The sequence below is a fragment of the Streptomyces sp. NPDC088812 genome, assembly GCF_044750285.1.
In the GTDB taxonomy this organism is placed as follows: Bacteria; Actinomycetota; Actinomycetes; order Streptomycetales; family Streptomycetaceae; genus Streptomyces.
In genome coordinates this window covers 57,230-99,813 of sequence record NZ_JBIVJP010000033.1, presented here as the reverse complement: position 1 = coordinate 99,813, position 42,584 = coordinate 57,230, and the positions used below count along the sequence as shown (strand labels likewise).

The 42,584-nt window shown below is 72.2% G+C and carries 36 protein-coding genes and 3 pseudogenes; 22 read left to right on the top strand and 17 right to left on the bottom strand.

Annotated features, from left to right (window positions below):
* The 3 genes and pseudogenes from ACIP67_RS40100 to ACIP67_RS40090 all read left to right on the top strand — a co-directional run.
* Window positions 1–1,575 (top strand): RHS repeat-associated core domain-containing protein (locus tag ACIP67_RS40100; protein WP_401698870.1); only part of this gene is annotated, 1,575 nt, incomplete at its 5' end.
* Window positions 1,575–1,970, top strand: a complete 396-nt coding sequence (locus ACIP67_RS40095; protein WP_401698868.1) for a hypothetical protein — start codon at window positions 1,575–1,577, stop codon at window positions 1,968–1,970. The genes ACIP67_RS40100 and ACIP67_RS40095, both read left to right, overlap by 1 nt.
* Before the next feature lie 187 nt (window positions 1,971–2,157).
* Window positions 2,158–2,732: pseudogene (locus ACIP67_RS40090) on the top strand (transposase family protein); the annotation flags it as partial.
* A gap of 206 nt (window positions 2,733–2,938) precedes the next feature.
* Here the strand turns inward: ACIP67_RS40090 and ACIP67_RS40085 are convergent.
* Window positions 2,939–3,289 carry a hypothetical protein gene (locus ACIP67_RS40085; RefSeq protein ID WP_401698865.1) on the bottom strand — a complete coding sequence of 117 codons (351 nt, stop codon included), beginning with the start codon at window positions 3,287–3,289 and terminating at the stop codon, window positions 2,939–2,941.
* Window positions 3,290–3,391: 102 nt separating this feature from the next.
* Between ACIP67_RS40085 and ACIP67_RS40080 the strand changes: the two genes are divergently transcribed.
* The 5 genes from ACIP67_RS40080 to ACIP67_RS40060 all read left to right on the top strand — a co-directional run bounded on the left by ACIP67_RS40080 (window position 3,392) and on the right by ACIP67_RS40060 (window position 8,727).
* Complete coding sequence (locus ACIP67_RS40080) at window positions 3,392–4,606, top strand: helix-turn-helix domain-containing protein (RefSeq protein ID WP_401698863.1); 1,215 nt, start codon at window positions 3,392–3,394, stop codon at window positions 4,604–4,606.
* A 125-nt stretch (window positions 4,607–4,731) separates the two neighbouring features.
* Window positions 4,732–5,235, top strand: coding sequence for an ATP-binding protein (locus tag ACIP67_RS40075; RefSeq protein WP_401698881.1), 504 nt, complete (start codon window positions 4,732–4,734; stop codon window positions 5,233–5,235).
* 218 nt (window positions 5,236–5,453) lie between these two features.
* The gene (locus ACIP67_RS40070) at window positions 5,454–5,576 is read left to right on the top strand and encodes a putative leader peptide (RefSeq protein WP_385071512.1); all 123 of its coding nucleotides are present in this window, start codon (window positions 5,454–5,456) and stop codon (window positions 5,574–5,576) included.
* A gap of 139 nt (window positions 5,577–5,715) precedes the next feature.
* A complete protein-coding gene (locus tag ACIP67_RS40065; protein ID WP_401698860.1) occupies window positions 5,716–6,720 on the top strand; it encodes a glutathione S-transferase C-terminal domain-containing protein in 1,005 nt (334 codons plus the stop codon).
* Window positions 6,721–7,128: 408 nt separating this feature from the next.
* A complete protein-coding gene (locus ACIP67_RS40060) occupies window positions 7,129–8,727 on the top strand; it encodes a GMC family oxidoreductase N-terminal domain-containing protein (RefSeq protein ID WP_401698858.1) in 1,599 nt (532 codons plus the stop codon).
* A gap of 7 nt (window positions 8,728–8,734) precedes the next feature.
* Here ACIP67_RS40060 and ACIP67_RS40055 read toward each other — a convergent pair.
* Window positions 8,735–9,293, bottom strand: a pseudogene (locus ACIP67_RS40055) (transposase); the annotation flags it as partial.
* A 23-nt stretch (window positions 9,294–9,316) separates the two neighbouring features.
* Complete coding sequence (locus ACIP67_RS40050) at window positions 9,317–10,045, bottom strand: dienelactone hydrolase family protein (RefSeq protein ID WP_401698855.1); 729 nt, start codon at window positions 10,043–10,045, stop codon at window positions 9,317–9,319.
* A 393-nt stretch (window positions 10,046–10,438) separates the two neighbouring features.
* Here ACIP67_RS40050 and ACIP67_RS40045 point away from each other — a divergent pair, with 393 nt between their 5' ends.
* From ACIP67_RS40045 to ACIP67_RS40030, 4 genes and pseudogenes are all read left to right on the top strand, one after another.
* Entirely contained in the window at window positions 10,439–10,780 is a 342-nt protein-coding gene (locus tag ACIP67_RS40045; RefSeq protein WP_401698853.1) for a hypothetical protein, read from the top strand.
* An 81-nt stretch (window positions 10,781–10,861) separates the two neighbouring features.
* Window positions 10,862–11,506 carry a hypothetical protein gene (locus tag ACIP67_RS40040; protein WP_401698850.1) on the top strand — a complete coding sequence of 215 codons (645 nt, stop codon included), beginning with the start codon at window positions 10,862–10,864 and terminating at the stop codon, window positions 11,504–11,506.
* 176 nt (window positions 11,507–11,682) lie between these two features.
* On the top strand, window positions 11,683–12,258 hold the full coding sequence (locus tag ACIP67_RS40035) for a hypothetical protein (protein ID WP_401698847.1): 576 nt from the start codon (window positions 11,683–11,685) through the stop codon (window positions 12,256–12,258).
* Between the two features lie 135 nt (window positions 12,259–12,393).
* Window positions 12,394–13,448, top strand: a pseudogene (locus ACIP67_RS40030) (transposase); the annotation flags it as partial.
* A gap of 356 nt (window positions 13,449–13,804) precedes the next feature.
* Here the strand turns inward: ACIP67_RS40030 and ACIP67_RS40025 are convergent.
* From ACIP67_RS40025 to ACIP67_RS40005, 5 genes are all read right to left on the bottom strand, one after another.
* On the bottom strand, window positions 13,805–13,957 hold the full coding sequence (locus tag ACIP67_RS40025; RefSeq protein ID WP_401698845.1) for a hypothetical protein: 153 nt from the start codon (window positions 13,955–13,957) through the stop codon (window positions 13,805–13,807).
* Window positions 13,958–14,240: 283 nt separating this feature from the next.
* Complete coding sequence (locus tag ACIP67_RS40020) at window positions 14,241–14,537, bottom strand: hypothetical protein (protein ID WP_401698843.1); 297 nt, start codon at window positions 14,535–14,537, stop codon at window positions 14,241–14,243.
* Window positions 14,528–14,965, bottom strand: coding sequence for a hypothetical protein (locus tag ACIP67_RS40015; RefSeq protein WP_401698840.1), 438 nt, complete (start codon window positions 14,963–14,965; stop codon window positions 14,528–14,530). Before ACIP67_RS40015 ends, ACIP67_RS40020 begins: the two co-directional genes overlap by 10 nt.
* Before the next feature lie 11 nt (window positions 14,966–14,976).
* On the bottom strand, window positions 14,977–15,105 hold the full coding sequence (locus ACIP67_RS40010; protein ID WP_401698838.1) for a hypothetical protein: 129 nt from the start codon (window positions 15,103–15,105) through the stop codon (window positions 14,977–14,979).
* Window positions 15,102–15,389 (bottom strand): hypothetical protein, encoded by a 288-nt coding sequence (locus ACIP67_RS40005; protein ID WP_401698836.1) that lies wholly within the window; start codon window positions 15,387–15,389, stop codon window positions 15,102–15,104. The genes ACIP67_RS40010 and ACIP67_RS40005 overlap by 4 nt, the downstream gene beginning before the upstream one ends.
* 356 nt (window positions 15,390–15,745) lie before the next feature.
* Here ACIP67_RS40005 and ACIP67_RS40000 point away from each other — a divergent pair, with 356 nt between their 5' ends.
* Window positions 15,746–15,970, top strand: coding sequence for a hypothetical protein (locus ACIP67_RS40000; protein ID WP_401698833.1), 225 nt, complete (start codon window positions 15,746–15,748; stop codon window positions 15,968–15,970).
* A 120-nt stretch (window positions 15,971–16,090) separates the two neighbouring features.
* Here ACIP67_RS40000 and ACIP67_RS39995 read toward each other — a convergent pair whose 3' ends face one another.
* Window positions 16,091–17,176, bottom strand: a complete 1,086-nt coding sequence (locus ACIP67_RS39995; RefSeq protein ID WP_401698830.1) for a M12 family metallopeptidase — start codon at window positions 17,174–17,176, stop codon at window positions 16,091–16,093.
* Between the two features lie 240 nt (window positions 17,177–17,416).
* Between ACIP67_RS39995 and ACIP67_RS39990 the strand changes: the two genes are divergently transcribed.
* Window positions 17,417–19,492 carry a LuxR C-terminal-related transcriptional regulator gene (locus tag ACIP67_RS39990; RefSeq protein ID WP_401698878.1) on the top strand — a complete coding sequence of 692 codons (2,076 nt, stop codon included), beginning with the start codon at window positions 17,417–17,419 and terminating at the stop codon, window positions 19,490–19,492.
* A 43-nt stretch (window positions 19,493–19,535) separates the two neighbouring features.
* On the opposite strand, the gene ACIP67_RS39985 is transcribed toward ACIP67_RS39990, so the two are convergent.
* Window positions 19,536–22,100 (bottom strand): CHAT domain-containing protein, encoded by a 2,565-nt coding sequence (locus tag ACIP67_RS39985; protein ID WP_401698876.1) that lies wholly within the window; start codon window positions 22,098–22,100, stop codon window positions 19,536–19,538.
* 259 nt (window positions 22,101–22,359) lie between these two features.
* Here ACIP67_RS39985 and ACIP67_RS39980 point away from each other — a divergent pair, with 259 nt between their 5' ends.
* From ACIP67_RS39980 to ACIP67_RS39970, 3 genes are all read left to right on the top strand, one after another.
* Window positions 22,360–23,790, top strand: coding sequence for a S8/S53 family peptidase (locus ACIP67_RS39980; RefSeq protein WP_401698828.1), 1,431 nt, complete (start codon window positions 22,360–22,362; stop codon window positions 23,788–23,790).
* Between the two features lie 7 nt (window positions 23,791–23,797).
* Entirely contained in the window at window positions 23,798–24,436 is a 639-nt protein-coding gene (locus ACIP67_RS39975) for an RNA polymerase sigma factor (protein WP_389521988.1), read from the top strand.
* Between the two features lie 98 nt (window positions 24,437–24,534).
* Complete coding sequence (locus tag ACIP67_RS39970) at window positions 24,535–25,047, top strand: hypothetical protein (protein WP_401698874.1); 513 nt, start codon at window positions 24,535–24,537, stop codon at window positions 25,045–25,047.
* A 68-nt stretch (window positions 25,048–25,115) separates the two neighbouring features.
* Here the strand turns inward: ACIP67_RS39970 and ACIP67_RS39965 are convergent, their stop codons facing one another.
* Complete coding sequence (locus tag ACIP67_RS39965) at window positions 25,116–25,727, bottom strand: hypothetical protein (protein ID WP_401698825.1); 612 nt, start codon at window positions 25,725–25,727, stop codon at window positions 25,116–25,118.
* Window positions 25,728–26,401: 674 nt separating this feature from the next.
* On the opposite strand from ACIP67_RS39965, the gene ACIP67_RS39960 reads away from it, so the two are divergent.
* The gene (locus tag ACIP67_RS39960; RefSeq protein ID WP_401698823.1) at window positions 26,402–27,805 is read left to right on the top strand and encodes a hypothetical protein; all 1,404 of its coding nucleotides are present in this window, start codon (window positions 26,402–26,404) and stop codon (window positions 27,803–27,805) included.
* 147 nt (window positions 27,806–27,952) lie between these two features.
* Here the strand turns inward: ACIP67_RS39960 and ACIP67_RS39955 are convergent, their stop codons facing one another.
* Entirely contained in the window at window positions 27,953–30,172 is a 2,220-nt protein-coding gene (locus ACIP67_RS39955) for an NADP-dependent isocitrate dehydrogenase (RefSeq protein ID WP_401698821.1), read from the bottom strand.
* A gap of 222 nt (window positions 30,173–30,394) precedes the next feature.
* Between ACIP67_RS39955 and ACIP67_RS39950 the strand changes: the two genes are divergently transcribed.
* Window positions 30,395–31,954: a M1 family metallopeptidase gene (locus ACIP67_RS39950; RefSeq protein ID WP_401698818.1), complete on the top strand. Its 1,560-nt coding sequence runs from the start codon at window positions 30,395–30,397 to the stop codon at window positions 31,952–31,954.
* Window positions 31,955–32,059: 105 nt separating this feature from the next.
* Here the strand turns inward: ACIP67_RS39950 and ACIP67_RS39945 are convergent, their stop codons facing one another.
* The 5 genes from ACIP67_RS39945 to ACIP67_RS39925 all read right to left on the bottom strand — a co-directional run bounded on the left by ACIP67_RS39945 (window position 32,060) and on the right by ACIP67_RS39925 (window position 37,886).
* Window positions 32,060–32,485 (bottom strand): DUF4186 domain-containing protein, encoded by a 426-nt coding sequence (locus ACIP67_RS39945; RefSeq protein ID WP_401698815.1) that lies wholly within the window; start codon window positions 32,483–32,485, stop codon window positions 32,060–32,062.
* Window positions 32,486–32,686: 201 nt separating this feature from the next.
* The gene (locus tag ACIP67_RS39940) at window positions 32,687–33,799 is read right to left on the bottom strand and encodes a mechanosensitive ion channel family protein (RefSeq protein WP_401698812.1); all 1,113 of its coding nucleotides are present in this window, start codon (window positions 33,797–33,799) and stop codon (window positions 32,687–32,689) included.
* A 210-nt stretch (window positions 33,800–34,009) separates the two neighbouring features.
* On the bottom strand, window positions 34,010–35,542 hold the full coding sequence (locus ACIP67_RS39935) for an amino acid permease (protein ID WP_401698810.1): 1,533 nt from the start codon (window positions 35,540–35,542) through the stop codon (window positions 34,010–34,012).
* A 55-nt stretch (window positions 35,543–35,597) separates the two neighbouring features.
* Window positions 35,598–36,602 carry a hypothetical protein gene (locus tag ACIP67_RS39930; RefSeq protein WP_401698807.1) on the bottom strand — a complete coding sequence of 335 codons (1,005 nt, stop codon included), beginning with the start codon at window positions 36,600–36,602 and terminating at the stop codon, window positions 35,598–35,600.
* A 294-nt stretch (window positions 36,603–36,896) separates the two neighbouring features.
* The gene (locus tag ACIP67_RS39925; RefSeq protein WP_401698805.1) at window positions 36,897–37,886 is read right to left on the bottom strand and encodes a YbhN family protein; all 990 of its coding nucleotides are present in this window, start codon (window positions 37,884–37,886) and stop codon (window positions 36,897–36,899) included.
* Between the two features lie 123 nt (window positions 37,887–38,009).
* Here ACIP67_RS39925 and ACIP67_RS39920 point away from each other — a divergent pair, with 123 nt between their 5' ends.
* The 3 genes from ACIP67_RS39920 to ACIP67_RS39910 all read left to right on the top strand — a co-directional run bounded on the left by ACIP67_RS39920 (window position 38,010) and on the right by ACIP67_RS39910 (window position 42,436).
* Window positions 38,010–39,950 carry an ABC transporter ATP-binding protein gene (locus ACIP67_RS39920; protein WP_401698872.1) on the top strand — a complete coding sequence of 647 codons (1,941 nt, stop codon included), beginning with the start codon at window positions 38,010–38,012 and terminating at the stop codon, window positions 39,948–39,950.
* A 98-nt stretch (window positions 39,951–40,048) separates the two neighbouring features.
* Window positions 40,049–41,344 carry a right-handed parallel beta-helix repeat-containing protein gene (locus tag ACIP67_RS39915; protein WP_401698803.1) on the top strand — a complete coding sequence of 432 codons (1,296 nt, stop codon included), beginning with the start codon at window positions 40,049–40,051 and terminating at the stop codon, window positions 41,342–41,344.
* A gap of 63 nt (window positions 41,345–41,407) precedes the next feature.
* Window positions 41,408–42,436, top strand: coding sequence for a methyltransferase (locus tag ACIP67_RS39910; protein ID WP_401698800.1), 1,029 nt, complete (start codon window positions 41,408–41,410; stop codon window positions 42,434–42,436).
* The last annotated feature ends 148 nt before the right edge of the window (window positions 42,437–42,584 follow it).

The following is a 42,584-nucleotide window of genomic DNA, read 5'->3' as shown; positions in this document are numbered from 1 at the left end:
CAACTCCAGCGGGTACTTCCTCGGTGCAGGCATCGTCTGGGCTCCTCTCGTGAAACCCATCTGACCCTCTGTCACCTCTTCCCGCATCTCGGGGGAACCTCAACCACCGGCCAGGTCAGTACCCTGACCGACTCGGTGGCCGGTACCTACACCGCCGCCTACGACGCGGACGGCACCCTCACCACCGAGACCCTGCCCGGCGGCTACACCCTGACCCTCACCACGAATACCACCGGTCAGGAAACCGCCCGGGAGTACACCGACAGCTCCGGCACCACCGTGCTATCGGACGCGGCCGACTACACCGTGCACGGCCAGCAGTACGGTCACACCCAAACCGACGGGACGACCACCGAGTCCGTCTACGCCTACGACGATGCCGGGCGCCTGACCCAGGCCACCGACACCACCGCGAGCAGTTGCACCACCCGCGCCTACACCTTCGACGCGTCCAGCAACCGCACCGCCCTGACCACCACCTCGGACGACTGCGACACCAGCACCTCCGACACCGAAAGTGCAGCGGTCAGCTACAGCTACGACAGCGCCGACCGCCTGGTCAACACCGGTTACGCCTACGACGCCTTCGGCCGCACAACCACCGACGGCAACTCCGGCACCACCCTCACCTACTACACCAACGACCTCGTCGCCACCGAAACCCTCGGCACCAGCCGCAACACCTGGGACCTCGACGCGGCCGGCCGTCTCGCCGTCCAGACCACCGCCAACACCAGCGACAACGGCACCACCTGGACCACCGACACCACCACGACCAACCACTACGCAGAGAGCGGCGACAGCCCCACCTGGACCAAGTCCAGCGACGGCACGATCACCCGCAATGCCCAGGACATCACCGGCTTCGCCGCCACCACCAGCGGCACCGGCGACGTCGTCCTTCAACTCGCCAATGTTCACGGCGATATCACCGTCCAGCTCCCCTTGGACGACACAACCGCCGCGGCCGTCCAGAACTACGACGAATACGGCAACGCGCTCAACGGAATCACCGCCACCACCTACGGCGCCCTCGGCTCCTACCAGCGCTCCAGCAACACCCTCACCGGATACACCCTCATGGGGGTCCGCCTTTACGACCCCACCACCGGCCGCTTCCTACAAGAAGATCCGGTCTACTACGGGAGCTCGAATCTTTATGAGTACGGATCCGGAGACCCCGTCAATAATTACGACCTGAGCGGAAACTACCTGGTGGCCGCAGCGATCATCGGACTGGAAGCTTACGCCCTATGGTCTGTGGTCGTCAGCGTCCTGACGTGGCTCGGGATCATCGGCGCCACATACGCTGTACTCAAGGGTGGCGTCTGGCTCTTCAAGAACAAGAGCAAGATCACCCCAAGCCAGTCTCCCATCTGGAAGAGATTCAAGTCTTACAAAGGCAAGACAAAGACCAACGGAAAATCAGGAAGCAAGCGCCGGTACTACGAGTGGGATTACACTCACGGCGACATCGAGATGTACGGAAGCGGGAAAAAGCACATGGGGAGCTTGGATCCGATAACCGGCGAGAAGTACAAGGGACCCGTCAAGGGAAGGACGTTGAATAATTAATGGAAGAATTCACCACCTTCGTCGAGGATGTCTTGGCCGGCAAAGCCTCGGTCGAGGATCTCGAAAGGTACCACGATTCTTGGAATGAAAACACACTTTCGCTTTCCCTCCATGAATTCCTGGGGTTCCTGTGGGCAGAGTATGCCGTGTACATGGAGCTGGAAGAGGCGAAAGAATATGTCATCAGAGCTCGTAGGCTAGGGCAGGACCTGCGCACCTACCTGAAGCCCCGCAGGGATGACGGACAGGAGGAACGGGAAGTCTGGCAGGAGATTGCGCGCTTCCCGCAGCCCTGGGAAGCGCTGGAGCGCGGGGAGAGCGGTGAGCCCTGGCGCATCCCTCCAGGGCCGGTGCACCCTGACACGGCAAAGTTGATCACCAGCTTGCCATGGTAGCTGTCGGTAGTGGGCGGTACACCACAGCGGGTCGACACCGCCCACTACCCCTCCGGAGACCCGCACGGCCCCGGCGAGTGCCTGGATCGTCCCGGCCCGGGGTGTCGATCTCTGTGGTGGGCCGCGGAAGCAGGTGAACACGGCACCTGTGGATCATGTAGTTCTCTACGCTGCAAGATCCACGTAGGTGCCGTGTTCCCCTGTCGCTGTCCCCGTGCCTCATGCTCCCTGCCTGGAAGCCCTCGGTGAGGGTACCGCCAAGGAGCAAGTCCGCTGCCTGGTCGCCGAGTTCGAGTCGGTCACCGATCCGAGAGGGGCTTGCGGAGTGCGGTACCGGCTCTCCTCGCTGCTGGCCCTGGTGGTCTGCGCGATGACCCCGTCCGGCCACGACTCGATCACCGCGGCGGCGGAGTGGTGCCGACGTGCGACGCCGGAGGAACTGGCCGCCTTCGGCCTGCCCTACCGCCCACTCCCTGGCCGCTACCGGGTGCCGAGCGAGAAGACCCTGCGCAGCGTCCTGGGGCCGCTCGATCCCGGTGAGATCGGCGCGGCCGGTTACGACTACCTTCGGCCCCTGCTGTCCGCACAGCCCCACCGGGCGGCCGCCCGCGCCGACCCGGTACGGCTCCCCGGCGGCGGACGATCGCGGTGGACGGCAAGTGCCTGCGTGGCGCAAGGCGCCCGGACGGCAGCCGGGTCTTCGTCGTGTCCGCCGTCCGTCACGGCGACGGTGTCACTCTCGCCTCCCGCGGGATCTCGGCTGGCGAGCGGCGTGGGACGTCTCCAATCGGCCCCACTGCCGCTCGCCTGCGGGTACGGCCATGGGATGGGCCACAGCAGACCGCCACCGAACACCTGTCGGCGCCAGTGATGGCCGATTCGGTGGGGCCGGTTGCCGACGTCGAAACCAGGCGAGACCCTGCGGCAGGAGCGAAGCCACATCAAGCCGACAGTAGAGGCCACGCGGTTCAGGCACATGCAAGACTGTCAGCGATGTTGGTCATACCGCGTCGGGTATACACGTAGATAGCCGATCCCGGCGCGACCTCGACCGAATCGAGCTTGAGTGTTGCGATATCTACGTAGGGTGGCCAGCTCGTGGTTGTCTCCGACCGCCACAGCCCGTCCAGCCTGACCCCTTCCAGGTTCGCCTGGCGCAAGTCTGCGCCAATGAAGTCATCCAAGAGGCTGCGGAGCGCTTCGTAGCTTGGGCGAAGATTCTCGTTCAGGCCGAAACGTTCGACAGTTTCTGCAATTAGGGCCTGCAATAGATCCTTGGCTCGCATGAGGGCCGCTTCCAGAACTGCGACATAGGGCATGCGCTCACTCTTTTCCACCCACTCAAATACGTATAGCAGGTCATTACGTGACCGCCTCCGCGGACCTCCCCCCGGTGACGCTGTATCCATGGCCGTGGCGGCGTGGCAAACGAAGACTTGGGACGGACCCTGCGCCGCTTGCGCCGCCTGGCCTCCCTGACGCAAGAAGAGCTGGCCGAACGCTCCAACGTGTCCGTCGACGTGATTCGCCAGCTCGAACAGCGGCGGAAGCACTCGGCGCGCCTTCCCACGCTGCACGCGCTGGCGAACGGTCTCGGCGTGGAGCTGACCACACTTCTGGGCGACCCGCCCGCGGTCTCCTCGTCGGGCGAGAACGACGGGCCACGCTTCGTGGCCGTGCGCCGCGCCATCATGCCCGCGCTCTGGGGGCCGGAACCGGAGCCACCCGGGCCCGACTTCTCGTCAGACCGTCTGCGTGAGCAGATCGCGGACGGCTGGACTCAATATCACGCCGCCGAGTTCGACACGGTGATGAAGGCGCTGCCCGACCTGATCGCGGATGCGCGCACCGCCACGGCCTCCGGGGACGACGACGAACGCAGGGCCGGTTTCGCGGCCCTGGGCAAGGCGCTTCAACTCGCCGGCCACGTCGCTGTGCGCATGGCGAAGACCGATCTCGCCTTGACGAGCCTCGAGCGTGCCATAGAGGCTGCGGAACAGTCCTCCGATCCGCTGCTTCTTCCGATGATCGTCAACTCCACGGCGTGGACTTACCAGCGGCAAGGGCGCCTTGAGGACGCCCTGGGTATCGCGCTCCGTGTCGCTTCCGACATGGCGGACGCAGGTCTGACCGAGACGGCCGACGGCCTGAAGGTGTGGGGCGCGCTGATCATGAGCGCCGCAACGTCCGCCGCGCGGAGCGGTGACTACGAGCGTGCGGCGGCGATGATGGAAGCGGCGGAAAGAAAGGCCGCCCACGTCTCCAAGCTGCCCGACGGAGGCGATCATCGCATGGTGAGCGTTTTCAGCCCGTCATCGGTGCGCATCGAGCGCGTCCGTCTCGCTGTTCAGTACGGGCATCCGCAAGACGCCCTGACGCTGGCCAAGGGAATGCGGCTGGGCAAGGACACCCCGCCGTCCTGGCGGACATGGCTGCTGCTGGACGTGGCCCGAGCCCACACGGATATCGGGGATGCGGCCGGAGCGGTGAAGACCTTGGAGTCTCTGCGCCGGGTGGCACCGACGTGGATGCAGCACCACACGTTGGCCGTGGCCATCGTGCGCGACCTGTGGGCGCTACCCAACCGGCCGCCGGGACTGCGGCCGTTGGCGGAGTTCCTGGGCGTCAGTGAATAGCGTGGTCGAAGTGGGACGTTGTGTCCCTGTCGGTGTCCCTGGCATGTCGCTTACATGAACGGACAGCGCCCCGGCGACCGCGCGAACGGCCCCGGGGCTTGGCCGATCTGAAAGAGCAGAGCGACATGCCGCAACCTACAACGCGGGCGCGTCCCACCGGCTACCCCGGGTACAGCGAGACTCTGCCGCGCGAGCCCGAGAGCGCGGGCGCGGCCCGGCGCCTCGTTCGCGTCGCGTTGGCGGCCTGGGAGCTGGACGAACTTGCCGATGACAGCTCCCTCATCGTTTCCGAGCTGGTGTCCAACGCGGTCCGGCACACACGGTGCCGTTCCATCCGTGTCACGGTCACTCGGCCGGATACGGCGCGGGTGCGCATCGGCGTCGTGGACAGGTCCAGGGCTCACCCGGAGCCCCGGCAGCCTGGCGCCGAGGACGAGAGCGGGCGCGGTCTCGCGCTCGTCAAGGAACTGGCCGAGGACTGGGGCACCGATCCGCTCCCGTGGGGCAAACGGGTATGGGCGGAGCTGCGAGCCGGAGTCTGCTCCGGGGCAGTCGACTGTGCGGCAGTCGGAGCGGCTGACCGTCGTGACGCCGAGCGAAGAGAGGCGGCAACGGCTGTAGACGGATGAGAAGCGCGGCCCGGTGAGGTGAGGCGGTGGGCGGGCTCACGCCCGGCGCGTCCGAGCGGCGGAGCGCCGAAGTGACCCCTTCACTCCGTGGACGCCGAAGTGACCCCTTCACTCCGTGGACGCCGAAGTGACCCCTTCACTCCGTGGACGCCCTCTTGACGCAGACCGGAGGCCGATCGACACTCGATGCGGGAATCCTAGTGAACAGGTAGGGATACATGGGGCGCCTTGAGCCGTTCGCCAGCCGAGCGAGCCGCACGGCATGGTCGTCGCCCCTTCTCACCTCCCGCCGTCACATCGATCTGCTGCGCGTCTGCAGCGCGATCGACATCCAGGGCTGAACCGGCCCGTCACCGCGCCGAGCCGGCCGGCCGTGCCCAGGGCACCGCCCGCCGAGGCGCGCGCGGACAGGGCCGCGCCCTCCCGCAAGCCGTCGCATCCGCCGCGCGTCCGTCCGCGCGCCCGCCCCAGGGGAGAGCCATGTCCTCCACGCCGCTGACCACCGACCCCGCCCACGCGTCCCCTCGCCCCGCCCCCTCGCCCGCCCCCTCGCCCGCCCACACCTCCGCCCGCCCCGTCCCCGCCTTCCGCGGGCGCATCGGCCGCGACGCGCGCAGCGGCCACTACGCGGTGCCGCGCCGCTACCGCCTCCACCTGTCACCGGCCGACCCCGACGGCCTGCGGATCGCCGTCACCCACAGCCTGCTCGGCCTGGACCGCGCCTGTCCGGTGACCTTCCTGCCCGCCGTCCCGGACTGTCCCGACGGCGGCCACTCCGCGCTGCGACCGCTCTACGACGCCAGCGCCCACCGCTACACCGGACCCGCCCTCGCGCCGGTCCTCAGCGACGACTGGTCCGGACGCATCGTCTCCACCTACGGCCCCGACATCGCCCGCGACCTGGCCCGGCACTTCGGCGGCGGACGTATCGCGCTGTACCCGTGCGGCCGCGAGTCGGAGATCGACGCCGTCGAACGGATGTGCGCGCAGGGTGTGGAGGAGGCGGCGCAGCACGCCGGAGCGGCCGGGGCCGGCGAGGCGGAGCGCGCCGCCGCGCTCGACACGCTGCTCGACACGCTGGGCGTGCTGGAGCGGGGGCTCGGCGCGCAGCCGTACCTGATCAGCGACCGGATCACCGCCGCCGACGTCGAGTTGTGGGTGACGCTGGTCCAGTTGGACACCGTGCACCGCCACCACCTGGACGCGGCCGCCGTGCACCGCGTCGCCGGCCACCCCGCCCTGTGGGCCTACGCCCGTCGCCTGGCCGCCCACCCGGCTTTCGGCGGCCACCTCGACCTCGACGCCATCAACCGCCGCCACCACGCCCGCTGCCAGGGCCTGGAGGCCGCCGGAGCCGCCGTCCAGATCCTGGACTGGGCCACCCACGCCACCCACTCCGCTCAGCCCATCCACTCCGCTCAGCCCATCCACTCCCCCCGGACCACCCCCGCCCCGGGCGCGCGGCCGCAGGCCGACCGACCCTGACCGCACGAGGAGTTCACCGAGGACGGGCAGCGCGTCGTCGTGCGTCTGGAGCAGGACGGCGCGCAGCGCGGGCTCGGTGCGGGGCGCACGGATGGGGCCGCACACCGCTCTCCTCGGGGGACGTGCCGCCACGGCGTGCGGGGCGAGACGTCCATCGCCCGGGCCATCGAACGGCACAGGCAGACATCTTGTCACTGAGTGACAGAGCCCTCTACTCTCCCGATGTGACTTACCAGTAAGTAAGAACACGGTCCGACCCTGCATGTCACTGGATGTCATGTACCTGATTATCCCGTACCTCCGGCCGGCCGCCCCGCCCCCTCCGGCCCTCGGCCCTCGGCTCCCGGCTCCCGGCTCCCCCAGCCTCCCCCGCCTCCCAGCCCTCCCCCCACCCCCACCGGAGTCGCCATGCCCCCCACCGCCAGGCGCACCTTCCTCGCCGGAGCCGCCGGGATCGGAGCGGCGAGCCTGCTCAGAGCCCCCGCCGCGGCCGCCGCGCCCACCCGCGTGACCCTGACCAGGGAAGAGCACCGGGCCGTCGTCATCGGCTCGGGATTCGGCGGCGGCGTCGCGGCGCTGCGGCTGGCCCAGGCGGGTGTCCCGGTCACCGTCCTGGAACGCGGCCGGCGCTGGCCGACGGGACCGAACGCCGAGACCTTCCCCCACGTGTCCGGACCGGACAAGCGGATGCTCTGGTACGGCACTCTCCCGGAAGCGGTCCGCCCGCTCGCGCAACTGCTGGGCACACCACTGGACTTCACGCCCTACGCGGGGCTGCTCGAACCGGTGCTCGGCCGGAACATCCTGGCGGTCTGCGCGTCCGGCGTCGGCGGCGGATCCCTCGTCTACCAGGGCATGACCCTGCAACCGTCGGAGGCGGTGTTCACCGCCTGGCTGCCCGAACAGCTCGACTACCAGCGGATGAACCGCGTCCACTACCCGCGCGTCGCCCGGATGCTGAGCACCGCCACCGCACCCGACGAACTGATCGCCACTCCCACGTACCACGCGGCACGGGTCTTCGCCGAACGCGTCCGCGAGGCCGGCTACGACCTGGAGAAAATCCCCATGCCGATCGACTGGGACTACGCCCTGGCCGAACTGCGCGGCGAGATGAAACCGTCGTACACGAACGGGGACTGCGCGCTCGGCGTCAACAACGGCGGCAAGCACTCGGTCGACGTCACCTACCTGGAACAGGCCGAGGCGACGGGCAACGTCACCGTCGCCACGCTCCACAACGTCACCTCCGTCGCCCGCGCCCAGGACGGCCGCTGGGAGGTGCGCGTCGACCGGACCGACGACGCGGGCACCGTGGTCGAGCAGAAGATCCTCACCACCCGCGCCCTGGTGATGGCGGCCGGCAGCCTCAACACCAGCAGGCTCCTCGTCCGCGCAGGCGCCATCGGCGCCATCCCCGACCTGCCCGACGGCCTCGGCGAGGGCTGGGGCACGAACGGTGACCGGATCTACGCCTGGACCGACCTGGAGGAGGACTTCGGCGCCGAGCAGGGCGGTCCCGTCGTCTACGGCAGCAAGGACTGGGCCGACCCGGCCACCGCCAACACGATCATCCAGGCCTCGCTCCCACCGCTCGGCATCGACACGAGGACGACGATGCTCGTCGGCTTCGGGGTGAGCGCCGACCGCGGGCGGTTCCGCTACGACTCCCTCACCGACTCCGTGACACTGCACTGGCCCCTGGGCGGCGACAGCGCGAGCCACCGGCAGATCCATCGGCGGGTGTCGGCGGTCGCCGGCGGCCTCGGTGTCCTCACCGACACCAACTCCCTTGTCAACAGCACCTGGCACCCCCTCGGCGGCGCACCGATGGGCACCGTCTGCGACCTGGAGGGCCGGGTGAAGGACCAGCCCGGCCTGTACGTCCTCGACGGCGCCCTGATCCCGGGCACCACCGGCGCGTGCAACCCGTCGATGACCATCGCCGCCGTTGCCGAACGGGCGATGGACGCCATCGTGGCCCAGGACGTCGGTACCACCATCTAGTGCCGCATCAGGCAACGTTCGCCCTTTTGACTACCTCGCGGAGACGTTCGTTGGCGGTGTTTTTGTTCCGCCAGATGATGTACCGGCGGATCATGCTGCCCTGCTCCTTGTGGCTGGCGTGGTCGGTGCCGTCCAGTGCGAAGTAGCGCAGGGCGGTGAACTGAGCCTCGATGCGGTTGAGCCAGGAGCTGTTGGTCGGGGTGTAGGCGAACTCGACGTTGTTGGCTGCGGCCCAGTCACCGACCCGGCTGTCCTTCTTCGTGGTCAGGTGCGGGGAGTAGTTGTCGAGCACGATCGCGATGTGGATCTTCGGCGGGTAGAGGCTGCGCAGGTAGCGGCAGAACTCCAGGAACTTCGTGCGATTCTTCGTCGGCTTGATGTGGCCGTAGAGCTTGTCCTTGCCGAGGTCGTAGGCGGCGAACAGGTGTCTGACCCCGTGGGGGCGGGTGTAGGTCGCCCGCCGGCGGGGCCTGGGCTCCCCGGTTGGGGTCCTTGTGCTTCCCGCAGCGCTCGGCCCACTACCGCCCGGGGTGGGGCTGGAGGTTGAGTGGCCCGAACTCGTCCAGGTGCCGGGCACTGTGATGTCGTGTCAGCTCAAATGCCGGGTGAAGAACCGCAGCGAGCTGTCCACTTCGAACGACGGCACATCGCCGTGCTTGCCGGGGTTGGCGTGCAGCGTCTTCTCAGCCGAGGCCAGGGCGTCGAACAATGCCAGGCTCTGGTCCCGCGGCACCATCTGGTCGTCCCACTGGACCAGAAACTGCACCGGCACGATGATCCGTGAGGCGTCTTCGGCCAGTCCGTGCACGCCAAGCAGGCCCAGCACCGCGGCGCGGATCCGAGGCTCTGCGGCGATGAGCGGGATGCCGAGCCCGCACCCCATCGACATGCCGCAATAACCCACCGGGCCGACGCCGACCTGGTCGAGGCGCTGGACCGCGGTCAGGACCGCCTGCCAGTCCGCGACGGCCTGACCGGCCAGATGGCTGTGCATGCCAGCGACCAACACGCCCGGATTCTCACCGGCGGCCATGCCGGCTCGCATCTGGGCCGCGATCCGGCCGAACTCATCGTCTTGGGGTCGATCGCCGTGGTTGGGTGCGTCGATCGCGACGACCGCGAACCCCTCGGCGGCGTAGCGACGCGCACGCGACACGGTGCCGGGGGCCGTCTTGTGCTGCCTGCCGCCGTGACCCAGCAGAATCAGGGGACGAGTCCCGCGGGCGTCTTTCGGCGTCCACAGCACGCCGGGGATCTCGTCGAGGGTGAAGAACTGTTCGGTGACGCCGTCCGACGACGTCTGGGACGTGAAGCGCATCAGCGTTTCAAGCCTTTCGGGATGCCTTGTGCGGGCGCTCCCTAGGCCATGCGAAGGAGGGAGCCCCGACCTGTAACAGCGTTGATCGGACTCACCTCCTCGAATTCGCAGTACTGCACGGCGGCGCCGAAGGTACCACGAAGATCATCACTCGCGCCTCACTGGGGCGAAAGTTGCCTGACGCGGCACTAGTACGGGGACCGCGCCGGACTTGCTGCGCACTGGTACGGGGACCGGGCCGGACCGTCGCGCATCTGCGGGCCGGGCGACGTCTTCCTCACCGGATACTGTCCATTAGCCCCCCCGGTTGGCCTAGTGCCGGGCCATGCCCTTTGCGCCTGAATACCTGCAGCGCCTTCCGGAGAGGCCGCCCGCCGGCTGCTGCTGGAGGTGATGGGGGACGCCGACGCAGTGCACCTGCGCACCGTCCTCGCCCACCTCCAGCGGAGGGGGCAGTGGGAGGGCCGCAAGGTGGCCGACCTGCGCGCCGCTTCGGAGGCCCTGGGCATCCCCGTTCACCCCAAGGTGAAGGTGCCCGGCAGCAGGAGCCCCACGAGGGGTGTGCGTCGGGTCGACCTGGCCCCCTCCCCCGGCGGCGGCCGAGGAGACGTCTACGGCACCATCTACCGCCGCCTGACCTGCACGTCTACCAGCGCATCTACCGCGATCTACCGCTGGTCTACGGGGGCTGTCCACCCCCGAACGACCTCCTCCCCATTTATCACGATCAGGTGAAGCTTCCCCTTTCGGCGCAACCGCACATCGTCTTTTCAAGTCGGACATCCGCAATACACAAACGATCCCTCGGGGGGACACGTGAGCCAGCAGTACCCGCAGCACCAGCCGAATCAGCCCCACCCCCAGCAGCCGGGCTACGGCGGCCCCCAGACCCCGCCCGGCTACGGCGGCCCGCCGTTCCAGCCGCTGCCGCCGAAGAAGTCCAACGTCGGCAAGATCATCGGCCTGGGATGCGGCGGCCTCGTCGGCCTGTTCATCGTCATCGGCATCATCGGCGCGGCCCTCGGCGGCAGCAGCGACAACGAGTCCAGCAGCTCCACCGACGACAAGCCCTCGGCCTCGGCCACCAAGGCCGACGAGCCTGCCGCCGCTGGCGAGCCCAGCGCAGCGGCCAAGACCGAGGAAGCCAAGAAGGACACGCCGAAGGTCGTCACCTTCAAGGTCTGGGGCACCGCTCCCGCCGGCGCCCTGGGCCCGCTCGACATCACCTACGGCTCGGACAGCGACAACCGCAAGGGCACCTTCAAGGACGGCAAGTTCGAGGCCACCCTGCCCCTGGACGACGATGCGCTGTACTTCAACGTGATGGCCCAGCTGCAGGGCTCGGGAGACATCAACTGTTCGGTCACCGTGGACGGTCACACCGAGAAGGGCCACGCGTCCGGCGGGTACAACATCTGCAACGCTCAGGCCAATGCCGGACTCCTCGGCGGCTGGGACTGATCGTCTGCCACGCTGGTGGCTGCGCGCCGGGTAACGCCTGGCACTGAAGGCCCGCCGTCGCCCCCCGCCCGGTGGGTCTTCCCTTTCCCGGGTCACAACCGGGTGACAGTGCCTTCACGCGAGCCGCACATGCGCGCATGATTCACACCACGCACCAGCACCACAGGGGGGGACCCATGGCCAACACCACTCCGCCGCCACCGCCGGGCTTTCCGCCGCCGCTCCCGCCTCAGCCGCCGGCCCCGCCGAAGAAGTCCCGCACCAATGCGATCATCATCGGATCAGCGGCCGCAGTCATCGCCGCAGTTGTCGTCACCGGCGTCGTGGTCGCGCAGGCCAGCGGCGACGGCGACAGCAAGCCGGCCAGCACCACCGCCGCCGAGTCGAGCGCCCCGGTCGGGGACGCCGTGACCGCCGCCGCGGAGGAGGAGTCAGCGCCGGTGTACGCCGAGCTCGGCGTCGACAGCTTCACGATCGAGCTGCGCACCACGGAACGGCAGTGCTTCGGGTCGGCGGGCTGCAACGTGACGGTCGAGCCGGACCTGACCTACACGGGTATCGAGGACATCGACCCGGACGCGGTCTACGACATCACCTACGAGATTCACGGTGACGAGTCCGGCACGGTCATCGAGACGGCCGAGCTGTCGAATCAGACGAGCCTGAACTACACGCCGACCTCGATCAGCACCGCGTCGTCGAGCACGAAGGTGACCGTGGAGATCACCGACGTCGTGGCCCAGGGGGGCTGAGGCGTCGCAGTCGAGTGTCGAGCGGCCCCGCACCGGGCTCCGATGCTGTTGGTTAATCCGGGGCCTCGCGTGACGTCGGCCTTCAAGACCCGGTTGTGGTCTTGAAGGCCGACGTTGTCGTATGGGGTGGTGCGGATGTCGATGCAGGCGAAGGGATCTGGGGAGGTCCCGGCGGAGACGGTGCGGGGGGCGCGGGCCGCGTTCCCGAAGGGGAGCCTGGCGATCCGGGTCCGGGACGAGCTGGGACCGCTGTTCACGGACGAGGAGTTCGCGGGCCTGTTTCCAGTGCGGGGCAAGCCTGCCTGGTCGCCGGGGCGGCTCGCGCTGCTGCTGGTGTTGCAGTTCGTCGAGGGACTGACCGACCGGCAGGCGCGGAGGCAGTGCGGGCCAGGATCGACTTCAAATACGCCCTCGGCCTGGAGCTGGACGATCCGGCGTTCGACTTCTCGGTGCTGTCGGAGTTCCGGGACCGGCTGGTGGAAGCGGATGCCGGGCGGCGGATGCTGGACGGCATCCTGATCGCGGCCCGGGAGAAGGGCCTGCTCAAGACGGGGGGCCGAGCCCGCACCGATGCCACACATGTGCTGTCGTCGGCGCGTGAGCTGTCCTGGCTGGAGATGGTGGCCGAGACCCTGCGATCAGCGCTCAACGCGCTCGCCCAGGCCGCCCCGGACTGGCTGGCGGAGGTTGCCGAGCCGGACTGGTTCCGGCACTACGCCACCAGGGCCGAGGATTCCCGGTTTCCCAAGGCCCGAGCCGAACGTGACGAGGTGGGCTTGCGGATCGGGACGGACGGGATGCGCCTGCTGGCGGCGGTCCTAGCCGCAGACGCACCGACCGGTCTGGGCACTCTGGCCGAGGTGGAGACCTTGCGGCAGATGTGGGTCCAGCACTTCCACCTGGTAGAGGGCGAGGTGAGGCGCAGGGACCCAAAAGACCGCTCGCCGAGCGCGACGCGCCTGGTCACTCCCTATGACACCCAGGCCCGCGGCAGCGTCAAACGCGACACCCTGTGGGACGGATACAAGGTCCACCTGACCGAGACCTGCGAGCCGGACGCGCCGAACCTGATCACGAACGTGGCCACCACCGTCGCCACCGTCCACGAGAGCGTGACAGTCCCGCAGATGCATGACTCACTGGCCGGACGGGACTGTCTGCCCGGTGAGCATTGGGTCGACGCCGGATACCTACGGCCCCCATCGCCTTCAGACGGTGGGGGCCGTCTCGTCGTACGCGGAGCCAGCTGCTACCGCAACTTGCCGCGGCCACCCCCGGGCGCGGCGGCGGCACGGCGCCCGCGGGCGAGCCGGTGCGGCCGCGGCCGGCGCGGCTCGCCCTCCAGGCCCACAGCCCGCCGCGCCAGCTCGCCCAAGCGCTCCTCGGACAGACCGGACATCGCGGTGGCCTCATGGACCGCAGCCTCGCAGCCAGGGCTTGAGCAGTGCGCCGGGGACACCGCCCGCCCGGAGGTGGGGTGCTCGGGCGGCAGATAGATGACGCCGCACCCGATGCAGACGTAGATCGGTCGCATGCTGCTCTCCTGTCAGCTGATGCCGCTGCCGTGGCACTGCGAGCACGCGCCGGTCCACCGGCGCGTCACCGGAGTCTGGTTCCCGTCCTTGTCGGTCTCGACCGTGTGCTCTTGGTGTTCGGTCAGACTGGATCCGCCGCAGGCGGAGCAGCGCTCGTCAGGCATACGATCAGGATGCCCGATACGGTCGGCTCGCGTCAGGCCCACCGCGAAGACTGGCGGCGCCCCGGGCGACAAGGCGAGGTCAGACCGCCTGCTGTGTGTCGCTGAGTCACACGATCGGGTGAGCGACCTCGGCATGGTCAGGCGCCGACCTGGCGCCGTACACCGCGAAGCGCCCGCGCCCACGGATATGCCTTGGGGTCACCCTGCTTCGGCGGATGCGACTCGTATCCGTCCGGCCCGTCAAGGACGAGGACGCCCTGTTCCCGCAGCGCTGTGACCGAGCTCACGACCGCGGGCTGCGCGCCCTGCGCCCGGTTGAAATAGGGCATGGCCGCCACTGGCACTCCCATGTGCACTGCCTCTGACGGCAGCCCGCCAGGGTGTCGCTGATGCCCGCGCCCCACTTGTTCAGCGTGGTGCACGACATCGGTGCCACCAGCATCGCAGTCGCCTTCGGCAGCGCGTCCTCCTCCCACGGCAGCTTGTACTGCGACCGCACCGGGTGCCCGGTCAGGTCGACGAACTCCTGCATGCGCGGCTCCCACCACCGGGCCGCGGATGGGGTGAGGATCAGACACACGTCCCAGCCGTCGGCCTGGGCGGCGCGGCCATTGCAACCCGGTGCCCGGCCTGCCGCTCACGAGACAGACCGGCCAGCGCCTCGGGGTCGAGGCCGTCAGCGGCTTTGAGCGCGGACCAGCCGTCTTCGAAGCGGAGCAGCATGTCCACCCGGTGCAGGCCGACGTTGGTGGGCCCGAACATCGTGTAATCCTCATCGCGGTCGCCGCCCTGTCTATTGGCTACGTCGTCGGCTTCGTCGACGTAGCTGCCGGCAGCGCGGACCCTGACGGTGGTCCGCTCTTGCGAGGACGCGGCCAGAGCAGCGGACAGGTAAAGCATGCCGAGGGTGGACAGACCGAGCGGTCCCCGCTCGACCAGGCCGTTGGACAGGCGCCGCGCAGCGGCCGTTGCGAACTCGACGGCAGCCTGCGGCCGCTGCTGGTACACCAGACTCTTCGCTATCCGGCGGGCAGCAGCGCCCGTCTGTACCGGGTCCCCGACCGCTCGGCCGCGGTCAACGCCCGGTCGGCGGCGAGCGCCGCCTGGATCGCCGCGGCCAGCCCGTACTTATGCAGGTACGACGTCACCAGCTGGTAGACCGGGACAGCAGCGCCTGCGCACTGGACTGCTCGCCGACGGGTGCGGCGTGCGCGGCCCGCTCGGCACCTGAGATCAGGGCGGGCAGTTCCCGGGCGAGCGTGGCGTAGTGGCATGCCTGAAATGCCTCGCAGCAGTAGACGAGCCGACGGCGCAGGGTGGTAGTCGCGGGCGGGTCGTCGTCGCCAGCAGGGGCGTAGAGGGCGTCGATGACGCCGAGGGCCTCAGCTGGTGGGGCAGCGGCTGCGGGAGGCGGGGGCTGGCTGTCGGACAAGAGTCGCTCCAGGGGGACGCGCAGGGGCCGGTTCGGCGAGCCTTTCCCATGACAGCTTGCGTGCACGTCGTGTCTCGCGCATGTGGTCGCCGATGGCCTGGCGGCGGGCGAGTACCCAGTCGGGGTCGGGCGGCAAGGCGGATGGCACCCGCCCACGCTGTCCGTTTCATGATCCGCTGTCTGTATCGCCGACCGTACATTCGCGGAACCAGTACGCGCCGGTAACGCAAGCCCCCACCGGCTAAACACGCGTTCGGATGACGTGATCATTGACCTATTGTCAACCGGAAACCATCCGTCCAAGGATGACTGCACCTCCACATACCTCCCACACTGCACAGCGACAGGCGACACACATGACCGATGAGCAGGCCCACACCCCGGGCCTCGTCCTCACCGACATCCAGCGATCCCGTATCGACTTCGCCCGCCGCGACCTTGAGTCGGCCCGCGCCGAGGACCTCGCGCAGCTACCCGCCGCCTGCCTCATCCTGCTCGTCGAGCGGATGCGGGGGCGCCTGGACGACATGCTGAAGCTGGTCGACGAGATCACCGAGCCGGGTCCGCCCGGCCCGACGTAATGCGGGCCGGACGACGTCGCCTGAGTGTCTTAGCGACACTGTCCCCCGATGGTGACGTCGCCCGGCCCATCCCCCGCCGCCGGACTGGTCGGTGTGCCCGCGTGGCCGCGGGCCGTGCTGTCACCAGCACATGACGGCCGTCTCGCCCGACCCCCAGCCGGAGTACAGGCGTACGCGGACGAAGTAGCGGCGGCCCCTGACGAGGCGGGCCCTGATGGTGGCGTTGTGCTCGGTGCCGCCGTCGTCCCGTCCCGCGAGGAAGCGGGGCTCGCCGTCGCGTTCCTCGAAGACCACGACGACGGAGTCGCTCGCGCCGAAGGTGCCCACGGCGTACTCGCGGGTCTCCGACGGCTCGACGGTGAAGTCGGCCTGCTCGCCCGGCCCCAGCGACAACGCCGCCGAACGGAACGGCGTCAGCGCGGGCGGCCGGGGTGTGTCCAGGGGCGGGTACCAGCGGAGCGCGAACTCCTTGTCCAGGGCGGACAGTCCGCCGGGGGTGTGCACGCCCCCGCGGAACTGCTCGGGCTCCAGGATCAGCCCCGCCGCGAACGGGTACTCCATGACGGACTGCGGGTCCCACACCGAGCCGTTGACCTCGGCCGGGTCCAGCTTGCGCAGGATGTTGAAGAAGGTGCGGTCCCGGCTCCAGAAGTTGGGTGGGCCCGCCAGATCGGCGTACACGGCCTCGTCGTCCCAGTGGATGCCGGCGAACGGGCTCTGGTGCTCGTGCTGCATGCCGAGCGCGTGCCCGATCTCGTGCAGCGCCGTCGCGCGCTCCCCGGGTGCTGTCAGGTCCCACCCGAAGTTCATGGTGCGCTCGTGGAGGCCCGGCAGCAGCGCGTCCCGGCCCACGGCCGACCAGGAGCCGTCGCCCTGCTGGAAGCCTATGCGCAGTTCGGCCTCCGAGCGGTCGAAGACCTCGGTGAACCCGATACCGATGCCGAGGTCCCGCCACTCGCGGAAACAGTCGCGCACCACGTCCCGCTGTGCGCGGCCGCCGACCCACGAGACCCGGCGGGTGCCGGCGGACCCGGGGACCGGGATCACGGATCCGTCGGTGTCGCCGTCGAAGAAGTAGTAGTGCAGCACGGTGCCGTTGACCCACATCCGGCGTCCGCCCATGAGCGCACCGACCCGCTCGGCGGCCAGCCCCGGGGCGAACGCGGGGGCCGGCTGCTGCGCGAGCGAGCAGTAATGGGCGGTCATGGGCTCCAGGGTGCCCCGGGGACCCGTCCGGGGGCCTGAGTCGGGGCCTACTCAAGTCGCCCTGTATCAGGCATGAGTATGCGGACTCCTGTGGATGTGACGACTTCCGTACGTGCCGCCCGCACCCCCCGGCCGCTCTCCTCGCCGGACCTCGTGCCGGTCCCCCCGACGCTCCTCCCGCCGCGCTGCGGTCCGGTCCGGCCGCCGGCCGCGTCGTCCGCTCCGCCGCCGCCCGCGTCGGTGTCGCCGTCGGCACCGTGGACGTTCACCGGCCGGGAGGAGGAACGGGAGCTGGTCCGGCGTTCGTCGGCGGCCGGCCGGCCCGGCATCGTGGTGACCGGGCCGGCCGGCTGCGGCCGCACCAGGCTGGCCGCCGAGGCGGTCCGCGGCACGGACTGCGTACGCGTGGCCGGCACCCCGGGGACACGGGGCACCGCGTTCGCCGCCTTCGCCCATCTCCTGCCCGAGGGCGTCACCCTGCACCGGGCGGTCCAGCTCCTGTCCGGCGTACGACTGCTGCTGGTCGACGACGCCCACCTGCTCGACGACTCCTCCGCCGCCCTCGTCCACCAACTGGCCGTCCAGGGCCGCACCCGCCTGCTGGTCCTCGTCACGGACGGCGCCCCCGCGCCCGGCGCCGTGACCCGGCTGCGGACGGGCGAACTCCTGCCCCGCCTCGCCCTGGAGCCGCTGCCCCGCGAGGAGACCGCCACGCTGCTGGCCGAGGCCGCCGGCGTCCCCCTGGAGCCCCTCACCCTCAACCGCCTGCACCACCTGTCCGGGGGTGACCTGCGCCTGCTGCGCGACCTGCTGGAGGCGCTGCGCGAGCAGGACCTGCTGGCCCGGTCCCCGGACGGGGAGGGGAGGTGGCGCGGCCGGCTTCCCCTCACCCCCGCCCTGCGCGAACGCGCCGCGCCCGTCCTGACCCGCGCCTGCCCCGGCGAACGGGAGACGCTCGACCGCCTCGCCTTCGCCGAGCCGCTGCCGGTCCGCGTCGACGACCTCGATCTGCACGTCCTCGAACGTCTGGAGTCCGACGGCCTGGTCCACGCCGACGACGACACGGCCGTCCGCCTCGCCCACCCCCTGCACGGCCCCGTGCTCCGCGCTGCCGCCGGCCGGCTGCGGGCCCGCCGCCTGTCCGCCACGCGGGGGCCGCTCGGCCCGGCCCTCGAGGCGGAGGCCGCCGGCCTGACGCGCCGAATCGCCCGGCTGGACGTCCGCACGACGCCCACGCCGGTGGGGGAGTGGCTGGTGGCGGAGGGCGAGCCGGTCCCGCCGCCGTACGCCGCCGTCCGCGCGCGGTTCGCCCGGCTGCGCGGCGAACTGCGCGACGCGGCCGCCTGGGCGGGAGAGGGCCTGGCCGGCGCCCCCGACCACGACGAGTGCCGCCGCCAACTTGCCCTGTCCGCCCTCCAGTCGGGCGAGGAGTCCGGCCCCGGCGCCCCATCCGGCTCTGGCACCCCACACGGCTCCGGCGTCCCGTACGGCTCTGGCACCCCACACGGCTCCGGCGTCTCGTACGGCTGTGGCACCCCACACGGCCCCGGTGTCCCGGACGGCCCCGGTGTCCCGTCCGGTCCCGATGGCGCGCATGGCGGCGGTGTCTTGTGCCCCGGTGTCCCGTCCGGTCCGGATGTCGCGTGCGGTGCCGGCGCCTCGGGCCCCGGTGTCCCGTCCGGACCCGATGTCCCGCGCGGTGCCGGCGCCGCGTGCCCCGGTGTCCTGTCCGGCTCGGGCGCTCGCCACGGCCCGGACACCCCGCACCGCCCCGACACCGGTCGCGGCCGCCGTCTCACGAGCCCCGCAGGCGATCCCTACGCCGCCTACGACGCCGTACGCCTCGGCGCTCCCGAGCGTGCCCTGCCCCTCCTCCCGGCCGGCGGTGTTCTCGCGCGCCACGCCGACGCGCTCGCCCGCTCCGACGGACCCGCCCTCGACGAGGTCGCCCGGGAACTGGAGGAACGCGGCTTCCTGCTGTTCGCCGCGGAGGCGTACGCCCAGGCCGTGCGCGCCCATCGCGACCCCAGCGCGGCCCGTACCGCCCGCACCCGTGCCGTCGCCCTGGCCCGCCGCTGCCAGGGCGCCCGCACGCCGGCCCTGTCCGGCCTCGTCCTCGGTGAACTCACCGCCCGCCAGCGGCAGATCGTCACGCTGGCGGCGGCCGGCCTGAGCAACCGGCAGATCGCGGAGCGGCTCACCCTCTCCGTCCGCACCGTCGGCAACCATCTGTACAGCGCCTACACCCGCCTCGGCGCGAGCGACCGGCGGGCGCTGCCGTGGCTGGTCGAACCGGAGCGCAGGCAGCCGGCCTGACCGGCGGGCCGGCTCCCGCCGAGGGACCTCAGGCCGAGGGACCTCACGCCGCTCCGAACGCCGTGAACGCCCATCCCGTCGCCCGGTGCGACGCGTCCCCCGGCAGCGCCGCACGGGCGTCGCGCAGCGCCTCCGCCAGCGACAGGCCGCGGCTGAGGCCCTGGTGCAGGGCCAGCATCAGCACCACCACCGCCTCGTCGTTCACCGGCGCGCTGCTCGCCACCACCCCCGCCGTGCCCAGCGGCAGCAACGCCGTGACCAGACCGAGGAGTTCGTCGGCGCCGACCGAGGCCATGCGGGCGGTGTCGCAGCTGGAGAGGATGATGCGGTACGGGCTGCGGGCGAGGCGTTCGAAGTCGTGGACGATCAGCGGGCCGTCGGCCATCCGCAGCGACGAGAACAGGGGGCTGTCGGCGCGGAAGGTGCCGTGCGCCGCGAGGTGGGCGAGCGCCGCGCCGTCCAGTTCCTCCAGGACGCGCGGCACGCGCGCGTCCGCCTGCTCCAGCACCGTCGGCCTGCCGTACCGCCCGGCGACCTCCGGCACCTCCGCCCCGCCGGTCGCCAGGCCCGGACCGCGCACCAGGACGTGCCGGCCGCCCGGCGGCGGCTCGGTCTCCCGGGCGCGCAGCCAGCTGCTCGCCGACGGCGACACGCTGAGCACCCGCTCCCGCAGCGACGGCAGCAGCGCCCACGGGACGCGGTGCAGCCGCGCCGGCGGTACCACCACCACCGGACCGGAGCCCAGCCGGCCCGCGGCCTTCCCGAGCAGCAGCTCCTCCAGCCGCCGCCCCATCGCCTCCACCACCGGCAGCCGGCCCTCTGCCCTGGGGTGGGCGAGGCGCCGCAGCGCGGCCTGGACGTGCTCGGCCTCCCGCTCGGCCTCGGCGAGCGGCCCGCCCGTGAACCGCCGTACCCGTCCGTCCCCGCACAGCAGGATCTGCACCCGCCCGTCCAGGACGGCGAGTTCGACCAGCCGCCCGGCCCCGAGCCGCTCCAGCAGCCGGCCGGCGTCGAAACGGTGGCCGTCGCCGGGCGCGTCCCCGCGGATGTGCAGGGTGCGGGAGCGGACCTCCCGCTCCAGGCGCCGCTGCTCCCGCTCCAGGGCCGGCACCGGACGGCCGTCCATCCGCGCGCTCTCCGCGCGCGCGGCGATCTCCCGGAACGCCGTCAGTCCGCTGAGCAGCGCGGGGTCGGCGGGCGGGCGGGTGGGCGGCGCCGACAGCACCGTGGCCCGCCACCGCTCGCTCCACGCCAGCAGCTGCCGCGGTCCGCCCCGCTCCAGGGTCACCTGCTGGGCCAGCGCGGCGAGTTCGGCGCCCTGCGCGGTCGCCCGGGCGCGCAGCTCCGAGGCGCCCAGCGTCGTACGGTGGTCGTCCAGCACGTCCAGTCCGCGCCGGCACGCCTCCAGGACGCCCCGCTGCGACCCGGTCGCCCGCGCCCACAGCGCCTGTGCCGCCCAGCCCGTCATCCGGGCCAGCGGCGGCCCGCTGCGCCGGCTGCGCGCGGCGACCGCCAGGTACCGTTCGGCGTCCGCCGTCCAGTCCAGGTCCAGCGCGATCCGGCCCGCCAGCAGCCACGCCTCCGGCGCCGCGGGCGCCCCGAACCCCGACAGCCGCTCCGCCACCCGGACCGCGTCCGCCACCAGCCGTCCCGACCCGCGTCCGGTGGCGACCCGCGCCTCGATCAGCACCAGCTGGGCGTGCGCCTCCCACCAGGTTCGCCGCTGCCCGGCGAAGAGCCGTACGGCCAGCGCCGCCCGCGCGGTCGCCGTCCCCGGATCGCCCGCCAGCCGCGCGGCCCGCGCCGCGGCCAGCAGCAGCTCCGCCTTGCGCGTGGACTGCCCGCCGATGCCGTCCAGCACCGCGATCGCGGCGTCCGCCTCGGCCAGCGCCTCGGGCGCGAGACCGGCCGCCATCAGGACCTCGCAGCGCCGGATGTTGAGCATGAAGGTGGGGGTACCGAGCTTGGCGTACCGCTCCTCGGCCTCGTCCAGCAGCCGCAGCGCCGCCGGGACGTCCCCCGAACGGAACGCGGCCAGGCCCCGGCTCTCCACCGCGTCCGCCTTGTCGTGCTCCTGCCCGGTGGTGTCCCACAGTGCCTCGGCCGCCGTGAAGTCCGCGTCGGCCTGCTTGATCGCCCCGAGCGCGAGATGGACGGTGGCGCGCAGGGTGAGGGCGCGCGCCGTCCAGATGACGTCGTCCGCCTGCCGCAGCACGGGGACGGCCCGGCGCACGTCCTCCAGCGCCTCGCGGTGGTGGCCCAGCACCCACCAGGAGTAGGCCCGCCGGTACAGCACGCGCGCGCGGGTGTGGCCCGTGCCGCGTCCGACGCCCCGCTCGAACGCGGCGAGCCCCTGCCGGGTGCGGCCGGCGTGCACCAGCGCCACCCCGAGGGTGGCCAGGACGTCCGCCTCGCGTTCGGCGGAGTCCGCGCGGGCGGCCAGCGCGCGGGCGCGCCGCAGGTGGTCCAGGGCGAGCCGCATGTCGCCCCAGTCCCGCTGCCAGATACCGATCACCTGATGGGCGACGGAGGCGCGCAACGGCGTCGGATCGGTGTCGAGCACGCCCTCCGCCCGCGCCAGCGCGTCGTTGGGGGCGGCGAACACCATCGGCAGCAGTTCGAGAACCGTGTCGTTTCCCGCTGTCACTCCATGGATGGTAGTGGCCGCGGTTGTCCGTCCCACAGGGTCGGCGGCGTATCAGGCCGTACCAAGCGGAAGGCACATCGACGGGATCGGTGCGCCGGGGAGCGTGCGCGGGGGCGTGCAATCGCAACCGCACCACCCCTCGCTGTCGTCGCACCACCTGTATCAGACGACGGCCCCGCGGCTCTGACTGACGACCACTGGTCTCAGGGGAGGACACGCCATGGCACCACAGCGATTCCACGAGCAGTTCGGCCAGATCCAACGCGCGCTGCCGGACGTCCCCTTGGCGATGGGACCCGACGACTCCGCCGAGTTCATCTACGAGAAGGGCGTCGTCCTCGCCCGCGACGGCGAGGAGGCCCAGGTCGTCGAGGACGCCGTCCGCGCCCACTTCACCGAGGCGCCCGACCTCGTGCCCGACCACGTCCGCCGGGCCGGCCCGCAGGCCAACCGCTCGGGCATCACCCGCATCCGCGTCGCCGACCCCGGCGAGGGCGCGAGCGGGACCGACCGCGCCGTCGCCGGGGCCCTGCGCGCTCTGCGCGGCGCCGAGAACCGGGCGGGCCGCCGGCTCGTCAGCCGCAACCACGTGGTGTCCATCGCCGTCAACGCCTGCCCCGGCGACGAGCCGGTCCCCACCACCGAGCCGCCCAACCCGGCCGCGGCGCAGACCGCCCACGACCCCGCCGGCGCGGTGGGCGTCCTCGTCATCGACACCGGCCTGATGCACGACCACCGCTCCTACCCCCCGCTCGCCCACACCGGCGGCGACGCGCAGGTCAAGGAGACGGACGAGCACGGCGTCCTCCAGCAGTACGTCGGCCACGGCACCTTCATCGCCGGACTGGTCGCCGCCGTCGCCCCGAACACCGACGTCACCGTGCGGGGCACCCTCAACGACGCGGGCGCCGTCCTCGAGGACGACTTCGGCGACAAGCTCTTCGAAGCCGTCGAGCAGGGTGGCTGGCCCGACATCATCAGCCTGTCCGCCGGCACGTCCAACGGCCGCGTCGACGGCCTGCTCGGCGTCGCCGCCTTCATGGAGGAACTGCGCACCCGGCCCACCCTGCTGGTCGCGGCCGCCGGCAACAACGCCAGCGCCACCCCGTTCTGGCCCGCCGCCTACGCGGCCCAGCCCGACTACGCCGACGCGGTCGTCTCGGTCGGCGCGCTGCGCGGCGACGGCGAGTTCGGCGCCTGTTTCAGCAACCACGGCCCCTGGGTGCGGGTCTTCGCCCCCGGCGAGCGCCTCGTCAGTGCCCTCACGGGCTTCGACAGCCCCGTCCCGTACGTCTACCAGCACTCCACGTACGACGACTGCCGCTACGGCTTCACCTACCCCTGCCCCTGCCGTTCGCCGCGCCACACCGGCGTGCTCAGCGAGGAGCGGGCGGCCGGCTCGGGCAAGCCCGACCAGGTGATGTTCGAGGGGCTCGCCTCCTGGAGCGGCACGTCGTTCGCGACGCCCGTCGTGGCGGGACTGGTGGCGGCGCACATGACGGCGCACGGCGAGAGAGACCCGCGCGCGGCGGCGCGTCGACTGCTGGCCGCCCCGGCCGACTTCGCCGAGGTGCGCGGCTCCCACGTACCGGTGCTGCGCCCGCCGACCTGGCGTCCCGCACCGGTCGCACAGCTCGCTCCCTCGGCGTGAGGCCGGCATGAGGTCCGACGCCGCACCCGCCACGGCGTACGATGACAGGCCGTACACGAGGGGTGGGACCGTGGACCGTAACGAAGTCGGCGCACTCGTCCAGGCCGCCGTCGACGGTGACACGGCGGCCTGGAAGGCGCTGGTGGAGGGGCTGAGCCCGCTGGTGTGGTCCGTCGTGCGCGCGCACCGGCTCTCCGAGGCCGACGGCCACGAGGTGTACCAGACCGCCTGGTTCCGCTTCGCCCAGCACCTGGGCCGGATCCGTGAGCCGGACAAGGCGGGTTCCTGGCTGGCGAGCACCGCGCGCAACGAGTGCCTGAAAGTGATCAAAAGCCTGCGCCGGCTGACCCCGACGGACGACCCTCAGCTGCTCGACCGCGTCAGCGAGGACCGCACGCCGGAGCAGTCGGTGCTGGACTCCGAGGAGGCGGCCGCGCAGAGCGAGCGCGTCCGCCGCCTCTGGCAGGAGTTCGAGGCGCTCGGTGAGCGCTGCCGGCAGCTGCTGCGGGTGCTGATCTCCTCGCCGCCGCCCAGCTACCAGGAGGTGTCGGCCGCACTGGGCATCGCGGTGGGCAGCATCGGACCGATGCGCCAGCGCTGTCTGCGCCGCCTGCGCGCCCGACTCGACGCACGGGGAGCACTGTGAACGGTATGGACGGCACGGAACGCACGAACGACACGGACGACACGGACGACACGGACGACATGGACGACACGGACGACACGGACGGCGGTCCCGACGGCATGGGTGACATGGACGACAGGGACGGCGGCCCCGACGGCACGGCCGGCAGGGCCGACGCCGCCGCCTTCGACGACGAGGAGTTCGACCACGGCGCTCTGGAGGAGGAGCTGCGCGAGGCCGCGGCCATCCTCGACCCGGTCCCGGCCGAGCTGCGCCAGCTCGCCGTCGAGGCCTACGCGCTGCACGACCTCGACGCCCAGATCGCCGAACTCACCTTCGACTCGCTGGTCGACGCCATCCCGGTCCGGGGTGCCGTGGACGTGCCGCGGATGCTCACCTTCCACTCCGGCGGCCTGACCGTCGACGTGGAAGTGACCACGCACGGACTGATGGGCCAGCTGCTGCCGCCCCAGCCCGCTGCCATCGAGGTCCTGGACGGGCCCCGCTCCGGCGCGGCCCTCACCGCCGACGACATGGGCCGCTTCGCCGGCGACGCCCCGCCCGCCGGTCCCTTCGCGCTGCGCCTGCGCACCGGCGGGGAGGTGGTCGTCACGGAGTGGCTGCGCGCCTGAGCCGCCGCTTTGCCGGCGGGCTTGCCGGTCGGGGAAGCGGCGGCTCAGGCGTCGATCAGCTCCGGCCCCTACCCGGGAATCGGAGTGCTCTCGCAGCCGAGGTCGACGCGGCTGCGGACCACGAACGAGATGCTCGCGGTGTTCTCCCAGAGGTTGTTGATGTTGGCGAACAGCCACCTCGTCGTCAGGCTGTGGTCGGCCGACGACAGCGTGGCCGTGCGCCCCTCCGTCCCCGGCCTGATCCGGAACCGCACCGCGGTGTTCCCCAGCTTCTGCGGCGGGGTCTCCACGGCGCTCGGCGTCGTCCCGCTCAGACTGCCCGGTCCGGCCACCGACTCCACGTCGGCCACCGCCATGACCGATGCCAGATTGACCCGGTGGGTGTGGTATTGCGCCCCCACGGGGTTGCGCGTGGTGTCCGGACGCCAGTTGAACGTGAAGGTCGTTCCGGGCGCGATCTGCCCGCCGAACGGGTTCGGCCACGCCGATTCGTGGATCGTGCCCTCACCCAGCCGGGCCCCCAGCACGTTGCGCCAGTAGAACCTGGGGTTGAGCGCCGCGTCGCCCGCCTGGATGCACTGCGTGTCCACCGCCGCCGCGGCCTGCTCCGCCGTAGCCCGCGCTGCCGCGGCAGCGCTCCCCGGCAACGACGACGCCAGCAGCGTCGCCGCGATGAGCACCCCCCAGACCGTACGCTGCCCGTACTCCCCGCCGCTGCCGCGGCATCGGCACGTCGGCACGCCCGCCGTGGTCCGCCGGACGGTTTCCCGTTTCGTACACGCTCCAGCCCCTCTCCGCTGCACGGGCCGCTGAGCCCTGGTCGGGGCGGACCCGTTCGATCATGCGTACCGACACCGGGCACACCGGGGGTACTCGATGCGGCCGGCATGCAAGTGCGGACGGGGGCGTACCGGTGGAATCTCCATATCCCCCGACGCATTCACCCGAATGCCGCATCGGGGCAGGTGGGCGCGCACCTGCCGAAACCGGCGTTCCGCCTGGTGGCGATGTGCCGTCGAGTGTCAATCCGAGGGCCGTGAAGTCACCCTGGGAGAGGGTGAGCACGTGGAAGGCGAGGGGGACTTTCGGCCGTGACGGCGGGGGCGGATGTGATCTCTGGGGTGTGCGGGCCGCGAGCGGTGCGTCGATTGCCGGGGGAGACGGGGTGGCGCGCGCCGTACCGGGGCGTGGGGGCCGCAAACCTGCCGCGCGACATTGGCCGACCGACGCCGTTCGTCACTTTGAGTGTTCGTCTGGTTGCGATGCGCTACAGGTGTCTCGGCTCCGCCACGGCACCCAGGACATCAGGCCGGCCGGCGGGGCGTTCCAGCAGTCTCGACGCGAGGGAAGAACCATGGCCACACCTTCCGCTGTTCCGCTCCGGGTCGCCCTGGTCAACGGCGGCTTCGAGGAACCCTCCGTGACCAACTACGAGGTTCTGCCGGACGCCTCACAGACGCAGGCGGCCAAGTGGGTTCCGGGCTGGCTCACCACGGCTTCCGACCACATGATCGAGTTGTGGCGTTCGGGCTTCAACGGGGTGCCGGCAGCCGAAGGCGCGCAGTTCGCCGAGCTCAACGCCAATCAGGTCTCCACGCTGTACCAGGACCTGCCGACGACGCCTGGTACGCAGCTGTACTGGCGGCTGTATCACCGAGGCCGCGAGGGGGACGACACCATGGCGCTGGACATCGGCGCACCAGGCCGCGCGGTGGAGCAGAGGCGGTTCACCGACGGCAAAACCGCCTGGGGCTACTACACCGGCACCTACACCGTCCCGGCTGGTCAGACGCTGACGCGCTTCGCCTTCCGTTCCATCTCGGCCGCCGGCGGCAACCGCTTCATCGGCAACCTCCTGGACGGCATCTTCTTCGGCACCGCCCCCCACGTGGTGCTCGCCAAGACCGCGATCCCGACGGGGCCGCTGGAGGTGGGCGATGTCATCACCTACCGCGTCAGCGCCAGGAACGAGGGCGGCGGCGGGGCCGAGAACCTCGTCCTGACCGACGTCGTCCCGGCGGGCACGACGTACGTGCCCGGTTCCCTGCGCATCGTCGACGGCCCGAACGCCGGAGCGAAGACCGACGACCGGGGCGACGACCAGGCGTACTACGACACCGGGGCGAACGCGGTCGTCTTCCACCTCGGCAACGGCGCCTCCGGCGTGGCAGGGGGGAGCCTGCCCAACACCGACACCCTGGCCGCCGGGACCACCGTGGAGTACCGGGTCGTCATCGACCGGGCCAGCGGCGGCAAGCAGATCAGGAACACCGCCACGGCCTCCTACGAGAACCGGCTCGGTGACCGGCCGCAGCCGTTGCAGTCCACCTCCGACGAGGCGGTCACGCAGGTCAGGCCGGCCGCCGACCTGGCCGTGGTGAAGGCTGCCGACGCGACCACCGTCACCGTCGGCCAGACGGTGACCTACCGCGTCACCGTCCGCAACACCGGCCCGAACGGTGCCACCGGCGTCACCGTGACCGACCGGCTCCCGGCCGGCCTCGTCTTCCTGTCCGCCGACGGCACGACCGGCGGCTACGACGCGGGCACCGGACGGTGGGCCGTGGGCGACCTCGCCGACGGCGCCGGCGCCACCCTCGTGCTGCGGGGCAAGGCCACCAGGGCCGGCCGGATCACCAACACCGCCACCGCCGTCGGCAACGAGAAGGACCCCGACCTCACGAACAACGCCGACACCGTCACCGTCTGCGTCGAACCCGCCCCCTCCTGCTGCGCCCCCTGCTCCCCCGGGAAGTGACCCGGACGAGCGCCGCACGGCGCGCCGCGGCAGCCGTCGCCCCGCCGCGGCACCCGTCCGCCCGGCGCCTGACGCACCTCCGCCCCGGACGCGGGAATCCCGGCCGGGGCGGAGCGGACGACGGGCGGCGGGCCCGTCACCGGTACGTCAGCTCAGCGACGCGAGCGTCTCGTTCCAGGTGGCCGACGGGCGCATGACCTCGGCCGCCTTGGCCGGGTCGGGCTGGTAGTAGCCGCCGATGTCGGCCGGCTTGCCCTGGGCGGCGATCAGCTCGTCGACGATCTTCTGCTCGTTCGCGGTGAGCGCCTCCGCGAGCGGGGCGAAGGCCTTCGCCAGGTCCGCGTCGTCGGTCTGCCGCGCCAGCTCCTGCGCCCAGTACAGGGACAGGTAGAAGTGGCTGCCGCGGTTGTCGATGCCGCCGACGCGACGGGTCGGGGACTTGTCCTCGTTGAGGAAGGTCGCCGTGGCGCGGTCGAGGGTGTCGGCGAGGACCTGGGCGCGGGTGTTGCCGGTGGCCGTGGCGTACTGCTCGAAGGAGGGCACGAGCGCGAAGAACTCACCGAGGGAGTCCCAGCGCAGGTAGTTCTCCTTGACCAGCTGCTGGACGTGCTTCGGCGCGGAGCCGCCGGCGCCCGTCTCGAACAGGCCGCCGCCCGCCATCAGCGGGACGACCGACAGCATCTTGGCGCTGGTGCCCAGCTCCAGGATCGGGAAGAGGTCGGTCAGGTAGTCGCGCAGCACGTTGCCGGTGACGGAGATGGTGTTCTCGCCGCGGCGGATGCGCTCCACGGACAGCTTGGTCGCCTCGACGGGGGCGAGGACGCGGATGTCCAGGCCCTCGGTGTCGTGCTCCGGCAGGTAGGCCTCGACCTTGGCGATCAGGTTGGCGTCGTGGGCGCGGGTGGCGTCCAGCCAGAAGACCGCCGGGTCGCCGGTGGCGCGGGCGCGGGTGACGGCCAGCTTGACCCAGTCGCGGATCGGGTCGTCCTTGGTCTGGCAGGCGCGGAAGATGTCGCCCTCGGAGACCGGCTGCTCGATCACGACGTCGCCGGCCTGGTCGACCAGGCGGACGGTGCCCGCGGCCGGGATCTCGAAGGTCTTGTCGTGGGAGCCGTACTCCTCGGCCTTCTGCGCCATGAGGCCGACGTTCGGGACGGAGCCCATCGTCGACGGGTCGTAGGCGCCGTTGGCCTTGCAGTCCTCGACGACGGCCTGGTAGACGCCGGAGTAGGACGAGTCCGGCAGCACCGCGAGGGTGTCCGCCTCCTGGCCGTCGGGGCCCCACATGTGGCCGGAGGTGCGGATCATGGCCGGCATCGAGGCGTCGACGATGACGTCGGACGGCACGTGCAGGTTGGTGATGCCCTTGTCGGAGTCGACCATCGCCAGGGCCGGGCCCTCGGCGAGCTCGGCGTCGAAGGAGGCCTTGATCGCGTCGCCCTCGGGCAGGGACTCCAGGCCCTTGAGGATGCCGCCGAGACCGTCGTTGGGGGAGAGGCCGGCCGCGGCCAGCGTCGCGCCGTACTGCTCGAAGGTCTTCGGGAAGAACGCGCGCACCACGTGACCGAAGACGATCGGGTCGGAGACCTTCATCATCGTCGCCTTCAGGTGCACGGAGAACAGCACGCCCTCGGCCTTGGCCCGGGCGACCTGGGCGGCCAGGAACTCGCGCAGCGCGGCGACGCGCATCACGGAGGCGTCGACGACCTCGCCCGCGAGGACCGGTACCGACTCGCGCAGCACCGTGGTGGAGCCGTCCTCGCCGACCAGCTCGATCCGCAGCGAGCCCGCCTCGGAGATCACGGCGGACTTCTCGGTGGAGCGGAAGTCGTTCTCGCCCATGGTCGCGACCTCGGTCCTGGAGTCCGAGGACCAGGCGCCCATGCGGTGCGGGTGGGTCTTGGCGTAGTTCTTGACCGACGCGGGGGCGCGGCGGTCGGAGTTGCCCTCGCGCAGGACCGGGTTGACGGCGGAGCCCTTGATCTTGTCGTAGCGGGCGCGGATCTCGCGCTCCTCGTCGGTCTTCGGCTCGTCCGGGTAGTCCGGCAGCGCGTAGCCCTGCTCGCGCAGCTCGGCGACCGCGGCCTTCAGCTGCGGGATCGACGCCGAGATGTTCGGCAGCTTGATGATGTTGGCCTCGGGCGTCTTGGCGAGCTCGCCCAGCTCCGTCAGCGCGTCCGGGATGCGCTGGTCCTCGGTCAGGTACTCCGGGAACACGGCGATGATCCGCCCGGCCAGCGAGATGTCCCGGGTCTCCACGGCGACACCGGCCTGCGAGGCGTACGCCTGGACCACCGGCAGGAAGGAATACGTCGCCAGGGCCGGGGCCTCGTCAGTGTGTGTGTAGATGATGGTCGAGTCAGTCACCGGGTGCTCCGCTCCACGTCTGCAACATTGCTCGACATCAAGATATCTCGTGACCGGGCCCGTCTCGACAGGGGTTGGCTCACATCCGCCCCGCGGTCCTCCGGCTGCCGGGGCGGCCTCGGGGGCCGATCCTGTGGACGAGGAGGCGGATCGGCACCGCCTCCAGGGCATCCACCGACGACGGCCCGCCCGGCGCCCCGGCCGCCCGAGCGAAAGCGGACCATGAGATATCGCACCAGAGTGACGGCCCCCGCGGCCGCCCTGATCGGCACCGCCGCGGCCCTGACCGGGCAAGGCACGGCGTCTGCGGCGACGGCGGGCAGCGCCGGAGAGGGGCCCGCGGGCGGTGTCGAGGGCCCGGAGAGCCTCGGCGACCCCGTCTTCCCGGCCCTCGGCAACGGCGGCTACCGCGTCCTCGCCTACCACCTCGACCTCCGTCACGACGCCACGACCGGCCTGGTCGAGGGCTCCGCGACACTGGCGCTGCGCACCACCCGGGCCCTGACCCGGTTCTCCCTGGACGCCCTCGGCCTGGACATCCGCTCCGTCCGGGTCGCCGGCCGCCCGGCGGCGCACGAGCAGGCGGACGAGAAGCTGCGCGTCACGCCCGCGCGGACGCTGCCCGCCGGCGCCCGGCTCGCCGTGCGGGTGGAGTACACGGCGGACCCGCGCCGCGCGCTTCCGCACACCGGCTGGGTCGCCACGCCGGACGGCTTCGCGGTGGCCTGCCAGCCGCGCTCCGCCCACACCGTCTTCCCCTGCAACGACCACCCCGGCGACAAGGCGCACTTCTCCTTCCGGCTCACCGTGCCCGCCGGTCTGCGGGGCGTGGCGAGCGGTGTCCTCGTCCGCACGGAGGGCCTGCCGGGCGGCCGTACGGCGTACACGTACCGCTCCCGGTCCCCGATGGCCACGGAGCTGGTGCAGATCACGGTCGGGGAGTACGTCGTCAAGGAGCGGCGGGGACCGCACGGGCTGCCGCTGCGGGACGTCGTGCCGGTGGCGCGGGCCGAGGCGCTCGAACCGGCGCTGGCCCTCACCCCGGGCCTGGTGGAGTGGATCGAGGAGCGGCTCGGCGCGTACCCCTTCGAGACGTACGGCCTGCTGCCGTGCAACTCCGACGACCCCGGCGCCTTCGACTTCACCGGCCTGGAGACCCAGACCCTGACCGTCTACAAGCCGGGCTTCCTCCTCCAGCCGGAGCAGCGGATCGGCGCGCATCTGATGCACGAGCTGGTCCACTCCTACTTCGGCAACAGCGTCACTCCCGCGACCTGGGCCGACCTGTGGCTGAACGAGGGCCACGCCGACTTCTACGGGCTGCTGTACCGCTACGGGCGCGGCTGGCCCGACTCGCTGGGGCTGACCGGGCTGGAGGCGCGGATGAAGGACACCTACGCGCGCGGCGACCAGTGGCGGCGCGACTCCGGCCCGGTGGCCGCGCCGAACGCGGCGAACCTCTTCGACGGCCAGCGCTACCTCGGCGGCGTCCTCGTCCTGTACGCCCTGCGGCAGCGGGTCGGCGAGGAGGCGTTCCGCGCGGTCGAGCGGGCCTTCCTGGCGCGGTACCGGGACTCCTCGGCGTCGACCGACGACTACATCGCCGTCGCCTCCCGGGTAGCGGGCCGGGACGTGACCGGTTTCCTGCGGGACTGGCTGTACGGCACCACGACCCCGCGGATGCCCGGCCACCCGGACTGGACGGTCACCCCGGCGACCCCAGCCCTCACCCCGCACCGCCGCGGCGGCGGGCACTACCACGACAACTCGGCGACCCTGTGACGCGGCGGGTCCGGGGCGAGCCACGCGCCCGATGTGCTTGGTGTGCCCGGCACGCCCGGTGTGCCCCGGCGCGCCCGGTCCGCCGGGGCAGTCGGTCGGCCGGGCTCAGGGCGGGCCGGGGCGGGCGGAGGACTCTCCGCCCGCCAGCTCCCGCTCGATCCACCGGCAGATCACCCGTACGACGTACGTGTGCTCGGCACGGCTCAGCTCCCGCCCCGCGGGGATGCCGTGCCACCGCTCGAGACAGCGCCGGCAGCAGGTCGCGGTGGCGTGCTGCGCGACGAACACGGGATGACCGCGGTACGGGGTCTGCCGGCCGTCCTTGCGGGGCTCGGCCGGGGCCAGCCGCCGGGCGATCAGGTCGTAGGCGTGCCACCGCAGCGTGGCGGGCCCGTGCTGTTCGGCGGTGGCCCGGTCCCGCCCGCGCAGCCGGAACCGCGCCCGGAACGGATGGCGGGCGATGTCGTCCAGCCGCCGGTCGAGCGCGTGGCCGGACGGGTCGGGGGACGGGTGCCGCGGGGAAGAGGCCATACCGCTGTCGAGGATACGGCGGCACGACCGGCGTCCCCGCTCCTCGGAGCGGCCGCCTGCTCCCCGGGCCGGTGTCCCCGCCGACCACGGCCGACTACCGCCAGGCCGGTGTCCCCGCCGACCACGGCTGACCACCCCAGGCCGGTGTCCCCCGCCTACGAGAGCGGCCGACCACCACCAGGCCGGTGGTGTCCCCGCTCCTCAGAGCGGCCGGCCGCCGCCCAGCCCGGCGTCCGGCGCGATGCCGTCGCCCGTGCCGCCCGTGCGCTGCTGCGGGATGACCACCGCACCCTGCTGGAGCGACACGGTGCGCGCGGGTGCCGGGATGCGGATGCCCTCCGCGCGGTAGCGCCGGTGCAGGCGCTTGATGAACTCGTGCTTGATCCGGTACTGGTCGCTGAACTCGCCGACGCCGAGGATGACGGTGAAGCCGATCCGGGAGTCGCCGAAGGTGTGGAAGCGCACCGCGGGCTCGTGGTCCGGGACCGCGCCGGTGATCTCCGTCATCACCTCGGTGACGACCTCCTTCGTCACCCGCTCCACGTGCTCCAGGTCGCTGTCGTAGGCGACGCCCACCTGCACCAGGATCGTCAGCTGCTGCTCGGGACGCATGAAGTTGGTCATGTTCGTCTTGGCGAGCTCCCCGTTGGGGATGACGACCAGGTTGTTGGAGAGGTTGCGGACGGTCGTCTGGCGCCAGTTGATGTCCTCGACGTAGCCCTCCTCGCCGCTGCTCAGCTTGATGTAGTCGCCGGGCTGGACCGTCTTGGAGGCCAGGATGTGGATGCCCGCGAAGAGGTTGGCGAGGGTGTCCTGGAGGGCGAGCGCGACCGCCAGACCGCCGACGCCGAGGGCGGTGAGCATCGGCGCTATGGAGATGCCGAGGGTCTGGAGCACCACCAGGAAGCCGATGGCCAGGACCAGCACCCGGGTGATGTTGACGAAGATCGTCGCGGATCCGGCGACGCCGGAGCGGGAGGAGGTGACCGACTGCACCAGTCCGGCGACGACCCGGGCCGCCGACACCGTCACGACGAAGATGAGCAGCACGGTGAGGCACTGGTTGACGGTGTGCTGCACCGCCCGGATCAGCGGCAGCACCGCCGCGGCGGCGGCCCCGCCGCCCGCGATCGCCGCCCACGGCACCACCGTGCGCAGCGCGTCCACGATCACGTCGTCGCCGCTCCAGCGGGTGCGCTTGGCGTGCCCCGCCAGCCAGCGCAGCAGCGTGCGGGAGAGGAACGCCACCAGCAGGCCCGCCGCCAGGGCGATGCCGGCGAGGACGCAGTCGTCGAGCGTCAGCGCGCGGTTCACCGGCCGCCTCCGGGAAGTCGCTCCGCGGCGGAGGGGCCACCCGCCGGGGCGTCCGTCCGGGCCGTGGACGGCCGGATGTGAAGTGTCGTCACGTCGTCACCTGCTCGCTTGCTCGCTTTTCTGCAATGTCGCGGTCGCGCCCGTCCGGGAACGGGCGCGACCGCACATCCTGCCGTATCCGGCACGGCAGTTCGCAGGCGGCCGGTGCGCTCAGACGATGCCTTCGGCCAGTTCGGCCTGCTCCCGGTCCGAGCCGTACGCGGCCGTGGCGGGCGTTCCGTACGAACGGCGGGCCACGAACCACCACACCGTGGCCAGGACCAGCACGGCGGCGAGGGCGACGGAGGCGTAGTTCATCGTGTCCACGGTCACCGGAGAGGACTGCGGCAGGCAGAACAGCACCGTCACACACGCCACCCACACCACGGCCGTCCAGCCGATCGGCCTGCTCCACCGGCCCAGGTGCCACGGACCCGGCCGGAAACGGTCCCCCGCGCGCAGCCGCAGCAGCACCGGAATGGCGTACGCCGGCGTGATGCCGATGACGTTGATGGCGGTGACCGCGCCGTACGCCGTCGCCGAGTACAGCGACGGCAGCGCGAGGACGCAGGCGACCGCGACCGACAGCCACACGGCGGCGACCGGGGTCTGGGTGCGGGCGCTGACCCTGCGCCACAGGTGGGAGCCCGGCAGGGCGCGGTCCCGGCTGAACGCGAACACCATGCGGCTGGCCGCGGCGACCTCGGCGTTGCCGCAGAACAGCTGGGCGACGATCACGACCAGCAGCAGCGCGCTCGCGCCGTCGGCACCGAGGCCGTCGAGCAGGATCTGGGCGGGCGGTACGCCGGTGGCGGTGTCCCGGGTGGCGGCGTAGTCCTGGATGGCGAAGGTGAGGCCCGCGAGGAGGACGAAGCCCGCGATCCAGGACACCCAGATCGACCGGACGATGCCGCGCGCCGCCGACACCGACGCGTTGGCGGTCTCCTCCGACAGATGCGCGGAGGCGTCGTAGCCGGAGAACGTGTACTGGGCGAGCAGCAGACCGATCGCCGCCACGTACACCGGGTTGTCCCAGCCGGTGCCGTCGACGAACTCGCCGAAGACGAAGGACGGCGACCGGTGGTGGTCGGGCACGATCGCCAGCGCGCCGACGATGAGCCCCACGCCCGCCAGGTGCCACCACACCGATATCGAGTTCAGGACGCTGACCAGCCGGACCCCGAACAGGTTCAGCACGGCGTGCAGCAGCAGGATCGCCACGAAGATCAGCATCGTCTTCCCCGGCGTCGGCTCGAAGCCCCACTGGAGGTTGGCGAAGGCCCCCGCGAACAGGGCGGCGCCGTAGTCGATGCCCGCGATCGCGCCGAGCAGGCCGAGCAGGTTCAGCCAGCCCGTGTACCAGCCCCAGCGGCGCCCGCCGAGCCGGTCGGCCATGTAGTACAGGGCGCCCGACGTCGGGTACGCGCTGGTCACCTCCGCCAGCGCCAGCCCCACGCACAGCACGAACAGGCCGACGCCGGCCCAGCCCCACAGCATCACGGCGGGGCCGCCCGCGCCCATGCCGAAGCCGTACAGGGTCATGCAGCCGGACAGGATGGAGATGACGGAGAAGCTGATCGCGAAGTTGCCGAAGCCGCCCATACGGCGGGCCAGCACCGGCCGGTAGCCGAGCTCGCGCAGCCGCTGCTCCTCGTCGGGGCGCGGGACGGCGGTCGGAGCCGGTGGCTCCGGGGTGCGGGACATACGGGGACCTCCGAGGTCGGATAGGGGAAAGGGGACGGCCCGGGAGCCGTACGGCTCAGCCGGCGGCGGGGCCCCGGCCGCGCGCCGCCGTGCGGCTGCGCGCGCGGGCCTGGAGGAACACCTGCACCGCCTGCCCCGGGTCGCCCGGGACCGTGACGCGGTGGGCCCAGGGCAGGGGGGTGCAGTACGGGCCGATCGCGTCGAACACCCGGGCGGCGTCGGTGAAGCGCAGCGCCCCCCACAGGGCGTGGGCCAGGTGGTTGAGGTCGAGCGGGGAACGCTCCGCGGCGTCCGCCTGCCCGAACCACGAGGCGTCCGCGCGCAGTGCCTCGCGAGTGGCGTCCTCGCCCACCCAGTGCAGGTCGAGGGCGGCGCCCCGCCCGTCACCGCGCCGGTAGCGCTCCACGCGGACGTACAGCGGCAACAGGTGCAGGGCGGAGCCCGGCGGGGCCTGCTCGGCGGTCAGGTGCGCGAAACCGGAGGCCTCCGCCAGCCGTCCGGACGCCGCCCGCGCGTACAGGAACTGCAGCATGCGGTGGTGGGCCTCGCGGTTGTGCGGGTCGCGCCCGACGGCTTCGGCCAGCAGGCCCCACGGGCCCGCCGGCCAGGTCGGCTCCGGGGGCTTCGCCCGGTGTTCCTCCCACAGCTGCTCGCGGTCCAGCTGGGCCAGTGCCAGCAGGCACACCCACGGCACCGGGTCCGGCGGGGTGGCCCGGGCGGCCGACTGGCTCACGTCCCAGGCCTCGATCCACAGCTCGTGGGTGCGGCGGTGGCGCTCGCGGTGCGCCCGCAGCGCCCGTTCGACGGCGACCCGGGCCCGCATGACCGCGGCCGGCACGCTGTCCGGCTCCTCGGCGAGCCAGGCCCGGACCACGTCGGTCCCGGCCGCCGCCGCCCCCAGCACCTGGGTGCGCCGGGTCCACGGCTCCCACGCCGTGGTGCGCGTCAGCAGGGTGCGCATCGACAGCCAGCGCCCCGTGCGTACTTCCTGGAGGGCGGCGCGCAGCTCGTCGTCGTGCCCGGCCGGATCGTAGGCGGGGCGTGCTCCGTCTCTGGCCATCAGCCGCTCGTCCCGGGCCGGGGAACGGACAGGACGGCAGGGTGGAGTAACAACAGCCCTCCTCGGGGCGGAGGCCGGAGCGGAAAGGGGAGATCGCGTCGGTCGGCGGTCACTATAGAGGCGGCCGTGGCGCCTCACACTCCGTTTGAGATCTCACCAACGACCCTTTACCTGACAAAAGTTGACAGATAATCAGTTCTGGGGAGGGGGGAGGGGCCGCGCGGCGGTACGGGGTACGGCGATACGGCGCCCGTCGTCAGCCGGGACGGCCGAGACGGCCGCGACGGCCGCCGGTCAGATCACCTTCAGCCGTACCAGCGCCCCGAGGGTCAGCGCCCCCGGCAGCAGCGGCAGCCAGACGGTGACGATGCGGAAGGCGAGGACCACGGCCGTGGCGACCGCGACGGGGCCGCCCACCGCCACCAGCGCCACGACCAGCGCCGCCTCGACCGAGCCGATCCCGCCGGGCGTGGGGACGAGCGCCACCGCCACCGTGGCCGCCAGGTACGCCACCGCCATGTGCGTCGCGGGCACCGGCAGCCCCAGGGCCCGCCCCACCGCCGCCAGTCCGGCCGCCTGGAGCGCCGGGAACGCGAGGGAACCGCCCCACAGCGCCAGGGCCCGCGCCGGACGGGCGTGCACCGAACGCGCCTCGCCCAGCGCCGTGCGCAGGAACGCCCACACGGCCGACCGCAGCCGCCGTACGAGGACGAGCGCGCCCGCCGCCACCGGCGCGGCCGCGCCGAGCACCGCCAGGAGCGGGCCGAGCGCCCCCTCCGGGAGCAGGGGGCCGAGCCGGAGCGCGCCGGGGAAGGCGAGCAGCAGCGCGGCCAGCAGACCCACCCGGGCGACGCCCTCCGCCAGCAGGTACAGCGCCAGGGCCGCCGAGGAACGGGCCAGCGGCACCCCGCACACGGCCATGAACCGCAGGTTGACCGCGCTCGCGCCGAGCCCGGTCGGCAGCAGATGGTTGGCGGCGCCCGCCGCGAACTGCGTGGCCAGCAGCCGCAGCGCGGGCAGCCGCTGGACGACCGCGCCCTGCCGGGTGACGGCCGCCGCCACCCAGGTCAGACAGGTCGCCCCGGCCGCGGCCAGCAGCCAGGGCCACTCGGCCGTGCGCAGCTGGGCGACGCCCTCGGCGAGCACGGACCGGTGCCGCACCGCGACGACCCCGACCAGGACGAGGGGCAGCAGACACAGGGTCCGGCGCAGTCCGCGCGCGGTCGGCCGCCGCGGGAGACGGCTCCGGGGGGCGGGCGCCGGGGAGAGCGGTGTCGCGGTCACACCTGGAGAGGTTCTCCGCACCACGTCAACGCGCGGTGACCGTGGTGTGGACGGTGGCCGGGGAGGAGACATCGCCAGGTTGACCTCAACGATGCTTGAGGTTCTAGGTTCGTCAGCATGAGCATGGAGACCACTGCCTGGACGCAGCTGTACGGCGTCATGAACGCCCGCCACGAACGCCGCCCCTTCGACCGCGCGACGCTGCGCCGCATCGGCGCCTTCGCCCGCCCGCACCGCCGCCGCATCGCCCTGTTCGTGCTGCTCGGGACGGTGACCGCGCTGCTCGCCGTCGCCACCCCCGTCCTCGCGGGGCGCATCGTCGACGCGATCGTGTCGCACGGTGACGCCGGCACCGTCGTCCGGCTGGCCCTGCTCATCGCGCTCCTCGCGGTGCTGGAGGCGGTGCTCGCCGTCCTCGGCAGGAAACTCTCGGCGACGCTGGGGGAGGGGCTCATCCTCGATCTGCGCACGGCCGTCTTCGACCATGTGCAGCGGATGCCGGTCGCGTTCTTCACCCGCACGCGCACGGGAGCGCTCGTCTCCCGGCTCAACAACGACGTGATCGGCGCCCAGCGCGCCTTCAGCAACACCCTGTCCCAGGTGGTCGGCAACCTGGTCACCCTGCTGCTCGCCCTCGCCGTGATGCTCACCCTGTCCTGGCAGATCACCCTGCTCGCCCTGGCCCTGCTGCCGGTGTTCGTGATCCCCGCCCGGCGGATGGGCCGGCGGATGGCCGACATGCAGCGGGAGGCGGCCGAGCTCAACGCGGCGATGGGCACCCGGATGACCGAGCGCTTCTCCGCGCCCGGCGCCACCCTGGTCAAGCTCTTCGGCCGCCCCGAGCAGGAGTCGGCGCAGTTCGCGGCGCGCGCCGCGCTCGTGAGGGACATCGGCGTGCGCACGGCGACGGCCCAGTCGCTGTTCATCACCGCCCTCACCCTCGTCTCCGCCCTGGCCCTCGCCCTCGTCTACGGCCTCGGCGGCCGGCTCGCCCTGGACGGCGCCCTGGACGCCGGCGCCGTCGTGGCCCTCGCCCTCCTGCTGACCCGCCTGTACGCCCCCCTCACCGCCCTCGCCGGGGCGCGCGTGGAGGTGATGAGCGCCCTGGTCAGCTTCGAGCGCGTCTTCGAGGTGCTCGACCTGAAGCCGCTCATCGAGGAGAAGCCGGACGCCCGCGAGGTGCCCGAGGGGCCGGTCTCCGTCGTCTTCGAGGACGTCCGCTTCGGCTACCCGTCCGCCGACAAGGTCTCCCTCGCCTCCCTGGAGGAGGTCGCCGCCCTCGACACCCGCGGGGGCGCCGAGGTCCTGCACGGCGTGTCCTTCCGCGCCGAACCCGGCCACACCGTCGCCCTCGTCGGCTCCTCCGGCGCCGGCAAGTCGACCATCGCCCAGCTCCTGCCGCGCCTGTACGACGTCGACGCCGGTGCCGTCCGCGTCGGCGGGGTCGACGTACGCGACCTGAGCGCGCGGTCCCTGCGCGAGACGCTGGGCATGGTCACCCAGGACGGCCACCTCTTCCACGACACCGTCCGCGACAACCTCCTCCTCGCCCGGCCCGAAGCAGCCGAGGACGAACTGTGGGACGCGTTGCGCCGCGCCCGTCTCGACGACCTGGTCCGCTCCCTGCCCGACGGCCTCGACACGGTCGTCGGCGAGCGCGGCTACCGCCTCTCCGGCGGCGAGCGCCAGCGCATGACCATCGCCCGGCTGCTGCTGGCCCGCCAGCGCGTGGTCATCCTCGACGAGGCGACCGCCCACCTCGACAACACCTCCGAGGCGGCCGTCCAGGAGGCGCTCGCCGAGGCCCTGGCCGGGCGCACCGCCGTGGTCATCGCCCACCGCCTGTCGACCGTGCGGTCCGCCGATCTGATCCTGGTCGTCGAGTCAGGCCGGATCGTCGAACGCGGCACGCACCAGGAACTGCTGGCGGCGGGCGGGCGGTACGCGGAGCTGTACCGGACGCAGTTCGAGCGACCGGAGGCGGCGGCCGAGGAGGCGGTGGCCGGGACGGTCTCCGGGGTCTCCGGGGAGGGGGTGGAGGCGGTCGCCGGAGCGGCGGTGTGAGGGCGGTCGCCGGGAGGGCCCGGCGGGCCCGCGTGTGACACGCCGTCGGATGGTCGATCCCGCCCACCCGCAGACCATACGGTCATATGGTGCGGAATATGACTAAATGCCATATCGCGTACCTGGCGTGCACCGCGGCGGTCGTCGGAGCGGGCCTCGGCGCCGCTCCGCCCGTGTCCGGCCACGCGACCCTCGTGGTCCACCCGGGGCAGTCGATCCAGAAGGCGGTGGACGCCGCCGCACCGGGCGACACCGTGCTCGTGACCCCTGGCACCTACCGCGAGTCCGTCAGGGTGACCACACCGGGACTCACGCTGCGCGGCGTGGGGCGCGGCGTGGTGCTCGAACCGGCCACCCGGCCGGCGAGCACCACCCAGCCGGCCGCCGGCACCACTCAGACGGCCGGCACCCCCCAGACGGCAGCCGGCACCACCCAGCCGGCAGCCGGCACCACCCAGCCGGCCGGTACCCCCCAGACGGCCGACCAGCAGGCCGCCACGCGCCAGACCGCGACCCGTCCGGCCGACCCGAAGAAGGCGGCCGGGAAGGATGCCGGAAAGGCCGCTGGGAAGGACGCCGGCAAGGGCACCGGGAAGGCCGCGGCCGGCTGCGCCGAGGCCGGCAACGGCATCTGCGTGGAGGGGACGAAGGACCGCCGTCTGGAGGGCGTCACCATCACCTCCCTGACGGTGACCGGCTTCGCCAGGACCGGCGTGTCGGCCGCGTGGACCGACCGACTGACCGTGCGGAACGTGCTCGCGGCGAAGAACGGCGTCTGGGGCATCGCCGAGGAGCACTCCCGCCGCAGCGTCTTCCGCGCCAACACCGCCCGGGAGAACGGCGACGCGGGCCTGTTCCTCGCCAACACCGTCACGTCCGAGGAAGGCGCCGCGAACACCGGGGGAACCGTCGTCGACCGCAACCGGCTGGAGGGCAACCGGATCGGCGTCACGGTCCGCCGCCTGCGCAACGTCACCGTCGAGCACAACCGCATCACCGGCAACTGCGCGGGGGTCTTCGTCGTCGGCGACGAGAACAAGCCGAAGGCCGGCGTCGTGACCGTCAGCGGCAACCGCGTCGAGCGGAACAACAAGTCGTGTCCGAAGACGGCCCGGCTGGACGCCCTCCAGGGCTCCGGGATCGTCCTGACCGGCGTCGACGACACCGTGGTGACCCGCAACACCGTCCGGGACAACGCCGGCGCCTCCCCGCTGTCCGGCGGCATCGTCATCTTCAAGAGCTTCGTCGGCACCCCCAGCGAGCGGAACCGGATCAGCGACAACGTGCTGAGCGGCAACTCCCCGGCGGACCTCGTCGACACCGACACCGGCGGCAAGGACAACACCTTCGAACGCAACTCCTGCCGGGCCTCCCGGCCCGCGGGACTGTGCTGACCGGCCGGACCGGGCCGGCCGCGCGACCGAGAAGGTGGAACCGAGAAGGAAGGAAGGCGGCACATGACGACCGCTGAGACTGCCCCACCACCGTCCATGCGACTGAGGGAGCTGGCGTTCGGGGCGGCGTGTGCCGCCGCCCTGCGCGCCGCCGCCCGGCTGGGCGTCGCCGACGCCCTCGGGGACGGCCCCGTGGCCGTGGACGACCTCGCCGCGGCGGTGAAGACCGAACCCCGCCCGCTGCGGCGCCTGTTGCGGGCCCTGTCCTGCTACGGCGTCTTCGCCGAGCAGCCGGACGGCCGGTTCGCCCACACCGAGATGTCCCGGCTGCTGCGCGAGGACGACCCGCACAGCCTGCGCTACATCACCCTGTGGTGCACCGAGCCGTGGACGTGGGACGCGTGGCCGAAGCTCGACGAGGCGGTCCGCACCGGCCGCAACGTCGTCGAGGACCTGTACGGCAGGGAGTTCTTCACCTACCTCAACGAGGACGCTCCCGAGTCGGCCGAGGTCTTCAACCGGGCCATGACGACCTCCAGCCGGCAGTCCGCCGAGGACGTCGCGCGCTTCCTCGACCTGTCGGGCTGCGCGTCGGTCGCCGACATCGGCGGCGGCCAGGGGCACGTGGTGGCGAGCCTGCTGGAGAAGTACCCGTCCCTGCGCGGCACCCTGCTCGACCTTCCGCGCGTGGTCGAGAACGCCGACCCGCGGCTGCGCCCGGGCGGCGCGCTCGCGGACCGGATGACCATCGTGCCCGGCGACTGCCGCGCCGCCGTCCCGGTCCGGGCGGACGTCTACGTCATCAAGAACATCCTGGAGTGGGACGACGACAGCACGGCCCGCACCCTGCGCAACGTCATCGGGGCGGGCGGGCCCGGCACCCGGGTCGTGGTCATCGAGAACCTCGTCGACGACACGCCCTCGATGCGGTTCAGCACCGCCATGGACCTGCTGCTGCTCCTCAACGTCGGCGGGGCCAAGCACACCACCGCGTCCATGACCGCACGGCTGGCCGACGCCGGGCTGGTCGTCGGCGACGTCCGGCCGGTCAACCCCTACCTGCACGCGTTCGACTGCACCGTCCCCCGCTGAGCACCCCGGGAGACCCTCGGGGCAAACCACCGGTCGCGGGGGGGGCGCCGCCCCCCGGCGCCCGGGCCCCCGGGGCGGAGCCGGGGGCCCAGGGCCGCGGGGGGGGCCCGCCCCGCCCGGGGGGGCGAGGGCGCACCGAGGCCGGCCG

What these genes read in the sequence shown, in the direction of transcription:
- ACIP67_RS40095 (WP_401698868.1), top strand. Translation starts at nt 1,575, where the DNA reads ATGGAAGAATTCACCACCTTCGTCGAGGATGTCTTGGCCGGCAAAGCC.
- ACIP67_RS40085 (WP_401698865.1), bottom strand. Translation starts at nt 3,289, where the DNA reads ATGCCCTATGTCGCAGTTCTGGAAGCGGCCCTCATGCGAGCCAAGGAT.
- ACIP67_RS40075 (WP_401698881.1), top strand. Translation starts at nt 4,732, where the DNA reads ATGCCGCAACCTACAACGCGGGCGCGTCCCACCGGCTACCCCGGGTAC.
- ACIP67_RS40070 (WP_385071512.1), top strand. Translation starts at nt 5,454, where the DNA reads ATGGGGCGCCTTGAGCCGTTCGCCAGCCGAGCGAGCCGCACGGCATGG.
- ACIP67_RS40065 (WP_401698860.1), top strand. Translation starts at nt 5,716, where the DNA reads ATGTCCTCCACGCCGCTGACCACCGACCCCGCCCACGCGTCCCCTCGC.
- ACIP67_RS40060 (WP_401698858.1), top strand. Translation starts at nt 7,129, where the DNA reads ATGCCCCCCACCGCCAGGCGCACCTTCCTCGCCGGAGCCGCCGGGATC.
- ACIP67_RS40050 (WP_401698855.1), bottom strand. Translation starts at nt 10,045, where the DNA reads ATGCGCTTCACGTCCCAGACGTCGTCGGACGGCGTCACCGAACAGTTC.
- ACIP67_RS40045 (WP_401698853.1), top strand. Translation starts at nt 10,439, where the DNA reads ATGGGGGACGCCGACGCAGTGCACCTGCGCACCGTCCTCGCCCACCTC.
- ACIP67_RS40035 (WP_401698847.1), top strand. Translation starts at nt 11,683, where the DNA reads ATGGCCAACACCACTCCGCCGCCACCGCCGGGCTTTCCGCCGCCGCTC.
- ACIP67_RS40025 (WP_401698845.1), bottom strand. Translation starts at nt 13,957, where the DNA reads ATGCCTGACGAGCGCTGCTCCGCCTGCGGCGGATCCAGTCTGACCGAA.
- ACIP67_RS40000 (WP_401698833.1), top strand. Translation starts at nt 15,746, where the DNA reads ATGACCGATGAGCAGGCCCACACCCCGGGCCTCGTCCTCACCGACATC.
- ACIP67_RS39995 (WP_401698830.1), bottom strand. Translation starts at nt 17,176, where the DNA reads ATGACCGCCCATTACTGCTCGCTCGCGCAGCAGCCGGCCCCCGCGTTC.
- ACIP67_RS39985 (WP_401698876.1), bottom strand. Translation starts at nt 22,100, where the DNA reads ATGGTGTTCGCCGCCCCCAACGACGCGCTGGCGCGGGCGGAGGGCGTG.
- ACIP67_RS39980 (WP_401698828.1), top strand. Translation starts at nt 22,360, where the DNA reads ATGGCACCACAGCGATTCCACGAGCAGTTCGGCCAGATCCAACGCGCG.
- ACIP67_RS39975 (WP_389521988.1), top strand. Translation starts at nt 23,798, where the DNA reads ATGAGGTCCGACGCCGCACCCGCCACGGCGTACGATGACAGGCCGTAC.
- ACIP67_RS39970 (WP_401698874.1), top strand. Translation starts at nt 24,535, where the DNA reads ATGGGTGACATGGACGACAGGGACGGCGGCCCCGACGGCACGGCCGGC.
- ACIP67_RS39960 (WP_401698823.1), top strand. Translation starts at nt 26,402, where the DNA reads ATGGCCACACCTTCCGCTGTTCCGCTCCGGGTCGCCCTGGTCAACGGC.
- ACIP67_RS39950 (WP_401698818.1), top strand. Translation starts at nt 30,395, where the DNA reads ATGAGATATCGCACCAGAGTGACGGCCCCCGCGGCCGCCCTGATCGGC.
- ACIP67_RS39945 (WP_401698815.1), bottom strand. Translation starts at nt 32,485, where the DNA reads ATGGCCTCTTCCCCGCGGCACCCGTCCCCCGACCCGTCCGGCCACGCG.
- ACIP67_RS39935 (WP_401698810.1), bottom strand. Translation starts at nt 35,542, where the DNA reads ATGTCCCGCACCCCGGAGCCACCGGCTCCGACCGCCGTCCCGCGCCCC.
- ACIP67_RS39930 (WP_401698807.1), bottom strand. Translation starts at nt 36,602, where the DNA reads ATGGCCAGAGACGGAGCACGCCCCGCCTACGATCCGGCCGGGCACGAC.
- ACIP67_RS39920 (WP_401698872.1), top strand. Translation starts at nt 38,010, where the DNA reads ATGGAGACCACTGCCTGGACGCAGCTGTACGGCGTCATGAACGCCCGC.
- ACIP67_RS39915 (WP_401698803.1), top strand. Translation starts at nt 40,049, where the DNA reads ATGACTAAATGCCATATCGCGTACCTGGCGTGCACCGCGGCGGTCGTC.
- ACIP67_RS39910 (WP_401698800.1), top strand. Translation starts at nt 41,408, where the DNA reads ATGACGACCGCTGAGACTGCCCCACCACCGTCCATGCGACTGAGGGAG.